Here is a 54,508-nt window from a genome sequence, read left to right as displayed (position 1 = left end):
GGAAGGTGCGAATAAGCAGGTCATTTCTTCCCAAGCTGACTCGCTGATTAAAATTTCGCGGATCTGGGCCGATTTTTTTCCCGCAAACACATCGAATCAGCCTATTTAGGCTATTTTTTCCACCATTTCTGGCGTTATTTCCGGTTTTTACTGAGATCTCTCCCACTGACGTATCATTTGGTCCACCCGAAACAGGTTGGCCAGGGTGAATAACATCGCCAGTTGGTTATCGTTTTTCAGCAGCCCCTTGTATCTGGCTTTCACGAAGCCGAACTGCCGCTTGATGATGCGAAACGGGTGCTCCACCCTGGCACGGATGCTGGCTTTCATGTATTCGATGTTGATGGCCGTTTTGTTCTTGCGCGGATGCTGCTTCAAGGTTTTTACCCTGCCGGGACGCTCGGCGATCAGCCAGTCCACATCCACCTCGGCCAGCTCCTCGCGCTGTGGCGCTCCTTGGTAGCCGGCATCGGCTGAGACAAATTGCTCCTCTCCATGAAGCAGATTACCCAGCTGATTGAGGTCATGCTCGTTGGCCGCGGTGGTGACCAGGCTGTGGGTCAGGCCACTCTTGGCATCGACACCAATGTGGGCCTTCATGCCAAAGTGCCACTGATTGCCTTTCTTGGTCTGATGCATCTCCGGATCGCGTTGCTGCTCTTTGTTCTTGGTAGAGCTGGGTGCCTCAATGATGGTGGCATCCACCAAAGTGCCTTGGGTCATCATGACGCCTGCTTCGGCCAGCCAGCGATTGATGGTCTTGAACAATTGACGGGCCAGTTGATGCTGCTCGAGCAGGTGGCGGAAATTCATGATGGTGGTGCGATCCGGCAGGGCGCTATCCAGGGATAATCGGGCAAACAGGCGCATGGAGGCGATTTCGTACAGGGCATCTTCCATGGCACCGTCGCTCAGGTTGTACCAATGCTGCATGCAGTGAATACGCAGCATGGTCTCCAGCGGATAGGGCCGTCGGCCATTGCCCGCCTTGGGATAAAACGGCTCGATGACAGCGGTCATATTCTGCCATGGCAGAATCTGCTCCATGCGGGAGAGGAAAATCTCTTTTCGGGTCTGACGGCGCTTAGTGCTGAATTCACTATCGGCGAAGGTGAGTTGATGGCTCATGATGTCCCTCTGGGATGCGCTCCGGATGAATATGATGATCTCATATCAGGAACTTGTTCGCACCTTCCTTAGCTCACCCATTGCAAATGTTGTAAGTAAATTATCCCTTACACATGCCATAGTTATAGGAAATAATAATCAATCAAAAATAAAACCAATTATTCTATGTTATCGAAGTAAAGATATTAAAAAAGTCATACCAAAATTCAATGAGCTTTATGATTGTTATTTAAACTCAGGCCAAATCCCTAAGCTTGATAACCCGCTAAGAGCAAGCATTGCTTGGGTTGCAAAACCAAGGGAAGATGACAAACTATCTCTTGTAAACTTTATAAACATAGATAGTTTACCAGAACCAAAATCAAATGACTTAAATACATTGCATGACTATTTCCTTATATTATTAAGAAAAAGTAATGTGACAATAAGCGACATATGTGATTCATTAATAAATTCAACTCTATTTCTGCTGAAATCATATAGTATCAAAGATGCCAATGGTTATTTTTACACAAAAAAAACATTAATTGAATACATTAAAAAATTAGACGAAAAACATTATGAAAATTTAAAAAACTTCTATATAGAGTAGCAAATAAGTTCATTCTTGGTGATGAAGTATATTTTGAAATGTCTAAAAAAACGATCATCTGGACATTCAAAAAGATTTCTGAAATTGATATTCAAGACGATAATTTCTTTCTGCAAGATGCAAAAAAAATAATAACCGCAACTCCCATCATTAAAGAAACACGTACTAAAAAAAATTCAGAACACTATACAGGTACAATTCACTCTGTTAAGGGACAGACACATTCCGCCACATTATACTTAGAAACTTATTACAAAAAAAACTATGAATCCTTTGTTCTAAAAGAGTTTTTTGAAGGCAAGAATTGTGTTGATATAACTAACAGCATTAAAGATGAGATTGATAAAATAGAGATTGAAATCACAAAATTAAAAAGCGGACATGGAGAAAAAACAAGAAAAGCAAAAATAAAAACCTTGCAAGCAAAAATAGTGTTAATTGAACGTTACGCAAAAATGATGTATGTAGGATTTTCAAGACCTCAGCACCTATTATGTTTTGCTATAGATGAGTCTAGGTTCAATCAATTAAAAATAGATACTTCATTATGGGATGTAATTAATGTATGAGTTTTATTTCTTAATACCCCCCATGTATTTCATCAAAAAAACACATGTTTAGTAGGGCCTATTACGGCCCTGAGCTCTTGTAAACGCCCCTTAATCTATTTAAAAACTTAGATTGGAAGTAAAGATAGCTTGTAAAAATAATACACAATTAAAAAACCTCCTTTTATGAATGGTCCTTAGCCATTGCAATGGTGCGGTACTAGACAAGAAATAGTTATGGGGCACACTTTAAATTATTTTGCTATAAATTCCGCATACCACTGCATCATCTCCCTTCTTCCTTCCAAGTATTGAGCGTGATTATATGTCCCACGAATTGAGTTCTTATCGACGTGAGCCAGCTGTAGCTCGATCCAAGCTGAATTAAATCCCTGCTCATGCAAAATGGTACTCATCGTGTGGCGGAATCCATGCCCTGTAACGCGACCAGCATAGCCAATCCGTCTTACTAACACAGTTAAAGCCATATCACTCATTGGCTTCTTAGGGTCATTACGTCCAGGGAACAACAACGCTCCTGCACCCGTCATGGGTTTAAGCTGATTAAGCAGGTCAATTGCCTGGCTTGATAATGGAACCAGATGAGGGCGGCGCATTTTCATGCGTTCCGCTGGCACATTCCAAACCTTTTTCTCAAAATCAAACTCCTGCCACTCTGCTTGCCTCAACTCCCCAGGCCTTACTCCTGTTAAAATAAGCAATTGCATCGAAATCTTAACAAGCACACTACCGGCATAGGTGCTCAAAGTCCGAAGAAACTCAGGCAATTCATCCTGAGTTAAAAAAGCATAGTGTTCTTTCTCATGGGGAGTTACTGCACTGGCTAAATCAGGCGCGGGATTGTATTCAGCCCTGCCAGTAACAACAGCGTACTTCCAGACCTCTCCACAGCGCTGGCGAACCTTACGGACCTTCTCAGTTGCCCCTCGTGCTTCTATCTTGGAAAGAACTGCAAGCAACTCCATCGGCTTGATATCTTTGATTGGCCGGTGACCGATATAAGGAAACACATCCTTTTCAAAAGTTCTCAACATCTCTTCACGGTAAGAGACAGACCAACGGTCATAGCGTCGCTGATACCACTCCCGCGTGATAGCCTCAAACGAGTTTTCTGCGTCCTGTTGACGGCTAAGTTTCTCAATTTTTCGTTCGAGAGAAGGATCATTGCCAGCAGCTAATGTTCTTTTAGCATCCTCACGCTTACTTCTGGCTTCAGCTAAAGAAACATCAGGGTAAACGCCAATAGCGAGCAGCTTCTCTTTGCCTAGTGAACGGTATTTGAGACGCCAGTATCTTTTGCCATTGGGATTAACCAGCAGGTAAAGACCACCACCATCAGCGAGTTTGTAGGGCTTATCTTTAGGTTTTGCAGTTTCAACCTGACGAGCAGTCAGCTTCATTGGGGGTACCTCTCAGCAGGGGGTACAATTATACCCCCACCCATACCCCCACATTGAGCTTGACCCTGAGGGAGTACTGTTGAGTTCAATAGACTAATAGAATGCTATAACTGCTGATTTAACAAGAGAAAGTTTAGCTTGGTAGACTTCAGGGGAGTTGAGTTTGGAGCGGGCGAAGGGAATCGAACCCTCGTATAGAGCTTGGGAAGCTCTCGTTCTACCATTGAACTACGCCCGCATCGAAATGCGTAAGGGATTATAAACCTTACGCTCTTCTTGGCAAGGGACTAACCGACTGACTGGCGATTAAATCACCGTCAGCATTTTGGCTTACTGCCCTGCGGCGGCAAATAACGCAGTGGATCGATAGCTGTCGCCCGATAGCGGATTTGGAAATGCAGCCGCACCGTAGTCGCATCCGAGCTGCCCATCGTCGCGATTTTCTGCCCGGCCTTCACGTTTTGACCGTTGTTCACCAGCATGGTGTCATTATGCGCATACGCAGTGATGTAGTCCTCACTGTGCTTAATCATGATGAGATTACCATAGCCCCGCAGCTGATTACCGACGTAAACCACCTTCCCGGCGCCGGCGGCATAAATCGGTGTACCGCGCGCAGCCGAGATATCAATGCCCTTATTGCCGCCGTCCGCGGTTGAATAAGGCAGGATCACCTTACCGCTGGCAGGCCACTGCCAGCAACGTTGCCCTACTGGTGGCCAGGAAGACTGCGGTACGGATGAAGACGGTCTGACCGCTGCCGTTTTGGTTGAGGATTTCTTGGTTGTTTTGCCAGAGTTAGAACTGGTTTTCGCGCCACCGCTGACCTTCAGTTTTTGCCCTACTTCAATGGTATAGGGCGGTGAAATATTATTCAGGCGGGCGATCTCTTTCACGCTGGTCCCGGTAGCGCGCGAAATACGGTATAGCGTATCCCCCCGCTTCACGGTATACACGGAGCCGGAATAACTTCCTGTATCAGACGACTTGCTCCCGGAACACCCTGCTAACAGCAGACCGACACACAGCAACATCACGATACCCAGGCCATTTTTCTTCAGGCGTCCTGCACTCAAAACAATACCTCGCAACATTTTCAGACGCTTTATCATAGCAGCCAGAAACCGGATGCCAAATCATATCGCGCAACGAACCGTCGGTCCTGGCATTTCACACCCTCTGTTAATCAATCTGACTTAATTAAGCATATAATATGGGTGCTTAAGATTGATGGTGGACGCTATGCGACAGGAACATGTCATTTTATTGAATGAGCAGGACCAACCCTGCGGAACGCTGGAAAAATATGCGGCGCATACCGCCACAACTCCCCTGCATTCCGCTTTCTCGTGCTGGATATTTAACGAGCAGGGCCAACTGCTGGTCACCCGCCGCTCGCTGCACAAAAAAGCTTGGCCTGGCGTCTGGACCAACTCTGTCTGTGGTCACCCGCAGCTGGGTGAAACCCACGAAAACGCTATTGTCCGCCGGGCTCGCTTCGAACTGGGTGCAGACATCGACTTGCTCAGCCCCGTATACGCTGACTTTCGTTATCGCGCTACAGACCCGAGTGGAATAGTTGAAAACGAAGTATGCCCGGTTTATGCCGCACATATCGTGAGTCCGCTACAGCTAAACCCAGATGAAGTGATGGATTGCCACTGGAGCAGTCTTGCGGATGTCTTAAGCGGGATTGACGCGACGCCGTGGGCTTTTAGCCCGTGGATGGTAATGCAGGTTGCAGACAAAGAAGCGCGTACGCTGTTGCGGAATTACTGCCAACAAATTATTGCCTGATGGCGCTACGCTTATCTGGCCTACATAACGAATCGTAGGCCGGATAAGGCATCAGCCGCCATCCGGCATTTCACATCTTACTTAACCGGGCGCATTGCCGGGAACAGGATCACGTCGCGGATGGTATGGCTGTTGGTGAACAGCATAACCATACGGTCGATACCAATGCCCAGACCCGCAGTCGGCGGCAGACCGTGTTCCAGAGCCGTAACGTAGTCTTCGTCATAGAACATTGCTTCGTCATCGCCCGCATCTTTAGCGTTAACCTGATCCTGGAAACGCTGCGCCTGATCTTCCGCATCGTTCAGCTCGCTGAAACCGTTACCGATTTCACGTCCGCCGATGAAGAATTCGAAGCGGTCAGTGATTTCCGGGTTTTCATCATTACGACGCGCCAGCGGAGAAACTTCTGCCGGGTACTCGGTAATGAAGGTCGGTTGAATCAGGTGCGCTTCCGCAACTTCTTCAAAGATCTCGGTCACGATACGGCCCAGACCCCAGCTCTTCTCAACTTTGATGCCGATAGATTCAGCAATCGCTTTTGCAGAGTCGAAGTTATCCAGATCGGCCATGTTGGTTTCCGGACGGTATTTCTGAATCGCTTCGCGCATGGTCAGTTTTTCGAACGGCTTACCGAAGTCGAAGACTTCTTCACCATAAGGCACTTCAGTCGTTCCCAGAACGTTCTGCGCCAGCGTACGGAACAGCGATTCGGTCAGTTCGATCAGATCTTTGTAATCCGCATAAGCCATGTAGAGTTCCATCATGGTGAACTCTGGGTTATGGCGAACAGAGATGCCTTCGTTACGGAAGTTACGGTTAATTTCGAATACGCGTTCGAAGCCGCCAACCACCAGACGCTTGAGGTACAGTTCCGGCGCGATACGCAGGTACATGTCCAGATCCAACGCGTTATGATGGGTGATAAACGGACGCGCTGCCGCACCGCCAGGGATCACCTGCATCATCGGGGTTTCTACTTCCATAAAGCCACGAGCAACCATGAACTGACGGATGCCAGCCATAATCTGTGAACGCACTTTAAAGGTATTACGGGATTCATCGTTAGAGATGAGATCCAGGTAACGTTGACGATAGCGCGCTTCCTGATCCTGCAGACCGTGGAATTTGTCCGGCAGCGGGCGCAGCGCTTTGGTCAGCAGACGCAGTTCGGTGCAGTGAATAGACAACTCACCGGTCTTGGTCTTGAACAACTTACCTTTCGCGCCGAGGATATCGCCCAGATCCCATTTCTTGAACTGCTCGTTGTAGACGCCTTCCGGCAGGTCATCGCGAGCAACGTACAGCTGAATGCGGCCGCCAACGTCCTGCAGCGTAACGAATGATGCTTTACCCATAATACGACGGGTCATCATACGGCCAGCAACGGATACCTCAATGTTCAGCGCTTCCAGCTCTTCGTTTTCTTTTGCGTCGAAGTCAGCATGCAGTTGGTCTGAGGTATGATCGCGACGGAAATCGTTCGGGAACGGGATCCCCTGCTCACGCAGGCTCGCCAGCTTCTCACGGCGCGTTTTCAGTTCATTGTTAAGGTCGGCTACCGCGTCAGCGCCCTGTACGTGTTGTTCAGACATGTTGGTTCCTCATAACCCTGCTTTCAAACTTGCTTCGATAAATTGATCCAGGCTGCCATCCAGCACCGCCTGCGTGTTACGGGTTTCAACCCCGGTACGCAGATCTTTGATGCGGGAGTCATCAAGGACATAAGAACGAATCTGGCTACCCCAGCCGATATCTGACTTATTGTCTTCCATCGCCTGTTTCTCGGCATTCTTCTTCTGCATTTCCAGTTCATAAAGCTTCGCTTTCATCTGCTTCATGGCCTGGTCTTTGTTCTTGTGCTGTGAACGGTCGTTCTGACACTGCGTCACAATCCCGGTCGGGATGTGGGTAATACGCACCGCAGATTCCGTACGGTTAACGTGCTGACCACCTGCACCGGAGGCACGGTAAACGTCAATACGCAGATCCGCCGGGTTGATATCGATATCAATATCATCGTCAACTTCTGGATAAACAAACGCAGAGCTGAACGACGTATGGCGACGTCCGCCGGAGTCGAACGGACTCTTACGAACCAGACGGTGTACGCCGGTTTCAGTACGCAGCCAACCGTACGCATATTCGCCAGCAATTCTGATGGTCACGGATTTAATACCCGCCACTTCACCTTCAGACTCTTCAATAATTTCAGTCTTGAAGCCGCGCGCTTCAGCCCAACGCAGATACATGCGCATCAGCATGCTTGCCCAGTCCTGCGCTTCCGTACCGCCAGAACCTGCCTGAATATCGAGATAGCAATCTGCGCTGTCATATTCACCGGAGAACATACGACGGAATTCCAGCTGGGCCAGCTTATCTTCCAGCGTGTCGAGTTCTGCTACGGCTTCGTTAAAGGTTTCTTCGTCGTCGGCTTCTACAGCCAGCTCCAACAGGCCGGAGACATCTTCCAGGCCCTGGCTCATCTGATCGAGCGTATCAACGATGGCCTCAAGAGAAGAACGCTCTTTACCCAGCGCCTGCGCGCGTTCGGGTTCGTTCCATACGTCCGGCTGTTCCAGCTCGGCGTTTACTTCTTCCAGACGCTCTTTCTTGGCATCATAGTCAAAGATACCCCCTAAGAACGTCAGAGCGCTCCGTGAGGTCCTGAATGCGGTTATTTACCGGATTAATTTCAAACATTGTCTGATTTCTTTTATTGGACTAGTCAAAATGCGGTGATAAGAGCGGGATTGTAACTAATCCACGCCCTTTTTTATAGCGATTAGTGACGCTAAAGTGGCCAGATATTGTCGATTATAATCTGCAAACTACGGTTGCCGCGAAACTCATTAATATCCAGTTTGTAGGCAAGCTGAACTTCGCGCACACCGTTGTCCGGCCAGCAGGTGGTATCGACATTAAACGCAATACCGTCCAGAAGTGGACCACCGCCTACGGGCTCGACCATTACCTTCAGATGACGCTCACCGACCAGACGCTGCTGGAGCAAACGGAAATGCCCGTCAAACAGCGGTTCCGGGAACATTTGCCCCCACGGTCCGGCATCGCGCAGCATTTGTGCGACCTCCATGGTCATTTCCGCTGCGCTCAGTGGGCCATCAGACACCACTTCACCTTGCAGTAAGGCGGGATCCAACCACTCGGCTACCAGTTCGCCAAAACACTGCTGGAAACGCTCAAACTGCGCCTCTTCAAGCGATAAGCCCGCCGCCATGGCGTGACCGCCAAACTTGAGGATCATGCCCGGATAAAGGGTGTCCAGGCGCTCCAGCGCATCGCGCATGTGCAGCCCCTGAATCGAACGCCCGGATCCTTTGAGGGTACCGTCACCTGCCGGGGCAAACGCTATCACCGGGCGATGGAATCGCTCTTTAATACGCGATGCCAGAATCCCCACTACGCCCTGATGCCACTCGGGATGATACATAGCCAGACCGCCAGGTAGCGTATCGCTACTGCGTTCCAGCTTTTCACACAGGGTCAGCGCTTCTGCCTGCATACCCTGCTCAATTTCTTTGCGCGTCTGGTTGAGTGCGTCCAGCTCATTGGCCAGCACGCGCGCTTCACCAATGTTGTCGCACAACAACAGCGCTACGCCAACGGACATATCGTCCAAACGCCCTGCCGCATTCAGCCGTGGCCCGAGGGCAAAACCTAAATCACTGGCTGCCAGCTTTAGGGGGTCGCGATTGGAAATCTCCAGCAGCGCTTTAATACCTGGGCGGCATTTTCCGGCGCGGATACGGCTTAAGCCTTGCCACGTCAGAATGCGGTTATTGGCATCCAGCGGGACCACGTCCGCCACCGTGCCAAGCGCAACCAGATCGAGCAAATCCGCCAGGTTCGGCGGTGCAATGCCTCGCTCATCAAACCAGCCTTTATCACGCAGGAAAGTGCGCAGCGCCAGCATCAGATAAAAGGCGACACCAACGCCTGCCAGCGATTTCGACGGGAACTCACAGTCGTGCAGGTTAGGATTGATAATCGCCTCAGCGCCCGGCAGCGTATCCCCTGGCAGGTGGTGATCGGTCACTACGACCGGGATCCCCAACGTTCTGGCATGTTCGACACCCGCGTGAGACGAGATGCCGTTGTCTACGGTGACAATCAGCTGAGCACCACGGGCATGAGCCTGATCAACGACTTCAGGGCTTAAACCATAACCGTCTTCAAAACGATTGGGCACCAGGTAGTCAACGTTACTGCAGCCCAACGCGCGCATCGCCAGGATGCTTAGCGCCGTGCTGGTCGCGCCATCGGCATCGAAATCGCCGACAACGATGATGCGAGTTCCCGCACGAAAGGCGTTGTAGAGGATCTCAACCGCCTTTTCGACACCGTTTAAATGCTGCCACGGCAGCATTCCTTTCACGCTACGCTCAAGTTCCTGCGCGCTGCGCACACCGCGACTGGCGTATAAACGGCGCAGCAGTGGCGGCAAGTCTGCAGGTAGCTCGGCGGTCTCGTCGGCCTCACGCCGACGAAGTTGTATCTGTTGTTTCACGCGAATTATTTACCGCTGGTCTGTTTTGCATGTGCGTCGAGGAATTCTTTCATCTCTTTCGGGCCCTGATAACCAGGTACGACATAGCCATTGCTCAGCACAATCGCCGGTGTACCGCTGACGCCAAACTGTACGCCCAGCGCATAGTGGTTAGCGATATCCACATCACAGGTCGCCGCTTTCACGCCCTTGCCAGTCATCGCGTCGTCAAAGGCTTTGTTTTTGTCCTTAGCACACCAGATAGACTTCATGTCCTGCTCAGCCTGACTGTCCAGCCCCTGACGTGGGAAGGCCAGATAACGTACGGTGATCCCCAACGCATTGTAATCTTTCATCTCTTCATGCAGCTTGTGGCAGTAACCACAAGTGATGTCGGTGAAAACGGTAATGACGTGTTTTTCCTGCGGCGCTTTGTAGATGATCATCTCTTTTTCCAGCGCGTTCAGATGTTTCATCAGCAGTTGGTTGGTGACATTCACCGGACTTGCGCCGCTCACGTCGTACATCGGTCCCTGAATAATATGTTTACCGTCTTCGGTAACGTACAGCACGCCGCTATTGGTCAGTACAGTTTTCATACCCGCAACCGGAGCAGGTTGAATCTCGGTGCTCTGCACACCCAGCTTTGCTAATGACTGACGAATTGCCGCGTCGTCTGCATGTACCATGCCGGAAAACGCCGTCGCCAGCAGGGTGAACATCATAAAACGTTTTTTCATAGCCTATCCTATCCTGTCAGCACTCACGCTCGCGGGTGATGCTGTTGATGTAGTTGCCGCAAGCGCTCCGTTGCGACATGAGTATAAATTTGCGTTGTCGAGAGATCGCTATGCCCCAGTAGCATCTGCACCACGCGCAGGTCTGCGCCATGGTTAAGCAGATGCGTGGCAAACGCGTGCCGCAGGACGTGCGGTGACAGCTTTTCGCTGTCGATTCCCGCCAACACAGCATAGTGTTTGATACGATGCCAGAAGGTCTGACGGGTCATCTGTTGCGCCCGCTGACTAGGAAACAGCACATCAATCGATACGCCGTTGAGCAACCATGGACGCCCATGCTCCAGGTATGTTTCCAGCCAGTACACAGCCTCCTCACCCAACGGGACAAGGCGCTCTTTGTTACCTTTACCGATCACCCGTACCACACCCTGACGCAGGCTGACGTCACTCATCGTCAGTCCTACCAGTTCAGACACGCGCAGGCCTGTTGCATACAGCACTTCCAGCATGGCTTTGTCGCGTAGCTCCAGCGGTTGCTCAACAAGCGGCGCTTGTAGCAGCCGCTCAACCTGTGCTTCGCTGAGATCTTTAGGCAGGCGCTGCGGAAGTTTAGGTGATGCAAGCGAGGCGCTGGGGTCATCTTCACGATATTTTTCGCGGTACAGATGCTGAAAAAAACGTCGCGTCGCACTGAGCAAACGTGCGGAACTGGTGGCTTTATACCCTCCATCCATCCGCTCAGCCAGCAAGGCTTGCAGATCATCACTTTGCGCGGTCGCAAGCGAAGCGCCGCGGTGATGTAACCATTCCACAAGCATGGTCAGATCGCGACGATACGCGCTTAATGTATTTTCCGCCAGATTTCGTTCCAGCCACAGGGCATCAAGAAACTGCTCGATGCGCGCCAGATCCTGTTCCACTCGCGCCCCTTATTCCACTCTCATTTTTGATGCATTATGCCTCATTGTGCCGAGAATGCGGCGATTCTGTTACACTACCCGCAACGCTACAGCAGAATTGAGATGTTTACGTCATGAACATGGGTCTTTTTTACGGTTCCAGCACCTGCTACACCGAAATGGCAGCAGAAAAAATCCGCGATATCCTGGGTCCCGAACTGGTGACACTGCACAACCTCAAAGACGATTCCCCGACCCTGATGGAGCAATATGACGTGCTCATTTTGGGCATTCCAACCTGGGATTTCGGTGAAATTCAGGAGGACTGGGAAGCGGTCTGGGAGCAACTGGACGACCTCAACCTGGAAGGCAAGATTGTCGCGCTTTACGGTATGGGCGATCAGTTGGGATACGGCGAATGGTTCCTGGATGCGTTGGGTATGCTGCACGATAAACTGATCACCAAAGGTGTAAAGTTTGTCGGCTACTGGCCCACAGAAGGCTACGAATTCACCAGCGATAAACCCGTCATTGCTGATGGACAACTGTTTGTTGGCCTGGCGCTGGATGAGACGAACCAGTACGATCTCAGCGATGAACGCATTCAGGCCTGGTGCGAGCAAATTCTTGGGGAAATGGCCGAGCACTGGTCCTGATAACCGATTTGCCGGATGACGGCGTAAATGCCTTATCCGGCCAGCATGACGCACCTAACTGTAGGCCTTCAAGCTGCGCGCCATCAGGCATGCGTCATGCGTTACCCTTGCTTCGCCTTTTGCAGCATCAACCGCCGTAAATCCCGCCACTCTGCATCATCCATACTGTCTGCTGCCAGCCACAAATGTTGACGTTTTCCGGCATCAGATCGCAAACGCAGCATCATGCCTGTTTTAACCATCCAGGGGGCGCTAACGATAGACCACTCTTGCCCTTGCCAGCGCAGACGGCCATCCATCAATAGCCGAATCTCACCCTGACAGGCGTTGATTCGACGCTGACTGCGAACGCTATCGAACACCACCAGAGAGAGCAAAACCAGCCATAATGGGGTGTAGCTCAATGGCCAGGGCATCAATAAAATAAATACCGCGACCAGCCCATGAATTAGCAGTGAAAGCCACTGCGCGCGCCATGATACGCGTAAATCAGATTGCCACTGGACCACGTTCCCGATTCCGTGTCTGGATAAGTCGCACCATCTGTTCCAGCTGCTCATCAGCTGGTTTCCCATGATTCATCAACCAGTTAAATAAATCTGGATCATCACATTCTAGCAGACGGATAAAGATACGTTTTTCTTCGTCACTTAAGCTGTCATATTCATGTTCGAAAAACGGCATGATCGAGATGTCCAGCTCGCGCATACCGCGGCGGCATGCCCAATGAATACGTGCTTTGTTGTTAATATCCATGTTCTTCTCCCTGTCTCGCGAAAACGAAGTATCCCGTTATTGTAACGTCTTTTTCCCGCTCTTTTTACGGGAATATCAGTAAACTGAAGCTCGCTCGCTAAATAAAACCTTATTAAGCCAAAGGATTCACCATTTTTGGATGTCTCCTCGCAAAGCGCAACATATGGCACAAATAGCCTGTTTAAACCGCTTGCAATGGGCCATAGCTCTTTTACCATTAGTCATTATCACTGCGTTAAGCAAATCAGGACATTATTATGGCTTTTACATCTTTTCCTCCTCGCCAGCCTTTCGCGTCAACGCGTTTGCCTCTGACGCTAATGACGCTCGATGACTGGGCGCTCGCCACCATCACCGGTGTCGACAGTGAGAAGTATATTCAGGGTCAGGTCACGGCGGATGTCAGCCAGATGACCGAGCATCAGCACCTGTTGGCTGCACATTGTGACGCCAAAGGTAAAATGTGGAGCAACCTGCGTCTGTTCCGCCAGGGTGACGGTTTTGCATGGCTTGAGCGCCGTAGCCTGCGTGATGCGCAGCTCAGCGAGCTGAAAAAATATGCGGTCTTCTCGAAGGTGGTGATTGCCCCGGACGATGAACGAGTACTGCTGGGCGTAGCGGGATTCCAGGCACGTGCAGCGCTGGCCAATCTCTTTAGCGAATTGCCGAACAGTGATAAGCAGGTCATTACCGAAGGTGCCTCCACGGTATTGTGGTTCGAACACCCTGCCGAACGTTTTCTGCTGATCGTTAATGCCACCACAGCAGAAACCTTGGTTGAAAAGCTGCGTGGCGAAGCTGAGTTAAATAACAGCCAGCAGTGGCTGGCGCTGGATATCGAAGCGGGTATCCCCGTTATTGATACAGCCAACAGTGCACAGTTTATTCCACAGGCTACCAATCTGCAGGCTCTGGGCGGGATCAGCTTTAAAAAAGGCTGCTACACCGGTCAGGAAATGGTGGCTCGTGCAAAATTCCGCGGAGCCAACAAACGCGCCATGTGGACTTTGGCGGGTGCCGCCGGTCGAGTACCGGAAGCGGGTGAAGACCTGGAGCTGAAAATGGGCGAGAACTGGCGCCGTACCGGCACCGTACTCGCCGCAGTACAACTGGCTGATGGTCAGGTACTGGTGCAGGTTGTGATGAATAACGACATGGAGACCGACAGCGTGTTCCGCGTTCGTGAAGACGCGAAAACGCTACATATCGTACCGCTGCCATATTCGTTAGACGAAGAGTAATTGGTAGGCCTGATAAGCGCAGCGCCATCAGGCAATTCGGCACAGGCTACCGGATTGCGGCGTTGGCTTGTCCGGCCTATAAAATACAGTCCGGGCGAGGCGTTTACGCCGCCCCCGGGGTTGCACTGAATCTATGCGTGTTGCCCCACGTACAGATAGATCGCCAGGAAATGGCAAACGCTGCCGCCCAGCACAAAGCCGTGCCAGATCGCATGGTTGTAAGGAATACGCTTACAGACGTAGAAAATTACGCCCAGCGAATACATCACACCACCAACAGCCAGCAACGTCACGCCTCCCGCCGCCAACTTAACCGCCAGTTGATACACCACAATCAGCGAAAGCCAGCCCATTGTCAGGTAGGTCACCAGTGACAGAACCTTAAACCGGTGCGCAATGGTTAGTTTGAATAAAATACCGATCAGCGCCAGGCTCCAGATAACAATCATCAGCCCACGTGCCAGCGGCGAATCAAGCCCCACCAGCAGAAATGGCGTGTAAGTCCCGGCAATCAGCAGATAAATCGCACAGTGGTCGAATTTTTTCAGCCAGACTTTCGCTCTCTGATGGGGGATCGCGTGATACAAAGTTGAGGCGAGGAACAGCAGGATCATGCTGCCGCCGTACAGGCTATAGCTGGTAATCGCCATAGCGCTGGCGTTGGTATCAACTGCCTGGACCAGCAATAACACCAGTCCGACAATCCCAAACACCAGCCCGATACCGTGACTGATGCTGTTGGCTATTTCCTCTGCCAGCGAATATCCCTGCGCGATTAATGGCTTCTGAACCATAACTTACTCCCGAGAAACGAACCCTATCGTGATTGCTCCTCTAGCGTAACTGAGAATGGTTCCAGTGAACACCTGTTAGCTAAAATAATTACCAGATAAATATTTATCATTAAAAATCACAGTGTTAGATTTTAAATTTCAGCTAACATGCGTACCATTAAAATCAAAGGCATTTAAAATCAATCACATAAAATTGCGTCTGATCCGGGTAAATCTCGGCAATGACATGTTTAAGTTCTTCAAGCGTCATGTTTTCCTGCTGGGCATGTTTATCCGTCAGCGTATCCAGCGTGACGGTTGAGGTGCCTACAACCTCAATCGTGCAGAAGTAACCGTCATCTTCGAAGCGCCCAACCCGTAAAATGTCCCCGGCTTTGAAGTGTGATTCGGACTCGTCACGAATAGTGATGGTCTTGCGTCCGGCCAGAATGTCATCCTGGAAACGCTGAAAAAAAGTGATGTCATTTGGCTGCATGTTATTATTCCCTGTAGATGAAGTCTGATGAGTGAGTTTTGCCATTGTGAGTATGTTCTCCCACGCTGCCATCGCCAGTCTCAACAATCTTGAGATGCTGGTCTACAACTATGTCATCAAAAACCGTGACAAAGTCATGTACATGACCATTCGCGAACTGGCCGATGCCGTGGGTGTTTCCACTACCACCGTACTGCGCTTTTGCCGCAAGCTTAAGTGTGAAGGTTACTCAGAATTTCGCGTGCGCTTCAAATTATATTTAGAGCAGAATGAACCGCAACAGGCTAATTTCGGTGCCAGCGAAATTATCAGCTTCTTTAAAGGCGTTAATAACGATGAGTTCGATAATCTGCTCGATCAGGCTGTTGATATTATATTATCTTCCGAACGTATTATATTCGTCGGAGCGGGAACATCCGGAGCCTTAGCCAAATATGGCGCACGTTTTTTCTCAAACGTTGGAAAATTCAGTAATCACATTGATGATCCTTATTTCCCGGTAACGAATGACATGGCCAGAAACGCGCTGGCGATCGTGCTTTCTGTTTCCGGTGAAACAGAAGAGATCCTGCGCTTTGCCAGCCAGTTCAGCCTGCATAACTGTAAGGTCCTGTCTGTCACCAGTCATGAACATTCGCGGCTGGCCAAATTGGCTGACTTTAATCTCTCCTGGCACGTTCCACAGACGCGCATTGCCGGAGAATACGATATAACCACACAGATCCCTGTTATTTATATTCTGGAGTCACTCGGCCGCAAGTTGGCGAAAAGAATAGCGTAAAAAAACAATCTGTTTTTTGGATGTAACAAATCACATTAGCGCTATTTTGTTATATCGTGACATTTATCTTTCCTTTGTTAGACTCAAAATCAGATTGTATTAATTTGAGACTGAGCGCAGATGAAAAAACTTACCTTACCAAAAGATTTTTTATGGGGTGGCGCGGTTGCGGCGCACCAGGTTGAAGGCGGCTGGAACAAAGGTGGCAAAGGCCCCAGCATTTGCGACGTACTGACCGGAGGGGCACACGGCGTTCCGCGAGAAATCACTCAGGAAGTTGAACCCGGTAAGTACTACCCCAACCACGAAGCTGTCGATTTTTACGGTCATTACAAAGAAGACATCAAGCTGTTTGCCGAGATGGGCTTCAAATGCTTCCGTACCTCAATCGCCTGGACCCGTATCTTCCCCAAAGGGGACGAAACCCAGCCGAATGAAGAAGGGCTAAAGTTCTACGACGACATGTTCGATGAACTGCTGAAGTACAACATTGAACCGGTCATCACCCTTTCCCACTTTGAAATGCCGCTGCATCTGGTTCAACAGTACGGTAGCTGGACCAATCGTAAAGTCGTCGATTTCTTTGTCCGATTTGCTGAAGTCGTTTTTGAGCGCTACAAGCACAAGGTCAAATACTGGATGACCTTTAACGAGATCAATAACCAGCGCAACTGGCGCGCACCGCTGTTTGGTTATTGCTGCTCCGGCGTGGTGTATACCGAGCATGAAAACCCGGAAGAAACCATGTACCAGGTGCTGCATCACCAGTTCGTGGCCAGCGCTCTGGCAGTGAAAGCCGCACGCCGCATCAACCCGGAAATGAAAGTCGGCTGCATGCTGGCGATGGTGCCACTGTACCCGTTCTCCTGTAAGCCTGAAGATGTGATGTTCGCGCAGGAATCGATGCGTGAGCGCTACGTTTTCACCGACGTTCAACTGCGCGGCTACTATCCATCATATGTACTGAACGAGTGGGAACGCCGCGAATTCAATATCCGAATGGAAGCCGGAGATGAGCAAATCCTGCGTGAAGGCACCTGTGACTATCTCGGATTCAGTTACTACATGACCAACGCGGTAAAAGCGGAAGGCGGCAGCGGCGATGCCATTTCTGGTTTTGAGGGCAGCGTACCGAACCCGCACGTAAAAGCGTCCGACTGGGGCTGGCAGATTGATCCGGTCGGTCTGCGTTACGCCTTATGTGAACTGTATGAGCGCTATCAGAAACCGCTATTTATCGTAGAAAACGGATTTGGAGCCTACGACAAAGTGGAAGAAGACGGCAGCATCAACGACGACTATCGCATCGACTATTTACGCGCCCACGTTGAAGAGATGATGAAAGCGGTAACCTATGATGGCGTAGACCTGATGGGCTACACGCCGTGGGGCTGCATCGACTGTGTCTCGTTCACCACAGGTCAGTACAGCAAACGTTACGGCTTTATCTACGTGAACAAACACGACGACGGCACCGGCGATATGTCGCGTTCACGCAAGAAAAGTTTTAACTGGTACAAAGAGGTGATTGCCAGCAACGGCGAGAAACTTTGATTTTTTGCCGGATGGCGGCGTAAACGCCTTATCCAGCCTACAGATTAAATTCCCGTAGGCCGGATAAGTATAGCGCCATCCGGCGATTAAATCCTACTTCCCGCCCGCCAGTTCCAGAAAACTTCCCGTTACGTAGGACGCCTTCTCGCTCAGCAGCCAGGTAATCGCCTGCGCGACCTCCTCCGGCTGTCCGCCGCGCTGCATAGGCAACATCGATTTCACGCGATCGACCCTTCCCGGCTCGCCGCCTGATGCGTGCATTTCAGTGTAGATAAGACCAGGTCGCACGCAGTTTACGCGGATCCCTTGCGCCGCAACCTCCAGCGCAAGGCCGGTGGTGAGCGTGTCCACAGCGCCTTTTGAAGCTGCGTAATCAACATATTCGAATGGCGCACCAAGCCGTGATGCAGCCGAAGAGACATTCACAATCGCCCCGCCTTGCCCTCCGTGTTTGAACGACATCCGCTTTACCGCTTCCCGACAACACAAAAAATAGCCGGTAACATTGGTCGCCAGCACGCGGTTAATTCTTTCAGCGGTTAGGCTTTCCACCGTGCTCTGTTCAAACAAAATCCCGGCATTATTCACTAACGCAATCAGTGGTTCACCTTCGCGGTCAATAGATTCAAACATTGCCACAACCTGGCTTTCATCGCTGATATCAGCCCGTAGAGCAAACGCCTTTCCCCCGGCAGCGACAATAGTATTCACCACCTCCGTTGCCGCACGGATATTGTGATGAAAGTTAATCGCAACCGTGTAACCCTCTTGCGCTAACTGCAGCGCGGTTGCCCGCCCGATGCCGCGACTGCCGCCAGTAACCAGTACGATTCCCATGGATACCTCCAGATATGAAAAAGCCGGGAGGCGACTTCGCCTTACCCGGCCTACAAAAGCTTTACTGCGCGGAAAAGTTACTGATATTCGCTCATCGGCACGCAGGAGCAGAACAGGTTACGGTCACCGTAAACATCATCAAGGCGTTTCACGGTCGGCCAGTATTTGTTCGCCACACCAGCCGGGAAGACGGCGATTTCGCGGCTATAACCGTGATTCCACTCCGCGACAAGCTCGTTTTGCGTGTGCGGCGAGTTAACCAGCGGGTTATCTTCCAGTGACCATTCACCGGCTTTCACGCGATCGATTTCAGCGCGGATTGCCAGCATCGCATTGATAAAGCGATCAAGTTCCACTTTGCTTTCAGATTCAGTCGGTTCAACCATCAGGGTACCCGCGACCGGGAATGACATAGTCGGCGCATGGAAACCGTAATCGATCAGACGCTTGGCAATATCCAGTTCGCTGATGCCGGTCTCTTCTTTCAGTGGGCGAATGTCGAGAATACATTCATGCGCCACGCGACCGTCGCGACCGGTATACAGTACCGGATAAGCATCTTTCAGACGGCTGGCAATGTAGTTAGCATTAAGGATCGCCACCTGGCTTGCCTGCTTCAGACCTTCTGCGCCCATCATACGGATGTACATCCAGCTGATTGGCAGAATAGATGCGCTACCGAACGGCGCCGCAGAAACTGCGCCCTGACGAGTGAGCATTCCTTCAATCTGCACTACGCTGTGACCCGGTACGAACGGTGCCAAATGTGATTTGACGCCAATCGGTCCCATACCTGGGCCGCCGCCGCCGTGCGGAATGCAGAATGTTTTATGCAGGTTGAGGTGCGAGACATCTGCGCCGATAAAGCCTGGCGTGGTGATCCCAACCTGAGCGTTCATGTTCGCGCCATCAAGGTAAACCTGGCCGCCAAACTGGTGTACAACGTCGCACACTTCACGGATCGTTTCTTCATACACGCCGTGAGTAGACGGATAGGTCACCATGATGCAGGAGAGGTTCGCAGCATGTTGTTCTGCTTTTGCTCGCAGATCGTCCAGGTCAATGTTGCCGTTCTTATCACAGGCGACAACCACTACCTGCATCCCCGCCATCTGTGCGGATGCCGGATTGGTGCCGTGGGCAGAAGCCGGGATCAGACAGATATCGCGATGGCCTTCGTTACGGCTTTCGTGATAGTGACGAATCGCCAGCAGACCCGCATACTCGCCCTGCGCGCCGGAGTTCGGCTGCATGCAGACGGCGTCATAACCGGTCAGTTTTACCAGCCACTCGGAAAGCTGGCCGATCATCTGGTGATAACCTTCTGCCTGCTCTGGCGGGCAGAACGGGTGAAGTTCAGCGAATTCCGGCCAGGTGATAGGGATCATCTCGGCGGCAGCGTTCAGCTTCATGGTGCAAGAACCCAGCGGGATCATTGCCTGGTTCAGCGCCAGATCTTTGCGCTCCAGCGAGTGCATGTAGCGCATCATCTCGGTTTCGCTGTGATAGCGATTAAACACCGGATGGCTGAGGATCGCATCGTCACGCAGCATGCTGTCCTGAATGGAACGGCTGTCGAGCGCCACATCTTTATCCAGCGTATCGATATTCAAACCGTGGCTGTCGCCCAGCAGAACATTGAACAACTGCACCACGTTTTCACGGCTGGTGGTTTCATCAAGCGTAATACCTACCGCGTTATGGATATCGCTACGCAGGTTGATTTCTGCCGCTTCGGCACGCGCCAGAACAGCCGCTTTGTCGGCCACTTCAACACACAGAGTGTCGAAGTAGTGCGCATGGCGCAGCTTCAGCCCTTTCTGCTGCAGACCGGCCGCCAGAATATCAGTCAGGCGGTGGATGCGATTAGCGATACGTTTCAGGCCAACCGGACCATGATAAACGGCATACAGGCTGGCGATGTTGGCCAGCAGAACCTGAGAGGTACAAATGTTGGAGTTCGCTTTCTCGCGGCGGATATGCTGCTCGCGAGTCTGCATCGCCATGCGCAGTGCGGTATTGCCCGCCGCATCTTTCGATACGCCGATAATACGGCCTGGCATGGAGCGTTTGAATTCGTCTTTAGCGGCGAAGAATGCCGCGTGTGGGCCGCCGTAACCCATCGGAACGCCGAAGCGTTGCGCAGAGCCGAAAACAATATCCGCGCCCTGTTTGCCCGGTGCAGTCAGCAGTACCAGCGCCATAAAGTCGGCAGCGACACTGACCACAACTTTACGGGATTTCAGCTCGGCAATCAGTTTGCTGTAGTCGTGCACTTCACCGGTGGTGCCAACCTGCTGCAACAGCACGCCAAACACATCCTGGTGATCCAGAGCTTTCGCCGCGTCATCAACAATGACGTCAAAGCCAAAGGTTTCTGCACGGGTGCGAACCACGTCCAGCGTTTGCGGGTGAACATCAGCCGCCACAAAGAAACGGTTGGCATTTTTCAGTTTGCTGACACGTTTGGCCATCGCCATGGCTTCAGCAGCCGCAGTGGCTTCATCCAGCAGAGAAGCAGAAGCCATATCCAGGCCCGTCAGGTCCAGTGTGACCTGTTGGAAGTTCAGCAAAGCTTCCAGTCGTCCCTGGGAGACTTCCGGCTGATACGGCGTATATGCGGTGTACCAGCCTGGGTTTTCCAGCATGTTACGCTGAATAACCGGTGGCAACTGCACGGCGGTGTAGCCCATGCCAATGTAGGACGTGAAGCGCTTGTTACGCCCGGCGATGGCTTTTAATTCAGCCAGCGCAGCGTATTCGGTCGCCGCCTCGCCCACCTGTGGCGGGGTTGCGAGCTGAATGTCTTTCGGCACAATCTGGCCGATCAGCGCGTTTAACGACTCGGCGCCAACCGCATTCAGCATCTCTTGCTGCTGCGCGGCGTCCGGTCCGATGTGGCGTTCAATGAAAGCGCCGCTGTTTTCAAGCTGGCTTAACGTCTGTGTCATGGGCGATGGTTCCTGAAACGTGCAGTGAATCGTGATGGTCTCTAACTCAATTGCCCGGTGGCGCTGACGCTTACCGGGCCTACGCATGCTTTGTAGGCCGGATAAGCGCAGCGCCATCCGGCAAAAGCGTATTTACTCGTCTTCTAACAAAGCTTCGTATGCGGTCGCATCCAACAGCGATTCAATTTCGCTTTCATCGCTGGCTTTGATTTTGAAAATCCAGCCACCCGCATACGGTTCGCTGTTGACCAGTTCCGGGGAGTCGCTGAGCGCATCGTTAACCGCAACAATCTCACCGCCTACTGGCGCATAGATATCGGATGCCGCTTTTACGGACTCCGCAACGGCGCAATCATCGCCCGCGCTGACGGTGGCGCCAACTTCTGGCAGGTCAACGAAAACCATGTCACCTAACAGCTCCTGAGCGTGTTCGGTGATACCAACGGTGTAAGAGCCGTCAGCTTCTTTGCGCAGCCATTCGTGTTCTTTGCTGTATTTCAGTTCTGCAGGTACGTTGCTCATCAATCAATCTCCAAAAAAGGATGAATTACGCGACGGCTTTGCCGTTACGCACAAAAACAGGTTTAGTCACTTTTACCGGCATTTCACGGTTACGGATCTGTACGATCGCAGTCTCACCGATACCCGCAGGCACACGCGCCAACGCAATGCTGTAACCCAGGGTTGGGGAGAATGTGCCACTGGTGATAATGCCTTCATGCTGGTTGCCAGAAGCATCGGTGAAACGCACCGGCAGTTCATTACGCAGCACGCCCTTCTCAGTCATCACCAGCCCGACCAGCTGTTCGTGGCCTTTTTCACGCTGCATTTCCAGCGCTTCACGACCAATAAAGTCGCGGTCAGCCGGTTCCCACGCGATGGTCCAGCCCATGTTGGCCGCCAGCGGAGAAATACCTTCGTCCATCTCCTGGCCATACAGGTTCATACCCGCTTCCAGACGCAGGGTGTCACGCGCGCCGAGACCGCAAGGTTTGACACCAGCCTGAACCAGCGCACGCCAGAAATCTGCCGCCTTTTCATTCGGCATGGCAATTTCATAACCTGCTTCGCCGGTATAACCGGTGGTTGCGATAAACAAATCACCTGCCTGAACGCCGAAAAACGGCTTCATGCCTTCAACCGCATGACGCTGCTCGTCAGTAAACAACGTAGCTGCTTTTTCCTGCGCGTTTGGACCCTGCACCGCAATCAGCGACAGGTCGTCACGAACGGTGATGTCGATGGCGTAAGGTTCAGCGTGTTGGGTAATCCAGGAGAGGTCTTTTTCGCGGGTGGCGGAGTTTACAACGAGGCGGAAGAAATCTTCAGTGAAGTAGTAGACAATCAGGTCATCTATCACGCCGCCCGAAGCGTTGAGCATCCCGGAGTAGAGGGCTTTACCCGTCTTCGTTAGCTTCGCGACGTCGTTTGCCAGCAGATAACGCAAGAACTCCCGGGTGCGGCTACCGCGCAGGTCGACGATGGTCATATGCGACACATCAAACATTCCGGCGTCGGTGCGAACAGCATGGTGTTCATCGAGCTGAGAACCGTAATGCAGTGGCATCATCCAGCCATGGAAATCGACCATGCGCGCGCCACATAGCGTGTGTTGTTCGTACAAAGGAGTCTGTTGAGCCATCTTTTCCTCGTTGAATAAGCGGGGCTACCAACTCTTTCGCGGTGAAATTTTCGCCACGAAACCCAGCACCGCAGCCGCTCCAGGGGCTACGACGCAAACGTTCTCTTTGTCCTGAACTTACCACCGAAACAGACGCTAAACCATAAGTCAAAATTAACCATCACATTAGCTTATGGCGAAAAACAGCCAGATCGCTAACAGAATAAAACTCCATACACATAACAATTAATCAGAACAACAAACGAATATAAGCGCAAAATTACAGCACCAATCCATATTAAATGTGGAAAAAATGTCAAAAATGGCGTTATGAAAAAAACGTAAAATTAGAAAAACTAATGCGAAAAAAGGAGTGGAATTAGATTATTTCAAATGAGAGAAGCACCCCGGCGCGAAAGCCGGGAGAGGAAAGTGTGACGGGTCTCAAACTCTTAAGATTGTCCTTACGGACACTAACGTAACCACTCGGGAAGATCGTTCAGTCCCATCGCCTGACGGATGAGTTGTGGTTTTACGCCCGGGAGGGTATCGGCCAGTTTCAGCCCAATATCGCGTAGCAGTTTTTTCGCCGGATTCTCGCCTGCAAACAGTTCACGGAAACCCTGCATCCCCGCCAGCATCAGCGCTGCGCTATGCTTACGGCTGCGCTCGTAGCGGCGTAAATAGAGATACTGACCAATATCTTTTCCCTGACGCTGTAGCCGCTTAAGCTCATCGATCAGTTCCGCCGCATCCATAAAGCCAAGGTTAACCCCCTGACCCGCCAGCGGGTGGATGGTATGCGCCGCATCCCCCACCAGCGCCAGACGATGGGCCGCGAACTGGCGGGCATAACGTCCCGTCAGCGGAAACGCCTGACGTTCGCTTTCAAGGCTGCACAGCCCCAGACGATTATCAAAGGCGATATTCAGCGCCTGATTAAACTCGTCAACGCTTGCCTGCTGCATACGTTCTGCTTCCTGCGGCGAGAGCGACCAGACGATAGAGCACAGGTGCGGATCGCTGAGTGGCAGGAATGCCAGAATCCCCTCGCCATGAAACGCCTGACGCGCAACCGCACCGTGAGCTTCCTGCGTACGGATAGTCGCCACCAGCGCATGATGACGGTAGTCCCAGAAGGTGAGCGGAATGTCCGCTTTATTGCGCAGCCAGGAATTAGCGCCATCGGCACCGACGACCAGACGCGCTGTCAGCATTGTGCCATCTTTGAGGCTCAGAAATGCCTCGTTCTCGCCCCAGGCCACCTGCTGTATTTCAGCTGGCGCCATCAGCGTAATATCCGCTGAACGCTGCGCCTTTTGCCACAGTGCATAATGGATTTCTGAGTTTTCAACGATGTGACCCAAATGGCTGTAGCCCATGCTCTGGTCATCAAACGCAATACGTCCAAAGCTGTCTTTGTCCCAGACTTCCATGCCGTGGTAGCAGCAAGCGCGACGAGCAACAATGTCGGACCAGACGCCAAGACGGGTAAGCAGTTTTTCGCTGGCTGCATTAATGGCCGAAACGCGAAGCTGAGGAGGAGCATCCGCCGCCAACGGCTGCGGAACATGTTGTTCTAACACCGCAACGCGCAACCCGCTGCCCTGCAGGCCGCAGGCAACCGCCAGTCCCACCATGCCGCCACCAACAATTGCTACATCAACACTTTGCACTGTTTATACCTCGAAACCTGTAATCCGTAGGCCTGATAAGCGCAGCGCCATCAGGCATTTTTGCGGGGACCCTTGCCGGATGTCGGCGTTGCCTTATCCGACCTACAGGTCATATTTATCGTGCAACCCAACCCAGGGTCCGCTCCGCCAGCGCATCGCGCGCAGGGGTGAATAATTCCATCGCCATCAACCCGACATTGCGCCCAACAACCAGCGGGGCCCAGTGATTGGCAAACAAATACACTAAATTGTTGGTCACACCAATCGTCGTCTCGCGATCGCGCTCGCGGCGCTGCTGATAACGTGCCAGCACCGCATAATCACCGACATCTTCCGCGCCGTTTTGCGCCTGCGTCAGCGTCTCAGCAAGGCTCATTACATCGCGCAGGCCAAGGTTGAAACCTTGCCCGGCAATGGGATGCAGCGTCTGGGCGGCGTTCCCTACCAGCACGGTACGATGGGTAATCGCCTTCAGCGCCGTAGTTAACGAAAGCGGATAAGCGCTGCGTTTACCAGCCTGGGTAATACGTCCCAGTCGCCAGCCAAAAGCGGTTTGTAGTTCACGGCAAAACTGTTCGTCGGACCAGGTCATGATCTCATCACGCTGCTCCAGTGGATGGCACCACACCAGCGAGCAGCGACCGTCAGACATTGGCAGCATTGCCAGCGGGCCATATTGCGTGAAGCGTTCAAACGCTCGCCCGTCGTGCGGTACAGAGGTCGTGACGTTGGCAATCACCGCCAGTTGTTCATAAGGCTGTTGCAGCCAGTCAACACCGCAGGCAGTCGCCAGTGCGGAACGCGTGCCGTCAGCAGCCACCAGCAGGCGACCGGTAATCATCTCGCCATTCTCCAGCGTCACTTCAACGCGATCCTGCGTGCGCGACACGCTGGCTACGCGGTCGGGGCAGTGCAATGTGACACCCGGTGCTTTGCGCAGCAGCGCAAACAGACGCAGCCCGACGTCGTGCAGTTCTACCACCTGGCCCAGAGCTGGAATACGGTATTCCTGCGCATCCAGCGTCACAAATCCGGCATGGCCGCGATCGCTGACGTGAACCGTTTTAATGGCCGTTGCGCAATCGGCAATCGCCTGCCATACGCCAATTCGTGCCAGCTGTTGGCAGGTTCCTGCCGCCAGCGCGATCGCCCGGGCGTCAAACCCGGGATGGCGGTCAGTTTCAGGTTCGCTCGCTTCTATCAGATGAACCGGCAGAGTCCCATGGCTGAGCTGAGAAATGGCCAGCGCCAGCGTCGCGCCAACCATACCACCACCAACGATAATCACACTCATTGCAGTCGCGCCGCAGCCATTAAGGCTTCAATGTCATCAGCTTTCTTCACTACGCTGGCGGTCAGGTTTTCATTGCCGTCCTCGGTGATGAGGATGTCATCCTCAATACGAATGCCGATACCACGATAAGCCGGTGGTACATCAGCATCCGGCGCGATATACAGTCCCGGTTCGACGGTGAGTACCATTCCCGGCTCAAGAATGCGTGAGCGGTCCTGACCATAAACGCCGACATCGTGCACATCCAGACCCAGCCAGTGGCTTAGACCATGCATAAAGAATGGGCGATGCGCATTTTCAGTAATCAACTGATCGACATCACCGTGCAGAATGCCAAGCTTCACCAGCCCCGTAATCATGATACGCACCACTTCGCCAGTGACTTCCTGAATGGACGTTCCGGGACGATACAGACGCAGGCTGGTCTCTAAGGATTCCAGCACGATATCGTAGATTTCACGCTGTGCTGGGGTAAATTTGCCGTTTACCGGGAAGGTCCGCGTAATGTCACCCGCATAGCCTTTGTATTCACAGCCAGCGTCAATCAGCACCAAATCGCCATCGCGCATTTCACTTTCATTTTCGGTGTAATGCAGGATACAGCCGTTTTCACCGCTGCCGACAATCGTGTTATAGGACGGATAACGCGCGCCATGACGGGTAAATTCATGGTGAATCTCCCCTTCTAACTGGTATTCAAACATTCCCGGACGGCATTTTTCCATCGCGCGGGTATGCGCCAGTGCGGTGATTTCTCCGGCACGACGCATGACCGCGATTTCTTCCGGTGATTTGAACAGGCGCATTTCATGCACCATCGGACGCCAGTCGATAATCGCGGCAGGCGCGTGCAGATTTTGTCTGGAGCCTTTGCGCAGTTTATCCAGCGCCGTGCACACAATCTCGTCGGCCCAGGCATACTCGCCCTGGGCGTGGTATACCGCGTCCAGACCATTGAGCAGCAAATACAGCTGTTGATTGATTTCACTGAAGGCCAGCGCCCGGTCAACGCCAAGTTTTACCGGGGCAGCATCCTGGCCCAGACGGCGGCCAAACCAGATCTCCGCCGTCAGATCGCGAACCCGATTGAACAAAACGCTGTGGTTATGAGTGTCATCACTTTTGATCAGCACCAGCACGGCTTCAGGTTCGTTAAAACCGGTGAAGTACCAGAAATCACTGCTTTGGCGGTAAGGGTATTCACTGTCCGCGCTACGCGTCGTTTCCGGTGCGGCAAAAATCAGCGCGGCGCTGCCGGGCTGCATTTGTGCCAGTAAAGCCTGGCGACGACGCTGGAATTCTTGCTGAGATATCTCGCTCATCACACTCTCCTTTGCGTTTCGTTCTTAGTGCAGAGTCGGTTTACGGACTTCCGGCGCGGTCGGCTGCTGACGCGTAAACGTGTCATGACACAGCAAGGCGGCTACGCGCACGTATTCGATGATCTCTTCGAGCGACATTTCCAGCTCTTCCTGATCTTCGTCTTCGTCATATCCCAATTGAGCGATATTGCGCAGGTCGTCAATCGCTTCCCCGGTTTCGCCGGTCACTTTGTCGAGCTTCGGTTGCGTGACGCCAAGGCCCAGTAAAAAGTGGTTTACCCATCCCGCCAGCGCATCGGCGCGATCGAACACGCTGACGTCATCCCCTTCAGGCAGATAAAGCTGAAAAAGGAAGCCGTCGTCTTCGAGGGCATCACTGGTGGCTGAGTGCATTTTCAGCAGCGCCTGAGCCAGCTCGTGACCAAAGGCCAGACCTTCGTTCGTCAGGTCGTGCAGCAGCGGCTGCCATGAGCTGTCGTTATTTCCGCCGCAAATCATTCCGCTTATCAAGCCGTGCATTTCGGCCGGGGTTAATCCAGCCCCTTGTTGGTTCAAAAACTGGCTAACTTCGTTGTAACCAGGCATTTCGTTCTGTATAGACATAAGCATTCGTCATCAAAGGGAGGAATATTCATGGTATGCTACCACTTTGGACCCTGGTGGACCAGAAAAGGGCTTGTATCTTGATACCAGGGTAGCTATAGTGTCGCCCCTTCGCGGACCCACGGTCTGGAGACGAAGGCAGCGCAGTCAATCAGCAGGAAGGTGGCATGTCTGCACAACCCGTCGATATCCAAATATTTGGCCGTTCACTGCGAGTGAATTGCCCGCCTGAACAAAGGGATGCGTTGAATCAGGCTGCGGACGATCTCAATCAGCGATTGCAAGATCTGAAAGTTCGCACTAGAGTCACAAATACTGAGCAGTTGGTTTTCATCGCCGCGTTGAACATCAGCTATGAATTAACTCAGGAAAAAGCGAAGACGCGTGAGTACGCGGCGAGCATGGAACAACGTATTCGGATGCTACAACAGACCATCGAACAGGCGTTGCTTGATCAGGGTCGCATAACCGAAAAAACGGGCCAAAACTTTGAATAACACTTTTCGGTTTACTGTGGTAGAGTGACCGTGAAGACAAAATTTCTCTGAGGTGTTTGCAAGCGGGCCAGTCCCCTGAGCCGATATTTCATACCACAAGAATGTGGCGCTCCACGGTTGGTGAGCATGCTCGGCCCGTCCGAGAAGCCTTAAAACTGTGACGACGCATTCACCTTGAACCAAGGGTTCAAGGGTTACAGCCTGCGGCGGCATCTCGGAGATTCCCTTCTACCTGGCAACAGCCATGACATTACTTTCTGAACTCCCTTTATCCCGGCAAGAAATCCGTCAACTGATTCGGCAGCGTCGTCGTGCGCTTACTTCCGAACAGCAACGACAATACGGTCAGCAAGCCGCGACCCGAATGCTCAGTTATCCCCCTGTTGTACTCGCTCATACCGTGGCGGTATTCCTCTCGTTCGATGGCGAACTCGATACCCAGCCGCTAATAGATCAGCTGTGGCGAGCGGGCAAGCGCGTCTATCTTCCGGTTCTTCATCCCTTCAGCCCTGGCAACCTGCTGTTCCTGCACTATCATCCGCACAGCGACCTGGTAACCAATCGCTTAAAGATCCAGGAACCACGGCTTGATGTACGTGACGTATTGCCGCTCTCACAGCTGGATGTACTGATTACGCCGTTAGTGGCGTTTGATGAGGTCGGGCAACGCCTGGGTATGGGCGGTGGATTTTATGACCGTACGTTGCAAAACTGGCAGCAGCATAAGATCCAGCCCGTAGGCTACGCGCACGATTGTCAGCGAGTGGAAAAGCTGCCTGTCGAAGAATGGGATATCCCACTGCCTGCGGTGGTGACGCCATCCAAAATCTGGGAGTGGTAGCTTTTTTTGCCAATTGCGGCAAGGCTCGAAAACAGAATGTATGCGTGACAGGAGGAGATTTTGAGGCCGGGAAATCAGAGGAAAGATGGGCAGGTCAACCGCCTGCCCATGTAGAGGAAATCAGTACAGCAGACGAGCGCGAATGGTTCCCGGAAGGGCTTTCATTGCCAGCAGCGCTTTCTCTGCTACATCTTCATCCGCTTCAATATCGATAACCACGTAACCTACCTGCGCGGAAGTCTGCAGATACTGTGCGGCAATGTTGACGCCCTGCTCGGCAAAAATCTGGTTCAGCGCGGTCAAAACGCCCGGACGGTTTTCGTGAATGTGCATCAGACGACGACCACCGTGCAGCGGCAGCGAAACTTCCGGGAAGTTAACTGCAGACAGCGTAGAGCCGTTGTCGGAATACTTGGTCAGTTTCCCAGCCACTTCCAGACCGATGTTTTCCTGTGCTTCCAGCGTTGAACCACCAATGTGCGGTGTCAGGATCACGTTGTCGAAATCACACAGCGGCGAAGTGAAAGGATCGCTGTTGGTTGCCGGCTCGGTTGGGAATACGTCGATTGCTGCCCCTGCCAGGTGCTTGGTCGCTAACGCGTCGCACAGCGCAGGAATATCAACAACTGTGCCGCGTGCGGCGTTAATCAGCAGCGCGCCTGGTTTCATCAAGGCAATCTCACGCGCGCCCATCAGATTTTTGGTGGAGGCATTTTCCGGTACGTGCAAACTGACCACGTCGCTCATATTGAGCAGGTCGGAAAGATGCTGCACCTGGGTGGCGTTGCCGAGCGGGAGTTTATTTTCAATATCATAGAAATAGACGTGCATCCCCAGCGATTCCGCCAGAATGCCTAGCTGAGTACCAATGTGGCCGTAGCCGATGATCCCCAGTTTTTTGCCACGCGCTTCAAACGAGCCGGTAGCCAGTTTATTCCACACGCCGCGGTGTGCTTTGGCGTTCGCTTCGGGTACACCGCGTAGCAGGAGAAGCAGTTCGCCAATCACCAGTTCCGCAACGGAACGCGTGTTAGAGAATGGCGCATTAAACACGGGGATCCCGCGCTTTGCCGCAGCGCTGAGATCAACCTGGTTGGTGCCGATACAGAAGCAGCCAATCGCGACCAGTTTCTCTGCGGCGTCAATCACATCTTCAGTCAGATGGGTACGGGATCGCAGGCCAATGAAGTGGGCATCACGGATGGACTCTTTCAGTTGTTCAGTGTCCAGAGCGCCTTTATGAAACTCGATGTTGGTATAACCTGCTGCACGAAGGCTTTCGAGCGCTTTTTGATGCACGCCTTCAACCAGCAGAAATTTAATCTTATCTTTCTCCAGTGATACCTTTGCCATTTCCCCGACCCTGTCTTTTTTTGTTCAAACTGATGTGTTGTGTGTGGGATTTTCATCCGTCTCTTCAACATATCAAAAAATAATATTGCGGCAATATGAACGTTTGCGTCGCCGTGCTGAAGAAATGTCATTCAGAGAGAAATGTCAGAGGAAAATACTGGCGATAACTTTTTCTTTGGAGAGATCGGCAGGACAATATTATAAACGTGACACAAGTCACCAAATTTGCCCTGCCAAAATTTTTTTAACGGGAGAAGACACTCCCGTCAGATCATTTTACGATAGTTTTCACGCCGTCTGGCGTACCGATCAGCGCGACATCCGCACCACGGTTGGCAAACAGACCGACGGTTACCACGCCCGGAATCGCATTGATGGCGTTTTCCATCGCGACTGCATCGAGGATCTCCAGACCGTGTACATCAAGGATCACGTTACCATTGTCCGTCACTACACCCTGACGGTATTCAGGACGACCGCCCAGCTTCACCAACTGGCGAGCCACAGCGCTGCGCGCCATTGGGATCACTTCAACCGGCAGCGGGAAGTTACCGAGAATATCGACTTCTTTGGACGCGTCGGCAATACAGATAAATTTCTTCGCCACGGAAGCAATAATTTTTTCACGGGTCAACGCTGCGCCGCCGCCCTTGATCATCTGCATGTGGCCGTTGATTTCATCCGCGCCGTCAACGTATACGCCGAGGCTGTCCACTTCGTTAAGATCGAACACGTGGATACCGAGGCTTTTGAGTTTTTCGGTTGAAGCGTCCGAACTGGATACCGCACCTTCAATCTGACCTTTCATTGTGCCCAGCGCATCAATAAAGTGTGCGGCTGTTGAACCTGTACCTACGCCCACAATGGTACCGGGCTGTACATACTGAAGTGCCGCCCATCCTACTGCTTTTTTCAGTTCATCCTGCGTCATGATCGTTTCGCCTGTGGTGTGAATATGGTGGGAAAATTCACGCGCATTATAGAACATTGTGCAGAAAAATGTCCCCACACCCGCTCGCAAGCGGCGGATTTCGTCTTTACCCAACCTAAATTTGTGTCATAGTGCAGAACAAGCAAAATTTTCAGGAGTGCGTCAAAGCAATGAAACGTCCGGACTACAGAACACTACAAGCACTGGATGCGGTTATTCGTGAACGAGGATTTGAGCGCGCGGCGCAAAAGCTGTGCATCACGCAATCCGCGGTTTCACAGCGCATAAAACAGCTTGAGAATATGTTCGGACAACCGCTGCTGGTGCGTACCGTACCACCACGCCCAACCGAACAGGGGCAAAAACTACTGGCGCTTTTGCGTCAGGTTGAACTGCTCGAAGACGAGTGGCTGGGTGATGAACAAACCGGTTCGACGCCGCTGCTGCTCTCACTGGCGGTGAACGCCGACAGTCTGGCGACCTGGTTGCTTCCGGCGCTGGCTCCGGTACTGGCAAATTCGCCGATTCGGCTGAACCTGCAGGTTGAGGATGAAACCCGAACTCAGGAACGTCTGCGTCGTGGTGAAGTGGTCGGTGCGGTGAGTATTCAACATCAGGCGCTGCCAAGCTGCCTGGTGGATAAACTCGGCGCGCTGGACTACCTGTTTGTTGGCTCTAAACCTTTCGCCGAGCGTTATTTCCCTAACGGCGTCACCCGCTCTGCCCTGCTGAAAGCTCCAGCGGTAGCGTTTGACCATCTTGATGATATGCACCAGGCGTTCCTGCAACAAAACTTCGACCTGCCGCCGGGCAGCGTGCCGTGCCATATCGTTAACTCGTCTGAAGCCTTTGTTCAATTGGCGCGTCAGGGAACGACCTGCTGCATGATCCCCCACTTGCAGATTGAGAAAGAACTGGAAAGCGGCGAACTTATCGACTTAACGCCGGGCCTGTTCCAGCGCCGGATGCTGTACTGGCACCGTTTTGCGCCGGAAAGCCGCATGATGCGCAACGTCACCGATGCGCTGCTGGCCTATGGTCACAACGTACTGCGTCAGGATTAAACCGCTCATAACCTCTGAGTGCCGGATGGTGGCGTAACGCCCTATCCGGCCGACAAGTCTTTTACCCTCTTTTCATGCTATTCCCGCCACGTCTTTGAAATAAATCACAAAATCAAACACGCCACGCGGCAAAAAACGACGCCCTGTTGGCTATTTTTTGCTGGCGACAAGCCAAATGAAAAAGCTCACCGTATTCGCAAAGATTCAACTTATTGCGTAATACGGAGCAAAAAATGGCAAACGTGCAGGAGTGGCAAACACTCGCCAATAAAGAACTCAGTCGACGGGAAAAAACCGTCGAGTCGCTGGAAAGACAGACGGCGGAAGGGATTGCCATCAAGCCGCTGTACACCGAAGAAGACCTCGATAATCTGGAAGTCACGGGCACCCTTCCCGGTCTGCCGCCTTACGTGCGTGGCCCGCGCGCCACCATGTATACCGCGCAGCCGTGGACCATTCGTCAATACGCTGGTTTCTCTACCGCCAAAGAGTCCAACGCCTTTTACCGCCGCAACCTCGCCGCCGGGCAAAAAGGGCTTTCCGTCGCCTTTGACCTTGCCACCCATCGTGGCTATGACTCTGACAACCCGCGCGTGGCAGGTGACGTCGGCAAAGCGGGCGTGGCGATCGATACCGTCGAAGATATGAAGGTGCTGTTCGACCAGATCCCGCTGGATAAGATGTCGGTATCGATGACCATGAACGGCGCGGTTCTGCCGGTACTGGCGTTTTATATCGTCGCTGCAGAAGAACAAGGTGTAGCGCCGGAACAACTCACCGGGACCATTCAGAACGATATTCTGAAAGAGTACCTGTGCCGTAACACCTACATTTATCCACCAAAACCGTCCATGCGCATTATCGCCGACATCATCGCCTGGTGCTCCGGCAACATGCCGCGCTTTAACACCATCAGCATCAGCGGCTATCACATGGGTGAAGCCGGAGCAAACTGCGTACAGCAGGTGGCCTTTACGCTGGCAGACGGTATTGAATACATCAAAGCCGCACTTTCCGCCGGACTGAAAATAGATGATTTCGCCCCGCGCCTGTCGTTCTTCTTCGGTATCGGCATGGATCTGTTTATGAACGTCGCCATGCTGCGCGCAGCGCGCTATTTGTGGAGTGAAGCGGTCAGTAGCTTTGGTGCGACCAACCCGAAATCTCTCGCTCTGCGTACCCACTGCCAGACGTCCGGCTGGAGCCTGACCGAGCAGGACCCGTACAACAACGTGGTGCGTACTACCATTGAAGCACTCGGCGCTACGCTTGGCGGTACCCAGTCGCTGCATACCAACGCCTTTGATGAAGCGCTCGGTCTGCCCACCGATTTCTCCGCCCGTATTGCGCGTAATACGCAAATCATCATTCAGGAAGAATCAGAGATCTGCCGCACCGTCGATCCGCTGGCCGGATCGTATTACGTCGAGTCACTCACCGATCAAATCGTGAAGCAGGCACGCACGATCATCAAACAGATTGATGAGGCAGGCGGCATGGCGAAAGCGATCGAAGCCGGGCTCCCTAAACGGATGATCGAAGAAGCTTCCGCGCGTGAACAGTCGCTGATCGACCAGGGTAAGCGCGTTATCGTCGGCGTCAATAAGTACAAGCTGGATAAAGAAGACGAGACGTCGGTACTGGAGATCGACAACGTGAAGGTGCGCAACGAGCAGATTGCCTCGCTGAAACATATCCGCGCCACCCGCAACAACGATGCCGTCAAGACCGCGCTATCCGCGCTGACCCACGCCGCGCAACATAATGAAAACCTGCTGGCTGCTGCCGTCAACGCCGCCCGCGTTCGCGCCACGCTGGGTGAAATCTCCGACGCGCTGGAAGTCGCTTTTGATCGGTATCTGGTTCCCAGCCAGTGCGTCACCGGAGTGATTGCGCAAAGCTATCATCAGTCTGATAAATCCGCCGATGAGTTCGATACCATCGTTGCGCAAACCGAACAGTTCCTCGCGGAAAATGGCCGCCGCCCGCGTATTCTGATCGCCAAGATGGGTCAGGACGGCCACGATCGCGGCGCGAAGGTGATCGCCAGCGCCTACTCCGATCTCGGCTTTGATGTCGATCTCAGCCCGATGTTCTCCACACCGGAAGAGATCGCCCGCCTGGCGGTAGAAAACGATGTGCATGTGATTGGTGCCTCATCGCTGGCCGCCGGCCATAAAACGCTGATCCCGGAACTGGTTACCGCACTCAAAAAATGGGGGCGTGAAGATATCTGCGTGGTAGCAGGAGGTGTTATTCCGCCGCAGGATTACGACTTTCTGCACGAGCATGGCGTGGCAGCCATTTATGGCCCCGGCACACCAATGCTCGACAGCGTCCGCGATGTGTTAACCCGTATCAGTCAGCATCATGATTAACGCCGCCACGCTTGAAGATACCGTCCGTCGTTTGCGACTCGGTGAACGGGCTACGCTCGCCCAGGCGATGACGCTGGTCGAAAGCAACCACCCGCGCCACCAGCCGCTGAGTACGCAATTGCTGGACGCGATTATGCCGTTCACCGGTAACGCCCTGCGTTTGGGGATCACCGGTACGCCGGGCGCGGGCAAAAGCACTTTCCTGGAAGCATTCGGCATGCTGCTTATCCACCACGGATTACGGGTAGCGGTGATCGCCGTCGATCCCAGCAGCCCGGTCAGCGGCGGCAGCATTCTTGGCGATAAAACCCGCATGACGGAGCTGGCCCGCGCCGAATCTGCGTTTATTCGCCCGGTCCCTTCCAGCGGTCATTTAGGCGGTGCCAGCCAGCGCACCCGGGAATTAATGCTGCTGTGCGAAGCGGCTGGCTTTGACGTGGTGATTGTGGAAACCGTCGGCGTTGGGCAGTCCGAAACCGAAGTCGCAGGCATGGTGGATTGCTTTATCTCACTGCAAATCGCTGGCGGTGGCGACGATTTACAGGGCATCAAAAAAGGCCTGATGGAAATGGCGGATCTGGTCGTCATCAATAAAGACGACGGCGAGAACCATACCAGCGTGGCCATCGCCCGCCATATGTATGAATCCGCCCTGCATATTCTGCGCCGTAAATATGACGAGTGGCAGCCGCAGGTCCTGACCTGTAGCGCCCTGGAAAAACGCGGTATCGAGGAGGTTTGGCAGGCGATAACCGACTTCAAAACGTGCCTGACCGCCAGCGGTCGACTGGAAAAAATTCGCCAGCAGCAGGCGGTGGACTGGTTACACCAGCAGGCTGAAGAAGAAGCCCTGCATCTGTTGTTTGCTCGCACTGATTTCGACCGCTATTTCCAGCAGACGCTACAGGCCGTCAAAAACAATGATCTTTCGCCGCGCACTGGTCTGCGGCACATCAGCGAATTTATCCAGCATCATTACTTTCAATAAAGAGAACATTATGTCTTATCAATACGTCAACGTGGTCATCATCCAGAAAGTCGCGGTTATTGAGTTCAATTACGCCCGCAAGCTCAATGCCCTGAGTAAAGTGTTTATTGACGATCTGATGCAGGCGCTGAGCGATCTCAATCGTGCGGACATTCGCTGCATCATTCTGCGCGCCCCGAGCGGGGCCAAAGTGTTCTCTGCCGGGCATGATATTCATGAACTCCCGACCGGACGACGCGATCCGCTCTCCTATGACGATCCGCTGCGTCAGATCACCCGCATGATCCAAAAATATCCGAAGCCGGTGATCTCCATGGTCGAAGGCAGCGTCTGGGGCGGCGCGTTTGAGATGATCATGAGTTCCGATCTGATCATTGCAGCCAGTACCTCCACTTTCTCAATGACCCCGGTCAACCTCGGCGTGCCGTATAACCTTGTGGGCATCCACAACCTGACCCGCGACGCTGGTTTTCACATCGTTAAAGAGCTGATTTTTACCGCTTCGCCCATTACCGCTCAACGCGCCATGGCGGTTGGGATCCTTAACCATGTCGTGCCCGTCGAAGAGCTGGAAGATTTCACTCTGCAAATGGCGCACCACATCTCGGAAAAAGCGCCGCTGGCAATCGCTGTCATCAAAGAAGAGCTGCGCGTGCTGGGTGAAGCGCACACCATGAATTCCGATGAGTTCGAGCGTATTCAGGGTATGCGCCGCGCGGTATACGACAGCGAGGATTATCAGGAAGGGATGAACGCGTTTATGGAAAAACGTAAACCAAATTTTGTTGGCCATTAATCACGTCCGAGGAAGGAGACGGCCATGAAACGGATGAGCGCCGAACAGGCGGCAGAAATTATCCAGCACGATGATATGGTGGCGTTTAGCGGCTTTACCCCCGCGGGTTCGCCAAAAGCGTTACCCAGCGCAATTGCCCAACGCGCCTGTGAACAGCATCAGAACGGACAGCCTTTTCAAATCCGCCTGCTGACCGGAGCATCAATTGGCGCCGCCGCTGATGATGTACTATCCGCGGCGGATGCCGTTTCCTGGCGCGCGCCTTATCAAACATCATCGGGCCTGCGCGAGAAAATTAATCAGGGCCAGGTGAGGTTTGTCGATCTCCATTTGAGCGAAGTGGCGCAAATGGTCAATTACGGTTTTTTTGGCGATATCGATGTTGCCGTCATTGAAGCCTCCGCCATTGCGCCAGATGGCCGGATTTGGCTTTCCAGCGGTATTGGTAATGCGCCGACCTGGCTGCTGCGGGCGAAAAAGGTGATTATCGAGCTGAATCATTACCATAATCCGCGCGTGGCAGAGTTTGCCGACATCGTGATACCCGGTGCGCCGCCGCGGCGTAACAGCGTACCTATTTTTCATACCATGGATCGCGTAGGCAGTCAGTGCGTACAGATAGACCCCAAAAAGGTGGTTGCAGTGGTGGATACCGAGCTGCCCGATGCCGGAAATGCGGCGGATAAAACCAATCCGGTCAGCCAGCAAATTGCCGATAACGTAGTCACTTTCCTGCTGGCAGAAATGGCGCACAAACGCATTCCAGCGGAATTTCTACCCTTACAAAGCGGCGTGGGCAATATCAACAACGCGGTGATGGCGCGGCTGGGGGAAAACCCGGATATCCCGCCCTTTATGATGTATTCGGAGGTGTTGCAGGAGTCGGTGGTGCATCTGCTGGAAACGGGCAAGATAACAGGTGCCAGTGCCTCCAGCCTGACCATTTCAGCCCCGTCGCTACAGAAGATTTACGACAACATGGACTTCTTCGCCAGCCGGATTGTGCTGCGCCCGCAGGAGATCTCCAATAACCCGGAAATCATCCGTCGGCTGGGGGTTATTGCGCTCAACGTCGGCCTGGAGTTTGATATCTACGGCCATGCCAATTCCACGCACGTTGCGGGGGTGAACCTGATGAATGGCATCGGCGGCAGCGGGGATTTCGAGCGCAATGCCTACCTGTCTATCTTTATGGCGCCGTCGATTGCCAAAGGCGGGAAAATCTCCACCATCGTACCGATGTGCAGCCATGTCGACCACAGCGAACATAGCGTTAAAGTGATCGTGACCGAACAAGGGATTGCCGATCTGCGTGGGCTATCTCCGATGCAGCGGGCGCACACGATTATCGATAACTGTGCACACCCTCTTTACCGGGATTATCTGCACCGCTATCTGGAGAAAGCGCCCGGCGGGCATATCCATCACGATCTCAGCCATGCGTTCGATCTGCATCGCAACCTTCTCGAGACTGGATCGATGCTCGGTTAACTTGCGCTACCGTCACGATCTTCAGCAATATGCTGGAGCATGGTGGCGGTATAGCGATGATTTTTCAGCGAATAGAGAAACTCCTGCATATACATGGGGCTGCCGGGTGCATCGAAATACTTTAACGTCGACGGGTTCACCAGCCGCCAGGCGAAGTGAGGGATTACCGTCAAAAACTGCCCGCGCTCTACCGCGCTAATCTTGGCCATAAAGCTATACGGACGGTAGATAATCGTCGGGTTGATCCCGCAGGGTCGCATGTATGCATCCAGCATCGCCTCAAAGTTGGCGCGATTCTGGAAGCGCATTTGCAGCCAGGGCAGCTCACGCAGCAGATCCTGCGGCTGTTTTTCTTCGTAGCGCCGGGAAACGAGAAACCCCAGACGCAGCGGAGGCAGCTCGCTAATCGCCAGATTCTCCAGTTCCTGGACGCGGGGGGAAACGTGCTGCGGCGAGATAATAAAATCCAGTTTGCGATCGAACAGGTTATCAATAACCCCATTCTCGCTGAATTCAACGGCCTGAGCCGTCACGCCGTCATACTTGTCACCAAGGCTAATCAACTGGTCAAAAATAATCGTTGGGTAGGTATTGTCGATCCCGATGACGATTTCCCGCGAGCGGCGAGAGGCGTTATGGATTTCGTTATCAATGGCAGAAAGGCGCTGATAAACGGGAAACAGCTTCTGATACAGTTCCTGTCCGGCTTTATTCAGGCTGATGTTGTTATCTTTGCGGGTAAACAGCGTATAGCCGATTTGATCCTCCAGTGCGGCAATGCTTTTACCGAAAGGCGATGCGGTCATATGTATTTTTTCTGCCGCTCTGGCGATGTTATTGGTTTGCGCCAGCAGAATGAAATTACGCATCTTTTTCGAGATAAAAATATCCATAGCGTCCCCTTAAAAATCGCTATGGCCTATCCTCATTACGGCGAAAAAAAAGACTGGATGTGGGGTCTCATTTTTACAGTTGCTCACAGAAAAAACCCGGCTGGAAAGCCGGGTCTGCAATGATTACTGGGTTTTGGCTGGCGTTGCTGCTGGTTGCCCCGCCGTCGGCTCAATCTGGAAGACCACATCAACCTGATCGTCAAACTGAATAACCGGCTGTTCGTAGGTTTCCTGAGCGGATGTCGCAGGCGCTGCATCTGCTTTCATCATCCGTACCATCGGGCTCGGTTGATAATTGGAAACATGGTAACGCACGCTGTAAACGGGCCCCAATTTGCTGTTAAAGCCCGCAGCTAACTGCTCAGCCTGATGAATAGCATCATCAATTGCTGCTTTACGCGCTTTATCTTTGTAAGTATCCGGCTGGGCAACGCCAAGCGATACCGAACGGATCTCATTCAGACCGGCCTTCAGTGCACCATCGAGCAGCGCATTGAGTTTGTCCAACTGACGCAGCGTGACCTCAACGGTACGTACCGCACGATAGCCTTTAAGGACGCTTTTACCATTCTGGTAGTCGTAGTCCGGCTGGGTGCGCAGGTTTGCCGCGCTAATATCTTTCTTCGCTATCTGGTTCTGTTCAAGGAAGGACAGATATTGTGCCACGCGCTCATCAGCCTGCTTCTTTGCTGAAGCCGCATCCTTTGCAGCTACGTTCACTTCAATCGCCAGAGTAGCGATGTCTGGTGTCGCATCCACGCTTGCCGTTCCGGAAGTCACGATGTGCGGTCCATTTGGCAACTCATTTGCCTGTACCGATAGTGCGCTGAATCCGACTAATGCCGCCAGGGCCATTATTTTGAACTTCACGGTCGTTCCTCCATGTTTCATTAATTACCCCGAAACTCAGGGCACATGCAGGCAAGCTTAGCCGATCTCGCTGCGTTGTCCATCAGACAACACTTAGTTGAACAACGCATGAACGTGCGCAACACCTTCTTTTGCCAACTGAAAAGCGATAAACCACATCACCAATCCTACCTGGGTATTGATGATCCGCTGTGCTTTAGCAGTGCGCAAACGCGGAGCGAGCCAGGCCGCCAGCAATGCCAGACCGAAGAACCACAGGAACGAAGCGCTGACAGTACCCAGCGCAAACCAGCGCTTAGGCTCAACGTCCAGTTGGCCTCCCAGACTCCCCAGCACCACAAAGGTATCCAGATAAACATGGGGGTTGAGCCATGTCACCGCCAGCATAGTAGCGATAATTTTCCAGCGGCCCTGCTTCATCACCTCGGCGCTGGCCAGTTCCAGGTTACTGCTCATCGCCGTTTTTAACGCCCCGAAACCGTACCAGAGTAAAAATGCCACCCCACCCCAAGTGACAAGCGCCATCAGCCATGGTGACTGCATCAGCAAGGCGCTACCGCCAAAGATCCCCGCGCAAATCAGCACTAAGTCGCTGATAGCGCAGAGTAAAGCAATCATGATGTGATACTGGCGACGGATCCCCTGATTCATCACGAAGGCGTTTTGCGGACCGAGCGGAAGTATCATAGCCGCACCAAGTGCAAGCCCTTGAAAATAATACGATAACACGTTAATCATCCCGAACTGTTTCTCTTAGGAGCAGACTATAGCGCGGGGAAAACATTAGCGGAAATGGATAATTTTAATCAGGGATAAGAAGAATTAATACCACGGGGGGAGGGGGAAATGCCGGATGACGGCTGACGCCTTATCCGGCCTATAAAACCTGTGGGCCCGGTAAGCGATAGCGCCACCGGGCACGCGATTACTCTGCCGCGCTCTCTTTCACACGCTTGAAGTTCACATCCATCTGCGGGTACGGGAAGCTGATACCGTTGGCGTCAAACTCGCGTTTAATACGCTCCAGTACGTCCCAGTAAACGCTTTGCAGATCGCTACTGTTGCTCCAGACGCGTACCACAAAATTAATCGAGGAAGCACCCAGTTCATTCAGACGCACCGTCATTTCACGATCTTTAAGGATACGCTCGTCAGACTGAATGATATCGGTGAGGATTTTCTTCACCTGATCGATATCGGAATCGTAGGCCACGCCGATAATAAATTCGTTACGACGAACTGGTTCGCGAGAGAAGTTGATGATGTTCCCGGCAATAATTTTACCGTTTGGGATCACCACAATCTTACCGTCTACGGTACGCATAGTCGTGGAGAAAATCTGCACGTTGAGTACGGTTCCCGCTACGCCTCCGAGGTCTACATACTCACCTGCGCGGAACGGACGGAACATCACCAGCAGCACGCCAGCGGCGAGGTTGGACAGCGAACCTTGCAGTGCCAGACCAACGGCTAAACCTGCGGCACCGAGAACGGCAATCACAGAAGCGGTTTGTACCCCAACGCGGCCCAGAGCGGCAATCAGCGTGAACGCGATAATACCGTAACGCACCAGTGCAGAGAGGAAGTCAGCAACGGTTGCATCAATTTTACGTGCCACCATCAGGCGGTTAACGGTGTTTGATACGATGCGCGCCACAATCATACCGATAATGACAATGGCGATGGCCGCAACGATGTTGACGGCATAGCTTAACAGCAGCTCCTGATTGCGGACCAGCCAGGTGCCCGCACCATTTATGCTGTCGACAACATTCAAATCTTCCATTCAATATTCCTTTTTTGCTTACCCAAATGGGAAAAATAAAGCCGTCCCAACGGGACTGGCAATCTGACAAGGGTAAACAATAAACCTGGATTTTGCCAAACAGATCACAGAATTCTCTGCCAGCAGCATATTGAAATGGCAATAAAAAAGGCCCGCATTTGCGGGCCTCATGTCACGTAGAACGGCGTAAATTACAGAACGTCAACCGCGTTCAGTTCTTTGAAAGCCTGTTCCAGACGGGTGATCATGGTTGCCTGACCAGCACGCAGCCATACGCGCGGATCGTAGTATTTCTTGTTCGGCTGATCTTCGCCTTTCGGGTTGCCCAGCTGGCCCTGCAGGTAAGCTTCGTTCGCTTTGTAGTAGTTCAGAACGCCTTCCCAGGTAGCCCATTGGGTATCGGTGTCGATGTTCATTTTCACTACGCCGTAGCTTACGGAGTCTTTGATTTCCTGAGCAGTAGAACCGGAACCGCCGTGGAAGACGAAGTTCAGGCTGTTGTGCGGCAGGTTATGTTTCTTAGAAACATAGTCCTGAGAGTCGCGCAGGATGGTCGGGGTCAGAACAACGTTACCCGGCTTGTAAACGCCGTGAACGTTACCGAAGGAAGCTGCGATGGTGAAACGCGGGCTGATTTTGCTCAGCTCGGTGTATGCGTAATCAACGTCTTCCGGCTGGGTGTACAGTGCAGAAGCGTCCATGTGGCTGTTGTCCACGCCGTCTTCTTCGCCACCGGTGCAACCCAGTTCGATTTCCAGGGTCATGCCCATTTTGGACATGCGCGCCAGGTATTTGGAGCAGATTTCGATGTTCTCTTCCAGAGACTCTTCAGACAGGTCGATCATGTGAGAAGAGAACAGCGGTTTGCCGGTTGCTGCGAAGTGTTTTTCACCCGCGTCCAGCAGACCGTCGATCCACGGCAGCAGTTTCTTCGCGCAGTGGTCAGTGTGCAGGATAACCGGAACACCGTAGTGTTCAGCCATCTGGTGAACGTGATGCGCGCCAGAGATAGCACCAAGGATTGCAGCGCCCTGAGGAACGTCGGACTTCACGCCTTTACCCGCGATGAAAGAAGCACCACCGTTGGAGAACTGTACGATTACCGGCGCTTTAACTTTTGCAGCGGTTTCCAGAACGGCGTTGATGGAGTCGGTACCAACGCAGTTAACAGCTGGCAGAGCAAAGTTGTTTTCTTTAGCTACCTGGAAAACTTTCTGTACGTCATCACCAGTGATTACGCCTGGTTTTACGAAATCAAAAATTTTAGACATATTACGAATCCTGTATCTTCGGCCGTTGTACACATCATCCTTCAAGCCGCCTCATCGTTGGCTGCCCTCGCTCGCCCCGGTTACTTACGTAAGTAAGCTCCCGGGAACTCACTCTGTTGCCGCCTTGATGCAACTCGAATGATTTTGTGTAAAGAATTGAAGCGTGCTCTAAAGCGCGCTAATAATTGGGCAGGTTTCCCTGCCCATTAGATTCTTACTTTTTAGCACGCTCTTCGAGCATAGCTACTGCTGGCAGTACTTTACCTTCCACGAATTCGAGGAATGCGCCGCCGCCAGTAGAGATGTAGGAGATTTTGTCAGCAATGCCGAACAGGTCGATTGCTGCCAGGGTGTCACCGCCGCCTGCGATAGAGAACGCTTCGCTGTCTGCGATAGCGTTAGCAACGATTTCAGTACCTTTGCGGAAGTTCGGGAACTCGAACACGCCAACCGGGCCGTTCCACAGAATGGTTTTCGCATTCTTCAGGATGTCAGCCAGCTGCTGTGCAGAAGCGTCGCCGATGTCCAGGATCTGCTCGTCTTCTTTCACATCGCTAACGGACTTCAGAGTAGCCGGTGCAGTTTCAGAGAATTCAGTCGCTACGCGAACGTCGGTCGGGACCGGGATGTCACAAGTGGTCAGCAGACGCTTAGCTTCGTCAACCAGGTCAGCTTCGTACAGGGATTTACCCACGTTGTGGCCTTGAGCGGCAACGAAGGTGTTCGCGATACCACCGCCAACGATCAGCTGGTCAGCGATTTTTGACAGAGAATCCAGAACGGTCAGTTTGGTGGAAACTTTAGAACCGCCAACGATAGCAACCATCGGACGAGCAGGTTCTTTCAGTGCTTTACCCAGCGCATCCAGCTCAGCAGCCAGCAGCGGGCCTGCGCAAGCTACATCAGCGAATTTACCGATACCGTGAGTAGAAGCCTGTGCACGGTGAGCTGTACCGAAAGCGTCCATTACGAATACGTCGCACAGCGCAGCATATTTTTTGGACAGTGCTTCGTCGTCTTTCTTCTCGCCTTTGTTGAAGCGAACGTTTTCCAGAACTACCAGTTCACCGGCAGCGACTTCAACGCCGTCCAGGTAATCTTTTACCAGGCGAACCGGAGCAGACAGTTTGTCTTTCAGGTAGTTAACAACCGGCAGCAGAGAGAATTCTTCGTTGTACTCGCCTTCGGTAGGACGACCCAGGTGGGAAGTTACCATCACTTTCGCACCCTGTTTCAGGGCCAGTTCGATGGTCGGCAGAGAAGCACGGATACGCGCATCGCTGGTTACTTTCCCTTCTTTAACTGGTACGTTCAGGTCCGCACGGATAAAAACGCGTTTACCAGCCAGATCCAGATCGGTCATCTTAATTACAGACATGGTGAATCCTCTCGTTGATTCATAAAGTTTTGTCGACGCTCAAGCGTCGAGCCTGAAACCAATAGCAGCCATCGCTAACGTAGTGTCGAGCATACGGTTAGCAAAGCCCCATTCATTATCACACCAGACCAGCGTTTTGATCAGGTGAGCGCCACTCACACGCGTTTGCGTACCATCAACGATGGCGCTGTGCGGGTCGTGGTTAAAATCTACAGAGACCAACGGTAATTCCGTATAGTCAACTATACCATGAAATGCACCTTGTGCTGCTTTTTGCAGCAACTGGTTGACTGCACTGGCTTTTACTGGTTTTTTCACCGTCACGCTTAAGTCGATCGCCGTCACATTTATGGTCGGTACACGCACCGCTATCGCTTCAAAACGATCGTTAAACTGCGGGAAAATTCGCGTGATGCCCGCCGCCAGTTTGGTATCAACCGGAATAATCGACTGGCTGGCCGCTCGCGTGCGACGCAGGTCAGGATGATAAGCATCAATAACCTGCTGATCGTGCATCGCAGAGTGGATCGTGGTGACGGTACCAGACTCAATGCCGTAAGCATCATCCAGCAATTTAATGACGGGTATTATGCAATTCGTGGTGCAGGAAGCGTTGGAAACGATCCGGTGCTCAGCGCGCAGCTGATCCTGATTAACGCCATACACTACGGTTGCGTCGATGTCGTGACTACCAGGATGTGAAAAGAGCACTTTTTTTGCACCAGCGGCAATATGCGCCTCGCCGTGTTCGCGATTGCCGAAGACCCCCGTACAATCCAGCACGATGTCGACACCCAGTTCGCGCCATGGAAGTGCATCGAGTGTTCGCTCATGCAGAATGCGGATAGCGTCATCGCCAACGATGAGCTGGTCACGTTCCTGACGAACATCCCAGGCAAAACGTCCATGGCTGGTGTCATATTTCAACAAATGCGCCATGCCTGCAGCATCCGCAAGTTCGTTGATTGCCACCACGGTGATTTCCGCCCGACGCCCGGATTCATACAAAGCACGAACCACGTTGCGTCCGATGCGACCGAAACCATTAATCGCTACGCGTACGGTCATAGGTCTCCTGCAAGGATTTCTCAGAAACGATGTGGCAGACAGAGTAATGCAGCAAATCGCTCAGGGAAACCTTACCTGTCGCAAACTGCGACTAATTGGTTAATTGTCGAACATTTAATCGACTGAAACGCTTCAGCTAGAATAAGCGAAACGCGGAATAAAAGGAATGATTGTCCAGCAACAGAACACAGTTATCTGACTTGCGTCACATTTTAACGCCCTTCAACGCTAAATTTATTCCATATTCCAGAATGACGAATAACCGTAGCAAAATTATTTCGTTGTCGTGTTACACACCCTGATTTAAATCAGAAAGCCCCCTAACCTACATCTAATCACCAGCGCGAGGTCCGAGTCCCGGAGCCCTTCAACGATGCCGCAGACGGTCTGGATAGCAGACTGCGCCGTGCGATTGCGCAACGCGCGGCGCGTTCCGGAAAAGCAAAAAAAAACGGGTCGCCTGAGCGACCCGTTTTCACCTGTAATCGAAATTACAGCAGTTCTTTTGCTTTCGCGACAACGTTGTCTACGGTGAAGCCGAACTCTTCAAACAGCAACTCTGCCGGAGCAGACTCACCAAAGGTGGTCATACCGACGATTGCGCCGTTCAGGCCCACGTATTTGAACCAGTAGTCAGCGATACCTGCTTCCACTGCAACGCGAGCGGAAACCGCTTTCGGCAGCACAGACTCACGGTAAGCGGCATCCTGTTTGTCGAACGCGTCGGTAGACGGCATGGAAACCACGCGAGCCTTCACGCCTTCGGCAGTCAGTTTGTCCCACGCAGCCACAGCCAGCTCAACTTCAGAACCGGTAGCGATGAAGATCAGTTCCGGCTGACCGTCGCAGTCTTTAAGCACGTAACCACCGCGAGCGATGTTTGCCAGCTGCTCTTCGGTACGCTCCTGCTGTGCCAGGTTCTGGCGGGAGAGGATCAGCGCGGTCGGGCCGTCCTGACGCTCAACGCCGTATTTCCACGCAACGGCGGATTCAACCTGGTCACACGGACGCCATGTGCTCATGTTCGGGGTCACACGCAGAGAAGCAACCTGCTCTACCGGCTGGTGAGTCGGGCCGTCTTCGCCCAGACCGATGGAGTCGTGGGTGTAGACCATGACCTGACGCTGTTTCATCAGCGCAGCCATACGCACCGCGTTACGGGCATATTCCACAAACATCAGGAAGGTGGAGGTGTACGGCAGGAAACCACCGTGCAGGGAGATACCGTTCGCGATAGCGGTCATACCGAATTCACGCACGCCGTAATGGATGTAGTTACCAGCAGTATCTTCGTTAATTGCTTTCGAACCAGACCACAGCGTCAGGTTAGACGGTGCCAGATCAGCGGAGCCGCCGAGGAATTCAGGCAGCAGAGGACCGAAGGCTTCAATCGCGTTCTGAGAAGCTTTACGGCTGGCGATTTTCGCCGGATTAGCCTGCAGCTTAGCAATGAACTCGTTCGCTTTTGCGTCGAAGTCAGACGGCATTTCACCTTTCATACGACGGGTGAATTCAGCAGCTTCCTGTGGGAAGGCTTTCGCATAAGCAGCGAACTTCTCGTTCCATGCAGCTTCTTTTGCCTGACCGGCTTCTTTCGCATCCCACTGCGCGTAGATTTCAGACGGGATTTCGAACGGCGCGTATTTCCAGCCCAGCTGTTCACGAGTCAGTGCGATTTCTGCATCGCCCAGCGGTGCACCGTGAGAGTCGTGAGTACCCGCTTTGTTCGGAGAACCGAAACCGATGATGGTTTTGCACATCAGCAGGGACGGTTTGTCGGTCACTGCGCGTGCTTCTTCTACTGCGCGCTTAATCGCGTCAGCATCGTGGCCATCAACGCCACGAACCACATGCCAGCCGTAAGCTTCAAAACGCTTCGCGGTGTCATCGGTGAACCAACCTTCAACGTGGCCATCGATAGAGATGCCGTTGTCATCGTAGAACGCAACCAGTTTACCCAGCTTCAGCGTACCAGCCAGGGAACATACCTCGTGAGAGATACCTTCCATCATGCAGCCGTCGCCCATGAAAGCATAGGTGAAGTGGTCAACGATGTCGTGACCTGGACGGTTAAACTGCGCCGCCAGCGTTTTTTCAGCGATAGCCATACCCACTGCATTCGCAATGCCCTGACCCAAAGGTCCCGTAGTGGTTTCAACACCCGCGGTGTAACCCACTTCCGGGTGACCCGGAGTTTTGGAGTGCAGCTGACGGAAGTTCTGCAGCTCGGAGATCGGCAGATCGTAGCCGGTGAGGTGCAGCAAGCTATAAATCAGCATGGAGCCGTGACCGTTAGACAGCACGAAGCGGTCGCGGTCAGCCCAGGACGGGTTAGTCGGGTTGTGGTTCAGGAAATCACGCCACAGGACTTCGGCAATGTCAGCCATACCCATCGGGGCACCCGGGTGACCGGATTTGGCTTTCTGTACTGCGTCCATGCTCAGCGCACGAATAGCATTGGCAAGCTCTTTACGTGAGGACATTTTGACTCCAGATCGGATAATGAAGGCCACGCCCTAAACGACTTGACGACAGCGCGTTTTGGGCTACGCCGGAAAAAAGTGCCAACAATGTAACCCAAGCCGCGTGTCATGTACATGGAGCATCCTTTTACCGCTTCAGAAATCTCTGGATCATGCGCGCAAGTTGCGCAATCTTCTCGCCCGCGTATTGTTCTTTTCTTTATACTTAGGCCGAACGTCGGTTCACCTGCAAACGACGTAATTTTTAGAATAATCCTGACTTTGTGCGGAAGAGAAAAAATGAAAATTCGCGCTTTACTGCTTGCTACGAGCATGGCTGCGGCATTGACCGGCTGCCAGAACATGGACTCCAACGGACTGCTTTCTTCTGGCGCGGAGGCTTTTCAGGCCTACAGTCTGAGCGATGCTCAGGTAAAAGCGCTGAGCGATCAGGCCTGTAAAGATATGGACAGCAAGGCTACTATCGCTCCGGCCAGCAGCGAGTACGCAACGCGTCTTGGCAAAATCGCCGCCGCGCTTGGCGATAACATAAACGGCCAGCCGGTGAACTACAAAGTCTATATGGCGAAAGATGTGAATGCCTTTGCCATGGCAAACGGCTGTATCCGCGTGTACAGCGGCCTGATGGATATGATGACCGACAACGAAGTCGAAGCGGTGATCGGCCATGAAATGGGCCACGTCGCGCTGGGTCACGTGAAAAAAGGTATGCAGGTTGCGCTGGGTACTAACGCCGTACGTGCAGCGGCGGCATCCGCTGGCGGCATTGTCGGCAGCCTGTCGCAGTCGCAATTGGGCGATCTTGGCGAGAAACTGGTGAACTCGCAGTTCTCCCAGCGTCAGGAATCCGAGGCGGATGATTACTCGTATGATTTGTTGCGCAAACGCGGGATCAATCCGGCAGGTTTAGCCACCAGCTTTGAGAAACTGGCCAAACTGGAAGCTGGACGTCAAAGCTCAATGTTTGACGATCACCCGGCATCCGCAGAACGTGCGCAACATATTCGCGATCGCATGAGCGCAGACGGGATCAAATAACCGTTAATCGTGCCGGATGCGGCGTGAACGCCTTATCCGGCCTACAAACATCAACCAGCTGTAGGCCGGATAAGCGTTAGCGCCATCCGGCAAAACAACTTATTCGCCTTTTTTCGCTGCCTGGATGTACAGCATTTCCAGAGCCAGCGTAGCCGCTGCCAGCGCGGTGATCTCTGACTGATCGTAAGCCGGAGCCACTTCAACAACGTCCATCCCGACGATGTTCAGATCTTTCAGACCACGTACCAGCTTGATCGCGCGATCGGAAGTCAGACCGCCAATCACTGGCGTACCGGTACCCGGCGCAAACGCTGGATCCAGACAGTCGATATCAAAGGTCAGATACACCGGCATATCACCGACAATCTGCTTAACCTGGGCGATGATGTCATCTACGCTGCGATCGTTCACCTGGCAGGCATCCAGCACGGTAAAGCCGTTGTCTTTGTCGAATTCGGTACGAATACCAATCTGCACAGAGTGATTCGGATCGATCAGCCCTTCGTTCGGCGCCGTGTAGAACATAGTGCCGTGGTCGAATTCGCAGCCGTTCGCGTAGGTGTCGGTGTGGGCATCAAAGTGCACCAGCGCCATTTTACCAAAGTGTTTAGCGTGCGCGCGCAACAGCGGCAGCGTGACGAAGTGGTCGCCGCCAAAGGAGAGCATGCGCTTACCGGCAGAAAGCAGCTTCTCAGCATGCGCCTGCAGTTTTTCACTCATTTCACGCGCATCACCGAAGGCATAAACCAGATCGCCGCAGTCCACCACGTTCAGGCGCTCGCGCATATCGAAGTTCCACGGGAAGCGGTTGTGCTCCCACGCCAGGTTAGTGGAAACCTGACGGATTGCCGCCGGACCATGACGCCCGCCCGCACGACCAGACGTTGCCATATCAAACGGTACGCCGGTGATCACCCAATCGGCGTCGCTTTCGTATGGCATGAAGTTCATCGGCAGACGTAAAAAACCAAAGGCGTTAGAAACCAGGGAGTTGTCGTATTGATGACCTAAGGTGCTCATGTACTGACCTCTTTAAAAATCGATGAAAAAAAATCCCCTCCGCGTCGTTAAGCCCGACGAGGAAGGGATTGATTTGGTAACTGCATATTTACGGCAAATTATCGCCGTTATTTTGTACGGATTCAAGTAAGTGCCACAAATGCGGCTTCGCCTTATCCGGCCTACTTTCGTAGGCCCGGTAAGCGCTGCGCCACCGGGCATTTATCGTTACTCGTCTTCCAGATAAGTATAACCGTACAGACCGGCCTCAAACTCTTCGAGGAACTGTTGCTGCAGCTCAGTATCCAGATCGGTGTTTTTCACCTGGTCACGGAACTGCGTCAGCAGGGTGTTCGGATCCAACTGCACGTACTGCAGCATATCCGCCACGGTATCCCCTTCGTCGGACAGCTCAACTTCTACGCTGCCGTCTGGGAAGACAAACACGTCAACCGCTTCGGTATCACCGAACAGGTTGTGCATGTTGCCGAGGATCTCCTGGTACGCGCCAACCATAAAGAAGCCCAGCATCGGCGGGTTCTCCGGGTCGTATTCCGGCATCGGCATAGTGGTCGCAATGCCATCACCGTCAACGTAGTGGTCGATAGCGCCATCAGAGTCACAGGTGATATCCAACAGCACCGCACGGCGTTCAGGCACCTGATTCAACCCTTCCAGCGGCATTACCGGGAACAGCTGATCGATCCCCCACGCATCCGGCATCGACTGGAACAGCGAGAAGTTGACGTAAATCTTATCCGCCATACGCTCCTGCAGCTCGTCGATAATCGGACGGTGCGCGCGGTTGCTCGGGTCGAGTTGTTTCTGCACTTCATGGCACATGTTCAGATAGAGCTGCTCAGCCCACGCGCGCTCTTGCAGGCTAAAGGTGCCTGAAGAGTAGCCAACGTGAATATCGTGCAGATCCATCTGGCTGTCGTGCAGCCATTCACGCAGCGAACGACGGGTTCCTGGTTCATGCATCTCTTGCCAGGTTTCCCACATGCTTTGCAGGGCACGCGGCGCATCGTCAGCCGGAGGCGTTGCTTCTGTGTGTTCGCTACGCTCAACGCCGATAATGTTAGATACCAGCACGGTATGGTGCGCGGTAACCGCGCGGCCAGACTCGGTGATTACCGTCGGATGAGGCAGGCCGTGTTCTTCACAGGCGTCGCCAATAGCCCAGATGATGTTGTTGGCATATTCGTTCAGGCCGTAGTTTACAGAACAGTCAGACTGCGAACGGGTACCTTCGTAATCCACGCCCAGACCACCGCCCACGTCGAAGCACTGGATATTGACGCCAAGCTTGTGCAGCTCAACGTAGAAACGCGCCGATTCACGTACGCCGGTGGCGATATCACGAATATTCGCCATCTGCGAGCCAAGGTGGAAGTGCAGCAACTGAATGCTGTCCAGACGACCGCGCTCGCGCAGAATTTCGACCAGTTGCAGCACCTGGTTTGCCGCCAGGCCGAATTTCGATTTTTCCCCGCCGGAGGACTGCCACTTGCCAGAGCCCTGCGACGCCAGACGCGCACGCACGCCCAGACGCGGAACGACATTCAGGCGTTCAGCTTCATCCAGCACGATAGCGATTTCAGACATCTTCTCGATGACCAGATAGACCTTATGGCCCATCTTCTCGCCAATCAGCGCCAGACGGATATATTCGCGGTCTTTATAACCGTTACACACGATCACGCTACGGGTCATTCCGGCATGGGCCAGAACGGCCATCAGTTCAGCTTTGGAACCCGCTTCCAGCCCCAGCGGTTCGCCAGAGTGGATCAGCGATTCAATCACGCGACGGTGCTGGTTGACCTTGATCGGGTAAACGAGGAAATAGTCACCGTTGTAACCGTAAGATTCACGGGCACGTTTAAACGCGGCGTTAATCGAACGCAGACGGTGTTGCAGGATCTGCGGGAAGCAGAACAATGCAGGCAAACGCTGACCCTGCGCTTCACGGGCTTTCACCAACTCAGCAAGGTCAACGCGCGCTTCAGGTACGTCCGGATCCGGGCACACGCTGATGTGACCCAGTTCATTGACGTCGTAGTAGTTATTACCCCACCAGGCAATATTGTAAGTACGCAGCATCTTGCTGGCTTCCTGGGAACTCATTGCAACCTCCTGCATGGAGCGTAGTACACCGTGTTCGCCTGCTGACGAAGGCGAACCCAAAGAAATGTCGTCAGACATAGCGAACCTCAAATTTTATTAACAAGTGTAAAACAGTTGACTACTATCGCAATCCGAAGACGCGATAACAACCCAAATACAGGCAGAATTTGCAGCAGATAGTGCTGACGCTCCGACTGTGCGACCGGTTTCTTTTTCATATCAATGTAAACACGTAACCGAACTTAATGCTGACGGTTCGGCGAAACCACGAGAAAACTCTTGTTTACCAAGAGCGCCCTTGTTCAGTTCTTAGTGACCGTTACCGGCTCTTCAGTCCTGAGATACGCCGAGATGGGTATACACTTCATCCTTCATGCAGCCTCTTTGTTGGCTACGCTCATTCGCCCCAGTCACGTACTACTCGTACGTTCAGGGGACTCATTCACTTGCCGCCTCGACGCAGCATAAATGATTTTGTGTATATAACATCGACAGGTATGCAAAGCAGAGATGCAGATTGCGGGGGACATATGTACACCAGAACGGTGCGACAGATTCTGCAGAATACAACGGTTCATTATCTCGTATCACCTCCACGGTTGCTCCTTACGGAACGAACCCACAAGCCAAAGCTAAAGTTTTAACCCGGCTGGAAGTGGCAACACGATGAAAATGTCGTGTGCTTTTGTATGAGCCGCGCGCCGCGTTTTATACCGATAAGAAAGTCAAAAAGCAAAAGATAAATATGCACATTGCCAGCACCGTCAGGAAAAATTTCCAGTTACATTTTCAGTACAATGCGACCTCAATCAAAAAAAGCTGGAAATCAGGCGAAGAACTGTCCTAAAATAGCCGTCCAGATGTTAATCCATCTATACCGATTAACACTCAGACTGCCAGTGTCCGTCATCTGCAGACTCATGGTAGAATCTTCTACACATGGCTATTCCACTCGACAGTTTGAGCTAACCAAATTCTCCTTAGGTGAAATTAAATATGGCAAAACACCTTTTTACGTCCGAGTCCGTATCAGAAGGGCATCCTGACAAAATCGCTGACCAAATCTCTGATGCTGTGCTGGATGCAATCCTGGAACAGGATCCAAAAGCACGCGTTGCCTGCGAAACCTACGTCAAAACCGGTATGGTTTTAGTTGGCGGTGAGATCACCACCAGCGCATGGGTTGATATCGAAGAGATCACCCGTAACACGGTTCGCGAAATTGGCTATGTGCATTCCGACATGGGCTTTGACGCCAACTCTTGCGCGGTACTGAGCGCGATTGGTAAACAGTCTCCGGACATCAACCAGGGTGTTGACCGTGCCGATCCGCTGGAACAGGGCGCAGGCGACCAGGGCCTGATGTTTGGTTATGCAACCAACGAAACCGACGTGCTGATGCCAGCACCTATTACCTATGCTCACCGTCTGGTGCAGCGTCAGGCTGAAGTGCGTAAAAACGGTACCTTATCCTGGCTGCGTCCGGATGCAAAAAGCCAGGTAACCTTCCAGTATGACGACGGCAAAATCGTCGGTATTGATGCGGTTGTTCTGTCTACTCAGCACTCTGAAGATATCGACCAGAAATCGCTGCAAGAAGCCGTTATGGAAGAGATCATCAAGCCGGTACTGCCGACTGAATGGCTGACCGCTTCAACCAAATTCTTCATCAACCCAACTGGTCGTTTCGTTATCGGCGGCCCGATGGGCGACTGCGGTCTGACCGGTCGTAAAATCATCGTTGATACCTACGGCGGCATGGCGCGTCACGGCGGCGGTGCATTCTCTGGTAAAGATCCGTCTAAAGTTGACCGTTCCGCAGCCTATGCAGCCCGTTACGTAGCGAAAAACATCGTTGCCGCAGGCCTGGCTGACCGTTGTGAGATTCAGGTTTCCTACGCAATCGGCGTGGCAGAACCGACATCTATCATGGTGGAAACGTTCGGTACTGAAAAAGTGCCTTCAGAGCAGCTGACCCTTTTGGTGCGTGAGTTCTTCGACTTGCGCCCGTATGGCCTGATTCAGATGCTGGATCTGCTGCACCCGATTTACAAAGAAACCGC

The 54,508-nt window shown here is 52.7% G+C and carries 49 protein-coding genes, 1 tRNA gene, 1 other RNA gene and 1 pseudogene (1 of these 52 running past the window's edge); 17 read left to right on the top strand and 35 right to left on the bottom strand.

All coding sequences use genetic code 11. The annotated features are described in order from the left end of the window. Positions 1-147: 147 nt before the first annotated feature. Positions 148-1,128, bottom strand: a complete 981-nt coding sequence (locus OGY72_RS09220) for an IS5-like element ISKpn26 family transposase (protein WP_000019450.1) — start codon at positions 1,126-1,128, stop codon at positions 148-150. A 25-nt stretch (positions 1,129-1,153) separates the two neighbouring features. Here OGY72_RS09220 and OGY72_RS09215 point away from each other — a divergent pair, with 25 nt between their 5' ends. Further along, positions 1,154-1,720, top strand: a complete 567-nt coding sequence (locus OGY72_RS09215) for a hypothetical protein (RefSeq protein ID WP_286547612.1) — start codon at positions 1,154-1,156, stop codon at positions 1,718-1,720. A gap of 38 nt (positions 1,721-1,758) precedes the next feature. Then, on the top strand, positions 1,759-2,289 hold the full coding sequence (locus OGY72_RS09210) for a hypothetical protein (protein WP_286547611.1): 531 nt from the start codon (positions 1,759-1,761) through the stop codon (positions 2,287-2,289). Between the two features lie 233 nt (positions 2,290-2,522). Here OGY72_RS09210 and OGY72_RS09205 read toward each other — a convergent pair whose 3' ends face one another. The 3 genes from OGY72_RS09205 to actS form a co-directional block, all read right to left on the bottom strand. Beyond that, positions 2,523-3,689 (bottom strand): tyrosine-type recombinase/integrase, encoded by a 1,167-nt coding sequence (locus OGY72_RS09205; protein WP_123267961.1) that lies wholly within the window; start codon positions 3,687-3,689, stop codon positions 2,523-2,525. Positions 3,690-3,853: 164 nt separating this feature from the next. Next, a tRNA-Gly gene (locus OGY72_RS09200) sits at positions 3,854-3,927 on the bottom strand. A gap of 79 nt (positions 3,928-4,006) precedes the next feature. Then, positions 4,007-4,765, bottom strand: coding sequence for an amidase activator ActS (gene actS, locus OGY72_RS09195; protein ID WP_032945492.1), 759 nt, complete (start codon positions 4,763-4,765; stop codon positions 4,007-4,009). 166 nt (positions 4,766-4,931) lie between these two features. Here actS and idi point away from each other — a divergent pair, with 166 nt between their 5' ends. Then, on the top strand, positions 4,932-5,486 hold the full coding sequence (idi, locus tag OGY72_RS09190) for an isopentenyl-diphosphate Delta-isomerase (RefSeq protein WP_286547609.1): 555 nt from the start codon (positions 4,932-4,934) through the stop codon (positions 5,484-5,486). 77 nt (positions 5,487-5,563) lie between these two features. Here the strand turns inward: idi and lysS are convergent, their stop codons facing one another. The 5 genes from lysS to xerD form a co-directional block, all read right to left on the bottom strand. Further along, positions 5,564-7,081, bottom strand: coding sequence for a lysine--tRNA ligase (gene lysS / locus OGY72_RS09185; protein WP_003026911.1), 1,518 nt, complete (start codon positions 7,079-7,081; stop codon positions 5,564-5,566). A 9-nt stretch (positions 7,082-7,090) separates the two neighbouring features. Next, a protein-coding gene (gene prfB / locus OGY72_RS09180) for a peptide chain release factor 2 (RefSeq protein ID WP_100194817.1) occupies positions 7,091-8,189 on the bottom strand; the annotation gives its coding sequence in 2 pieces (ribosomal slippage) (positions 7,091-8,113 and positions 8,115-8,189; 1,098 coding nt in all). A 91-nt stretch (positions 8,190-8,280) separates the two neighbouring features. Then, positions 8,281-10,014 carry a single-stranded-DNA-specific exonuclease RecJ gene (recJ, locus tag OGY72_RS09175; RefSeq protein WP_286547608.1) on the bottom strand — a complete coding sequence of 578 codons (1,734 nt, stop codon included), beginning with the start codon at positions 10,012-10,014 and terminating at the stop codon, positions 8,281-8,283. A gap of 5 nt (positions 10,015-10,019) precedes the next feature. Then, positions 10,020-10,733: a bifunctional protein-disulfide isomerase/oxidoreductase DsbC gene (gene dsbC, locus OGY72_RS09170; protein ID WP_003825520.1), complete on the bottom strand. Its 714-nt coding sequence runs from the start codon at positions 10,731-10,733 to the stop codon at positions 10,020-10,022. Between the two features lie 23 nt (positions 10,734-10,756). After that, complete coding sequence (xerD, locus tag OGY72_RS09165; protein WP_126317441.1) at positions 10,757-11,653, bottom strand: site-specific tyrosine recombinase XerD; 897 nt, start codon at positions 11,651-11,653, stop codon at positions 10,757-10,759. A 113-nt stretch (positions 11,654-11,766) separates the two neighbouring features. Between xerD and fldB the strand changes: the two genes are divergently transcribed. Next, positions 11,767-12,288: a flavodoxin FldB gene (gene fldB, locus OGY72_RS09160; RefSeq protein WP_003026933.1), complete on the top strand. Its 522-nt coding sequence runs from the start codon at positions 11,767-11,769 to the stop codon at positions 12,286-12,288. Between the two features lie 101 nt (positions 12,289-12,389). On the opposite strand, the gene OGY72_RS09155 is transcribed toward fldB, so the two are convergent. Both OGY72_RS09155 and sdhE read right to left on the bottom strand, forming a co-directional pair. After that, positions 12,390-12,797 carry a protein YgfX gene (locus tag OGY72_RS09155; protein ID WP_003825515.1) on the bottom strand — a complete coding sequence of 136 codons (408 nt, stop codon included), beginning with the start codon at positions 12,795-12,797 and terminating at the stop codon, positions 12,390-12,392. Next, positions 12,778-13,044: an FAD assembly factor SdhE gene (gene sdhE / locus OGY72_RS09150; protein WP_003825514.1), complete on the bottom strand. Its 267-nt coding sequence runs from the start codon at positions 13,042-13,044 to the stop codon at positions 12,778-12,780. The genes OGY72_RS09155 and sdhE overlap by 20 nt, the downstream gene beginning before the upstream one ends. Before the next feature lie 257 nt (positions 13,045-13,301). Here sdhE and ygfZ point away from each other — a divergent pair, with 257 nt between their 5' ends. After that, positions 13,302-14,285: a tRNA-modifying protein YgfZ gene (ygfZ, locus tag OGY72_RS09145; RefSeq protein WP_149281263.1), complete on the top strand. Its 984-nt coding sequence runs from the start codon at positions 13,302-13,304 to the stop codon at positions 14,283-14,285. Positions 14,286-14,416: 131 nt separating this feature from the next. Here ygfZ and trhA read toward each other — a convergent pair whose 3' ends face one another. Both trhA and yqfB read right to left on the bottom strand, forming a co-directional pair. Further along, on the bottom strand, positions 14,417-15,079 hold the full coding sequence (gene trhA, locus OGY72_RS09140) for a PAQR family membrane homeostasis protein TrhA (protein WP_286547607.1): 663 nt from the start codon (positions 15,077-15,079) through the stop codon (positions 14,417-14,419). 163 nt (positions 15,080-15,242) lie between these two features. After that, positions 15,243-15,554: a N(4)-acetylcytidine aminohydrolase gene (gene yqfB / locus OGY72_RS09135; protein WP_048225466.1), complete on the bottom strand. Its 312-nt coding sequence runs from the start codon at positions 15,552-15,554 to the stop codon at positions 15,243-15,245. Positions 15,555-15,606: 52 nt separating this feature from the next. Between yqfB and OGY72_RS09130 the strand changes: the two genes are divergently transcribed. Together OGY72_RS09130 and bglA are read left to right on the top strand one after the other, a co-directional pair. After that, entirely contained in the window at positions 15,607-16,335 is a 729-nt protein-coding gene (locus OGY72_RS09130) for a MurR/RpiR family transcriptional regulator (RefSeq protein ID WP_286547616.1), read from the top strand. 120 nt (positions 16,336-16,455) lie between these two features. Further along, the gene (bglA, locus tag OGY72_RS09125; RefSeq protein WP_079938634.1) at positions 16,456-17,889 is read left to right on the top strand and encodes a 6-phospho-beta-glucosidase BglA; all 1,434 of its coding nucleotides are present in this window, start codon (positions 16,456-16,458) and stop codon (positions 17,887-17,889) included. Between the two features lie 93 nt (positions 17,890-17,982). Here the strand turns inward: bglA and OGY72_RS09120 are convergent, their stop codons facing one another. The 8 genes from OGY72_RS09120 to OGY72_RS09085 all read right to left on the bottom strand — a co-directional run bounded on the left by OGY72_RS09120 (position 17,983) and on the right by OGY72_RS09085 (position 28,193). Further along, on the bottom strand, positions 17,983-18,726 hold the full coding sequence (locus OGY72_RS09120; protein WP_286547604.1) for an SDR family oxidoreductase: 744 nt from the start codon (positions 18,724-18,726) through the stop codon (positions 17,983-17,985). 77 nt (positions 18,727-18,803) lie between these two features. After that, the gene (gene gcvP / locus OGY72_RS09115; protein ID WP_286547602.1) at positions 18,804-21,677 is read right to left on the bottom strand and encodes an aminomethyl-transferring glycine dehydrogenase; all 2,874 of its coding nucleotides are present in this window, start codon (positions 21,675-21,677) and stop codon (positions 18,804-18,806) included. 132 nt (positions 21,678-21,809) lie between these two features. Then, the gene (gcvH, locus tag OGY72_RS09110; RefSeq protein ID WP_003026965.1) at positions 21,810-22,199 is read right to left on the bottom strand and encodes a glycine cleavage system protein GcvH; all 390 of its coding nucleotides are present in this window, start codon (positions 22,197-22,199) and stop codon (positions 21,810-21,812) included. Between the two features lie 25 nt (positions 22,200-22,224). Next, positions 22,225-23,319: a glycine cleavage system aminomethyltransferase GcvT gene (gene gcvT, locus OGY72_RS09105; protein WP_003825494.1), complete on the bottom strand. Its 1,095-nt coding sequence runs from the start codon at positions 23,317-23,319 to the stop codon at positions 22,225-22,227. Positions 23,320-23,771: 452 nt separating this feature from the next. After that, complete coding sequence (gene ubiI / locus OGY72_RS09100) at positions 23,772-24,974, bottom strand: FAD-dependent 2-octaprenylphenol hydroxylase (RefSeq protein ID WP_148361499.1); 1,203 nt, start codon at positions 24,972-24,974, stop codon at positions 23,772-23,774. Between the two features lie 115 nt (positions 24,975-25,089). Continuing rightward, positions 25,090-26,268: a 2-octaprenyl-6-methoxyphenyl hydroxylase gene (gene ubiH / locus OGY72_RS09095; RefSeq protein WP_126317436.1), complete on the bottom strand. Its 1,179-nt coding sequence runs from the start codon at positions 26,266-26,268 to the stop codon at positions 25,090-25,092. After that, on the bottom strand, positions 26,265-27,590 hold the full coding sequence (gene pepP / locus OGY72_RS09090; RefSeq protein ID WP_148361497.1) for a Xaa-Pro aminopeptidase: 1,326 nt from the start codon (positions 27,588-27,590) through the stop codon (positions 26,265-26,267). The genes ubiH and pepP overlap by 4 nt, the downstream gene beginning before the upstream one ends. Positions 27,591-27,614: 24 nt before the next feature. Beyond that, the gene (locus tag OGY72_RS09085; protein WP_003026978.1) at positions 27,615-28,193 is read right to left on the bottom strand and encodes a YecA/YgfB family protein; all 579 of its coding nucleotides are present in this window, start codon (positions 28,191-28,193) and stop codon (positions 27,615-27,617) included. 167 nt (positions 28,194-28,360) lie between these two features. Here OGY72_RS09085 and zapA point away from each other — a divergent pair, with 167 nt between their 5' ends. The 3 genes from zapA (at position 28,361) to OGY72_RS09070 (ending at position 29,531) form a co-directional block, all read left to right on the top strand. Beyond that, the gene (gene zapA / locus OGY72_RS09080) at positions 28,361-28,690 is read left to right on the top strand and encodes a cell division protein ZapA (protein WP_003026980.1); all 330 of its coding nucleotides are present in this window, start codon (positions 28,361-28,363) and stop codon (positions 28,688-28,690) included. Positions 28,691-28,731: 41 nt separating this feature from the next. After that, positions 28,732-28,915: non-coding RNA, 6S RNA (ssrS, locus tag OGY72_RS09075), on the top strand. Positions 28,916-28,934: 19 nt separating this feature from the next. After that, positions 28,935-29,531 carry a 5-formyltetrahydrofolate cyclo-ligase gene (locus OGY72_RS09070; RefSeq protein WP_003825482.1) on the top strand — a complete coding sequence of 199 codons (597 nt, stop codon included), beginning with the start codon at positions 28,935-28,937 and terminating at the stop codon, positions 29,529-29,531. 120 nt (positions 29,532-29,651) lie between these two features. Here OGY72_RS09070 and serA read toward each other — a convergent pair whose 3' ends face one another. Both serA and rpiA read right to left on the bottom strand, forming a co-directional pair. After that, positions 29,652-30,884 (bottom strand): phosphoglycerate dehydrogenase, encoded by a 1,233-nt coding sequence (gene serA / locus OGY72_RS09065; protein WP_003825480.1) that lies wholly within the window; start codon positions 30,882-30,884, stop codon positions 29,652-29,654. A 271-nt stretch (positions 30,885-31,155) separates the two neighbouring features. Then, the gene (gene rpiA / locus OGY72_RS09060) at positions 31,156-31,815 is read right to left on the bottom strand and encodes a ribose-5-phosphate isomerase RpiA (protein ID WP_003026986.1); all 660 of its coding nucleotides are present in this window, start codon (positions 31,813-31,815) and stop codon (positions 31,156-31,158) included. Between the two features lie 170 nt (positions 31,816-31,985). Here rpiA and argP point away from each other — a divergent pair, with 170 nt between their 5' ends. From argP to scpC, 5 genes are all read left to right on the top strand, one after another. Then, complete coding sequence (argP, locus tag OGY72_RS09055) at positions 31,986-32,879, top strand: DNA-binding transcriptional regulator ArgP (RefSeq protein WP_003825477.1); 894 nt, start codon at positions 31,986-31,988, stop codon at positions 32,877-32,879. Positions 32,880-33,112: 233 nt separating this feature from the next. Next, positions 33,113-35,257, top strand: coding sequence for a methylmalonyl-CoA mutase (scpA, locus tag OGY72_RS09050; protein ID WP_286547599.1), 2,145 nt, complete (start codon positions 33,113-33,115; stop codon positions 35,255-35,257). After that, positions 35,250-36,245, top strand: coding sequence for a methylmalonyl Co-A mutase-associated GTPase MeaB (gene meaB / locus OGY72_RS09045; RefSeq protein WP_286547597.1), 996 nt, complete (start codon positions 35,250-35,252; stop codon positions 36,243-36,245). Before scpA ends, meaB begins: the two co-directional genes overlap by 8 nt. A 10-nt stretch (positions 36,246-36,255) precedes the next feature. After that, entirely contained in the window at positions 36,256-37,041 is a 786-nt protein-coding gene (gene scpB, locus OGY72_RS09040; protein ID WP_008785757.1) for a methylmalonyl-CoA decarboxylase, read from the top strand. Between the two features lie 24 nt (positions 37,042-37,065). Next, entirely contained in the window at positions 37,066-38,532 is a 1,467-nt protein-coding gene (gene scpC, locus OGY72_RS09035) for a succinyl-CoA:acetate CoA-transferase ScpC (RefSeq protein ID WP_149384572.1), read from the top strand. On the opposite strand, the gene srsR is transcribed toward scpC, so the two are convergent. The 8 genes from srsR to tkt form a co-directional block, all read right to left on the bottom strand. Next, positions 38,529-39,425: a LysR family transcriptional regulator SrsR gene (gene srsR / locus OGY72_RS09030; protein ID WP_003026999.1), complete on the bottom strand. Its 897-nt coding sequence runs from the start codon at positions 39,423-39,425 to the stop codon at positions 38,529-38,531. The two genes, scpC and srsR, sit on opposite strands and share 4 nt — an antisense overlap. Positions 39,426-39,548: 123 nt before the next feature. Then, on the bottom strand, positions 39,549-40,295 hold the full coding sequence (locus OGY72_RS09025) for an oxidative stress defense protein (RefSeq protein ID WP_003825465.1): 747 nt from the start codon (positions 40,293-40,295) through the stop codon (positions 39,549-39,551). A 93-nt stretch (positions 40,296-40,388) separates the two neighbouring features. Next, positions 40,389-41,024, bottom strand: a complete 636-nt coding sequence (gene argO / locus OGY72_RS09020) for an arginine exporter ArgO (RefSeq protein ID WP_286547614.1) — start codon at positions 41,022-41,024, stop codon at positions 40,389-40,391. A 196-nt stretch (positions 41,025-41,220) separates the two neighbouring features. Beyond that, a complete protein-coding gene (locus tag OGY72_RS09015; protein ID WP_003825461.1) occupies positions 41,221-42,081 on the bottom strand; it encodes a small-conductance mechanosensitive channel MscS in 861 nt (286 codons plus the stop codon). A 191-nt stretch (positions 42,082-42,272) separates the two neighbouring features. Continuing rightward, the gene (gene fbaA, locus OGY72_RS09010; protein WP_003027029.1) at positions 42,273-43,352 is read right to left on the bottom strand and encodes a class II fructose-bisphosphate aldolase; all 1,080 of its coding nucleotides are present in this window, start codon (positions 43,350-43,352) and stop codon (positions 42,273-42,275) included. A 214-nt stretch (positions 43,353-43,566) separates the two neighbouring features. Then, positions 43,567-44,730, bottom strand: coding sequence for a phosphoglycerate kinase (gene pgk / locus OGY72_RS09005; RefSeq protein WP_003027032.1), 1,164 nt, complete (start codon positions 44,728-44,730; stop codon positions 43,567-43,569). Positions 44,731-44,769: 39 nt separating this feature from the next. Further along, positions 44,770-45,798: an erythrose-4-phosphate dehydrogenase gene (epd, locus tag OGY72_RS09000; protein ID WP_286547596.1), complete on the bottom strand. Its 1,029-nt coding sequence runs from the start codon at positions 45,796-45,798 to the stop codon at positions 44,770-44,772. 491 nt (positions 45,799-46,289) lie between these two features. Then, positions 46,290-48,281, bottom strand: coding sequence for a transketolase (gene tkt / locus OGY72_RS08995; RefSeq protein ID WP_126317430.1), 1,992 nt, complete (start codon positions 48,279-48,281; stop codon positions 46,290-46,292). Positions 48,282-48,560: 279 nt separating this feature from the next. On the opposite strand from tkt, the gene loiP reads away from it, so the two are divergent. Next, the gene (gene loiP, locus OGY72_RS08990; protein ID WP_003825452.1) at positions 48,561-49,319 is read left to right on the top strand and encodes a metalloprotease LoiP; all 759 of its coding nucleotides are present in this window, start codon (positions 48,561-48,563) and stop codon (positions 49,317-49,319) included. Between the two features lie 99 nt (positions 49,320-49,418). On the opposite strand, the gene speB is transcribed toward loiP, so the two are convergent. From speB to yqgG, 4 genes and pseudogenes are all read right to left on the bottom strand, one after another. Then, complete coding sequence (gene speB, locus OGY72_RS08985; RefSeq protein ID WP_003825449.1) at positions 49,419-50,339, bottom strand: agmatinase; 921 nt, start codon at positions 50,337-50,339, stop codon at positions 49,419-49,421. Positions 50,340-50,546: 207 nt separating this feature from the next. Beyond that, positions 50,547-52,523 carry a biosynthetic arginine decarboxylase gene (gene speA / locus OGY72_RS08980; RefSeq protein WP_071692619.1) on the bottom strand — a complete coding sequence of 659 codons (1,977 nt, stop codon included), beginning with the start codon at positions 52,521-52,523 and terminating at the stop codon, positions 50,547-50,549. Between the two features lie 8 nt (positions 52,524-52,531). After that, positions 52,532-52,663 (bottom strand): acid stress response protein YqgB, encoded by a 132-nt coding sequence (gene yqgB / locus OGY72_RS08975; RefSeq protein ID WP_003027062.1) that lies wholly within the window; start codon positions 52,661-52,663, stop codon positions 52,532-52,534. A 258-nt stretch (positions 52,664-52,921) separates the two neighbouring features. Next, positions 52,922-53,023, bottom strand: a pseudogene (gene yqgG, locus OGY72_RS08970) (small protein YqgG); the annotation flags it as partial. Positions 53,024-53,441: 418 nt separating this feature from the next. On the opposite strand from yqgG, the gene metK reads away from it, so the two are divergent. After that, positions 53,442-54,508, top strand: the 5' portion of a protein-coding gene (gene metK / locus OGY72_RS08965) for a methionine adenosyltransferase (RefSeq protein ID WP_020996311.1). Its footprint extends 88 nt past the window's final position; 1,067 of the gene's 1,155 nt are visible here — the first part of the coding sequence; the start codon lies at positions 53,442-53,444; its stop codon lies off the right edge, out of view.

This window comes from Citrobacter sp. Cpo221, from assembly GCF_030332345.1.
Classification (GTDB): Bacteria; Pseudomonadota; Gammaproteobacteria; order Enterobacterales; family Enterobacteriaceae; genus Citrobacter; species Citrobacter portucalensis.
The sequence above is the reverse complement of the archived record's forward strand: the minus strand, read 5'-3'. Positions and strand labels throughout refer to the sequence as shown.

Coding starts and splice junctions, on each gene's coding strand:
- OGY72_RS09215 (WP_286547612.1), top strand. CDS start 1,154: ATGAATATGATGATCTCATATCAGGAACTTGTTCGCACCTTCCTTAGC.
- pepP (WP_148361497.1), bottom strand. CDS start 27,590: ATGAGCGAGATATCTCAGCAAGAATTCCAGCGTCGTCGCCAGGCTTTA.
- scpC (WP_149384572.1), top strand. CDS start 37,066: ATGAAACGGATGAGCGCCGAACAGGCGGCAGAAATTATCCAGCACGAT.
- idi (WP_286547609.1), top strand. CDS start 4,932: ATGCGACAGGAACATGTCATTTTATTGAATGAGCAGGACCAACCCTGC.
- argP (WP_003825477.1), top strand. CDS start 31,986: ATGAAACGTCCGGACTACAGAACACTACAAGCACTGGATGCGGTTATT.
- OGY72_RS09070 (WP_003825482.1), top strand. CDS start 28,935: ATGACATTACTTTCTGAACTCCCTTTATCCCGGCAAGAAATCCGTCAA.
- OGY72_RS09015 (WP_003825461.1), bottom strand. CDS start 42,081: ATGGAAGATTTGAATGTTGTCGACAGCATAAATGGTGCGGGCACCTGG.
- gcvT (WP_003825494.1), bottom strand. CDS start 23,319: ATGGCTCAACAGACTCCTTTGTACGAACAACACACGCTATGTGGCGCG.
- epd (WP_286547596.1), bottom strand. CDS start 45,798: ATGACCGTACGCGTAGCGATTAATGGTTTCGGTCGCATCGGACGCAAC.
- rpiA (WP_003026986.1), bottom strand. CDS start 31,815: ATGACGCAGGATGAACTGAAAAAAGCAGTAGGATGGGCGGCACTTCAG.
- gcvH (WP_003026965.1), bottom strand. CDS start 22,199: ATGAGCAACGTACCTGCAGAACTGAAATACAGCAAAGAACACGAATGG.
- yqgB (WP_003027062.1), bottom strand. CDS start 52,663: ATGAAAAAGAAACCGGTCGCACAGTCGGAGCGTCAGCACTATCTGCTG.
- bglA (WP_079938634.1), top strand. CDS start 16,456: ATGAAAAAACTTACCTTACCAAAAGATTTTTTATGGGGTGGCGCGGTT.
- scpB (WP_008785757.1), top strand. CDS start 36,256: ATGTCTTATCAATACGTCAACGTGGTCATCATCCAGAAAGTCGCGGTT.
- OGY72_RS09130 (WP_286547616.1), top strand. CDS start 15,607: ATGTTCTCCCACGCTGCCATCGCCAGTCTCAACAATCTTGAGATGCTG.
- OGY72_RS09210 (WP_286547611.1), top strand. CDS start 1,759: ATGTCTAAAAAAACGATCATCTGGACATTCAAAAAGATTTCTGAAATT.
- yqfB (WP_048225466.1), bottom strand. CDS start 15,554: ATGCAGCCAAATGACATCACTTTTTTTCAGCGTTTCCAGGATGACATT.
- fbaA (WP_003027029.1), bottom strand. CDS start 43,352: ATGTCTAAAATTTTTGATTTCGTAAAACCAGGCGTAATCACTGGTGAT.
- dsbC (WP_003825520.1), bottom strand. CDS start 10,733: ATGAAAAAACGTTTTATGATGTTCACCCTGCTGGCGACGGCGTTTTCC.
- fldB (WP_003026933.1), top strand. CDS start 11,767: ATGAACATGGGTCTTTTTTACGGTTCCAGCACCTGCTACACCGAAATG.
- OGY72_RS09220 (WP_000019450.1), bottom strand. CDS start 1,128: ATGAGCCATCAACTCACCTTCGCCGATAGTGAATTCAGCACTAAGCGC.
- trhA (WP_286547607.1), bottom strand. CDS start 15,079: ATGGTTCAGAAGCCATTAATCGCGCAGGGATATTCGCTGGCAGAGGAA.
- speB (WP_003825449.1), bottom strand. CDS start 50,339: ATGAGCACCTTAGGTCATCAATACGACAACTCCCTGGTTTCTAACGCC.
- lysS (WP_003026911.1), bottom strand. CDS start 7,081: ATGTCTGAACAACACGTACAGGGCGCTGACGCGGTAGCCGACCTTAAC.
- ygfZ (WP_149281263.1), top strand. CDS start 13,302: ATGGCTTTTACATCTTTTCCTCCTCGCCAGCCTTTCGCGTCAACGCGT.
- scpA (WP_286547599.1), top strand. CDS start 33,113: ATGGCAAACGTGCAGGAGTGGCAAACACTCGCCAATAAAGAACTCAGT.
- sdhE (WP_003825514.1), bottom strand. CDS start 13,044: ATGGATATTAACAACAAAGCACGTATTCATTGGGCATGCCGCCGCGGT.
- OGY72_RS09205 (WP_123267961.1), bottom strand. CDS start 3,689: ATGAAGCTGACTGCTCGTCAGGTTGAAACTGCAAAACCTAAAGATAAG.
- loiP (WP_003825452.1), top strand. CDS start 48,561: ATGAAAATTCGCGCTTTACTGCTTGCTACGAGCATGGCTGCGGCATTG.
- serA (WP_003825480.1), bottom strand. CDS start 30,884: ATGGCAAAGGTATCACTGGAGAAAGATAAGATTAAATTTCTGCTGGTT.
- OGY72_RS09085 (WP_003026978.1), bottom strand. CDS start 28,193: ATGTCTATACAGAACGAAATGCCTGGTTACAACGAAGTTAGCCAGTTT.
- gcvP (WP_286547602.1), bottom strand. CDS start 21,677: ATGACACAGACGTTAAGCCAGCTTGAAAACAGCGGCGCTTTCATTGAA.
- zapA (WP_003026980.1), top strand. CDS start 28,361: ATGTCTGCACAACCCGTCGATATCCAAATATTTGGCCGTTCACTGCGA.
- meaB (WP_286547597.1), top strand. CDS start 35,250: ATGATTAACGCCGCCACGCTTGAAGATACCGTCCGTCGTTTGCGACTC.
- pgk (WP_003027032.1), bottom strand. CDS start 44,730: ATGTCTGTAATTAAGATGACCGATCTGGATCTGGCTGGTAAACGCGTT.
- ubiH (WP_126317436.1), bottom strand. CDS start 26,268: ATGAGTGTGATTATCGTTGGTGGTGGTATGGTTGGCGCGACGCTGGCG.
- srsR (WP_003026999.1), bottom strand. CDS start 39,425: ATGGATATTTTTATCTCGAAAAAGATGCGTAATTTCATTCTGCTGGCG.
- speA (WP_071692619.1), bottom strand. CDS start 52,523: ATGTCTGACGACATTTCTTTGGGTTCGCCTTCGTCAGCAGGCGAACAC.
- OGY72_RS09120 (WP_286547604.1), bottom strand. CDS start 18,726: ATGGGAATCGTACTGGTTACTGGCGGCAGTCGCGGCATCGGGCGGGCA.
- tkt (WP_126317430.1), bottom strand. CDS start 48,281: ATGTCCTCACGTAAAGAGCTTGCCAATGCTATTCGTGCGCTGAGCATG.